Here is a 50261-nt window from a genome sequence, read left to right as displayed (position 1 = left end):
TGGATGACAAAAAGCCTCTCCCTTTCCCGCTTACCGTGCTGACATCCGATTACTTAGGGGTTACCAATGACGTTTGGAACAAATACGAAAAGGAATTTACTTCCTGGTCCGGGTCCGTGCAAGCGAAGCAATTAGTGCTTAAGGATACCGAGCATTATATTCATCAATATCGCCCTGATCTCGTTGCAGATGAAATATTGGCCTTGGCCAAGCGGTAGACTTTCTGAAAGTCTGGAGAAAAAAAATTTTATTAAGCCTAGGGATCGTGTTTTTGCTTGTGACCTTGTTGCGCCATCTTAGTGAGAATGATGCGCACCCCATAAGGTTGCTTATGGGGTGCGCGAGTTTTTCCTCGAATCCGATTTTAGTCGCGGTTCAGCTCGTTCAGCAAATCGCTCAGCATTTGCTCGGTCACCGATCCTTGGCTGAAAGCGGCCAGCGCCCGCAGCGGCATATATTTCATCATAGCCGCCATCATGTCGGCGTGGTCGTCGCCCGGCTCCGCCGTCAATGCGCTTGTCTCTTGAAAGCGGCTCATCAGGCGCTGGACGGGTTCCGCACTGGACGGATCGCCGAGCAGGTCGCCGATCGTCGTATTGCGGGTGTATGTTCGCTTGATCGCGACCGTCGATTGAACATGCGCGGTATCCTGCAGTACGACGTCCTGCGACGATTTGCCGATCAGAATCGCGAAGTCGCCGGTCTCGACGTGCCAATCTTTCAGATCGACGTTGTAGTAAGCAAAAGAGCGTTTGTCCAGAACAAACTCGACCGCTTTTTCCTCCCCGGGCTGAAGCTCGACTTTCGCAAAGCCTTTCAGCTCTTTAGCGGGGCGAATAACACTGCTTTCGACATCCTTGACGTACAGTTGGACTATTTCCTTGCCCGCGCGCGAGCCTGTATTTTTGACCTTGACCCGGACCGTAACCGTATCCGTATCTTTGATGTTCCGTTTATCCAGCTCGATGCCCGTATATTCGAACGAAGTGTAGCTCAATCCGTATCCGAACGGGAACAGCGGCTGCACTTTTTTCGCGTCATAATACCGGTAGCCTACGTACAAGCCTTCTCTGTACTCCACCCGGTCGCCTTCGCCCGGGAAGAACAGGTAGGAAGGATTGTCGCTCAGCTTGAGAGGGAACGTTTCGGCCAGCTTGCCGCACGGATTCGCTTCGCCGAACAGCAGGTCGGCAACAGCGCCGCCAACCGCTTGCCCGCCCAGGTAACCTTCGAGCACGCCTTTTACTTTGCCGATCCACGGCATCTCGATAGGGGACCCGTTCAGCAGTACGACAACGACATTGCTTTGCACGCCCGCCACAGCTTCAATCAGGCTGATTTGATTGCCCGGAATGCTCAAATGCTCCCGGTCATACCCTTCGGATTCGTAGCGGTCCGGAAGCCCTGCGAAAACGACCGCAACCTGCGCCTCGCTTGCCGCCCGCTTCGCTTCCTGAAGCAGCGCTTCGTCATCGGCATTGCTATCCAGCCGGTAGCCCTGCGCATAGGCGATCGCTGCCGAAGCGCCGGCCAGTTTCCGGATTTCTTCGACCGGATGGTCCAGTTTTGTCGGCGTAATGTGGGAGCTGCCCCCGCCTTGATATCTCGGTTTATCGGCAAATGCGCCGATGATCGCGATTTTGCTCTCCTTCTTGAGCGGGAGAATGCCGTTCTCGTTTTTCAAAAGAACCATGCTTTCGCTTGCCACTTCTCTTGCCAGCAAATGATGCGCTTCCTGATCGTAGGCAGCGTTTTCTTTCTTGTGGTCGACCGCCATGAAAATAATGTTCAGCAGTCTTTCCACCGCTTTGTCCAGCGCTTCCGCGGACAGCTTCCCGCTCTTCACGGCTTCGATCACTTTCTGCTCCCCGACGCCGCTGTTTGCCGGCATTTCCAGCTCCAGACCGGCCGCAAGAGCGTCGTCTCTTTCGTTAACGGCACCCCAATCGGACACGACAAAACCTTCGTGGCCCCACTCATTTTTCAAAATATCAGTCAGCAAAAACTCGTTTTCGGAAGCGTACGTCCCATTCACCCGATTATATGAACTCATTACCGTCCAAGGCTGAGATTTTCTGACAGCGCCTTCAAAACTCGCCAAATAAATTTCCCGCAGCGTACGCTCGTCCACGACCGCATCCACCGACATGCGGCGGTGCTCCTGGTTGTTGACGGCAAAATGCTTCAGCGACGTGCCGACTCCCTGGCTTTGCACGCCCTGGATATGGCTTGCCGCCATTTCCGAAGATTGGAACGGATCTTCCGAGAAATATTCGAAGTTTCTTCCGCACAGCGGGGAACGCTTAATGTTCGCGCCCGGTCCGAGCAGCACCGCTACGTCTTCCGTCTGGCACTCCTCGCCCAAAGCGACGCCGACCTTGCCGATCAGCTCCCGGTCCCAGGAACATGCCAGCCCCGCGGCCGAAGGGAAACAAGTTGCAGGAACGCTGTCAAACAGCCCCAAATGGTCGGCGTCCGCTTTTTGCTTGCGCAGTCCGTGCGGGCCGTCCGTCACCATAATCGACGGAATGCCGAGGCGCTCCACTCCTTTTAAATGCCAAAAATCAAGTCCGGAGCACATGCCTGCCTTTTCTTCGAGTGTCATTTTGGAAATAAGCTCTTGAATATTGCGTTTCATAGTTGTTTACCCCCTAAACGGTATTTTCCATCGGTCGCACCACCATCATAATTCACGGAACCTTCATTTTATGGTATTATTTTAAGATAAATTGTACTTATTTCAGATGGCGGTGATTGTTCGTGGTCCCATTGGAGGTTAAAAAAGAACTTGAATATATAGGCAAACTTATTTTTGAAAGCTTTCAAATCCCCGTGTTTTACGTGAATCCGGGCAATGAAATCGACTTCCGGCTGTCTTCTGTTTTTCATACAAGCCCATTATTTTCCAACCACGACGATCTCATTCGCTCATTGACCGGCTCCGAACGGGAACGAAGCTCGCATATGCCTGTCATCCGTTCTACAAATCACGAGGAAAATTTCGTTATGCTTTCCATCGAGCGGGACGGGCAATTTGCAGGCACACTCGTTGTCGGTCCCTCCGTCTATTCCGATTTGTCCGACGAGGCGATCGCAAGCCTTATGTACGACAACCATGTCCCGGTCAAACACCGTCCCCAGTGGTCCCAGTACTTGCGCAGTCTCCCGGTAATCCCCAAAATGCGCCTGCTTCACGCAAGCATGCTCATCCATTACCTTGTTTATAAGGAACCGCTCGAAATCACGAACGTACTCGAGTACAACCATCATTTCGAGCAGCGGTTCGTGCCGGTAAACAACGTGGATCTCAGCCTGTCGACGCGGAGGGAAAATTCCCTTTTCCACATGGACCCGGTTCACGAAAAAACGCTGTTCCAGCATATAAAAAACGGGGATAAAGCCGGGCTTCTCAAAGCGTTAAGCGTAGTCTTGCCGGGAGAGGTCGGCATCTTGTCGCGGCGCAGCCGGCTGCGAAGCCAAAAAAACCTTGCCTATTGCGGCATTACCCTGGCTACGCGCGCGGCGATCGAAGGCGGATTATTCCCGGAGACCGCTTATACCTTAAGCGACCTGCACATCCAGCATATCGAGGAGCTGAAAGAAGTCAGACATGTGGAGAACGCCTATGCGGACGCGTTTTTAGACTTTGCCGAGCGTGTCCGCAAGAGCAGGATGCACAATGTTTCGAAGCCGATCGCTTCCTGTCAAAACTACATTTTTAACCATCTGTACGAAGAAATCACCCTCAAAACACTTTCGCAATTAACTGGGCTAAACGCCAATTATTTGTCCCAGTTGTTCAAAAAAGAAACCGGAATGACGCTAAGCCACTACATCCAGCGGGAAAAAGTGGAGGAATCCAAAAAACTGCTCGTACTGACCGACTACCCGATTGCCGATATTTGCTCTCGCTTAAACTACTACGACCAGACGTATTTCAACAAAATTTTTAAAAAGCATACCGGCACGACGCCCAAACAGTATCGAAACAACCGGAGCGCGGAAAGCTTGTGGTAGCGCGGCATGGCGGGCAGGTACTGCACGCATCTCCCAACGCGCGGCGCGGCGGTCAACCAGCGCAAAGCCGCCCTGCGGCACCGCTGGCGTCGCGAACGAGGAAACCGCTGGCTTCAACCGCTCCCGCGTGTGGAGAGGCTGTGCTGACTAACTCGAGGAAGCGTTTCACCGCCACCAAACGCTTCGTGGGCCGAAAAACTGCGCGCTGACTTCCTCCAAGTGGCGCTTCAACCGCCATCAAACGCCTCGTGTGCTGAAAACCGCGCTGACTTCCTCCAGTAGCGTTTCACCGCCACCAAACGCTTCGCGGGCCGAAAAACCGACCTGACTTCCTCCAAGTGGCGCTTCAACCGCCATCAAACGCCTCGTGTGCTGAAAAACCGCGCTGACTTCCTCCAGTAGCGTTTCACCGCCACCAAACGCTTCGCGGGCCGAAAAACCGACCTGACTTCCTCCAAGTGGCGCTTCAACCGCCATCAAACGCCTCGTGTGCTGAAAAACCGCGCTGACTTCCTCCAGTAGCGTTTCACCGCCACCAAACGCTTCGCGGGCCGAAAAACCGACCTGACTTCCTCCAAGTGGCGCTTCAACCGCCATCAAACGCCTCGTGTGCTGAAAAACCGCGCTGACTTCCTCCAGTAGCGTTTCACCGCCACCAAACGCTTCGCGGGCCGAAAAACCGACCTGACTTCCTCCAAGTGGCGCTTCAACCGCCATCAAACGCCTCGCGGGCCGAAATCCACGCGCTGGCTACCTCCAAGAAGCGTTCCAACCCCCTGCGCGCGCCAAAAGCCTGCAAAAATACATCTTTTTGCTCCTAGATGCTCCTGGCGCGAAAAATTCCTGCAAATGTGCAGTTTTTAACGCCAAAACTCGGGAATTAGCCCCATCCGAGCAGAAATTCCTGCACAATCGCAGGCTTTTCCCCGAATTCGTCCGTTGCTATCGAAAATAACTGTACTTTTGCAGGTTTTCGCGCTGCCGGGCCGCTTAGCGAACTACTGCTCCGGTTTTAGGGGGACCTATCGCCTTTGGATTACAAGCAATTCAGGCTGCTTATTTCCAAATTTATGTAAACCATAGCCGATTGGGGCAACAATTATAGTTTCCTCACGTGCAATGGAATCCGAAAATTTAGAAATCCCTAGCGACGATTGAGGAATACTTGAGAGAGAACGAAACAACAAAAAGCAACCGCTGACTTTGCCGTCAGTGGTTGCTTTTTGTTGTCAGTGGTTGTTTGTTAGTGAGGCGTTTTGCCCATGCCTCCGACCCCGAAGCGTCCTCCCGCTACCTTCCGGCAGCTTAATGATCCGTGCCTATGTATGCTTCGTATTCAGCCGCGGTAAGCAAACCTTCGAGTGCGTCTGCGCCCGAGATTTCCACCTCGACCATCCAGCCTTCCCCGAAAGGGCTGCTGTTCACAAGCTCCGGAGAACCTTCCAGCGCATCGTTCACGGCCGCCACCTTGCCGGTCACCGGCGAAAAAATATCCGATACGGTTTTGACGGACTCGACGCTGCCGATGCTGTCTTCGGCGGTCACGGAAGCTCCCGCTTTCGGCAGCTCCACGAACACGATATCCCCCAGCTGATCCTGGGCAAAATCCGTAATGCCGACGCGAACCAAAGTATCGGACAGCTTTTCCACCCATTCGTGCTCTTTGGTGTAAAACAAATTGGCTTGTACTTGACTCATCGTTTTCCGCCTCGCTTGCCTGCAAATTTTGCTTTTAGCTTAATCCAACGGAAACCACAAAGTCAAGGCGGGCGGTCAAAACTTCTTTCCGGCAAAAAGGTTTGTGCACCGCGCTGAAATTTTTGGAAAAATTCCAATTGACAATCCGCAGCATGCTGGGCTCATAATAACGGTATACCCAATCGAATAAGCAGCGGATGAGGATGCAGGGAGAGACCGCCGAAGCGCATGAAACATGAAGCGTGGCGCGGCGCCGAAGGAGTAAACCTGAACGGGTGAATCTCTCAGGCAAAAGGACCTGTATCGGACGCATCTCTGGAGAGCTCCGGCGCACAGCGAACGCGCATGCCGGACACCCAAGGGGAAACTTGCCAAGCAGGCGGACGGCCCAAGCCCAAGGCAAGGTAACTCTCAGGTACAAAGGACAGAGCAAAAAGTATGTATGTTTGCCATGCGTACTTTTTGCTCTTTTTTGCTTTTTGGGCAAAATAACCGCAGTACGAAAATTGCGGATGAAAGGCGAGGGATACGACGATGTTAAAGCGAACACCGCTCTTTCCGGTATACGCGGAGCATGGAGCGCGGGTTATCGATTTCGGGGGCTGGGAGCTGCCCGTGCAGTTTGCAGGCATTCAAAAAGAACACGATGCCGTCCGGCGGCAAGCCGGCCTGTTTGACGTGTCGCACATGGGAGAAGTGCTGGTCAGCGGAGCGGATTCCCTTGCTTTTTTGCAAAAGCTGACGACCAACGACGTGTCCAGGCTCGAAGCCGGGCAGTGCCAGTACTCGCTGATGTGTTATCCGGACGGCGGCGTCGTGGACGATCTGCTCGTTTACAAGCTGGGCCATGAAAGCTACATGCTGGTCATCAACGCGTCCAACATCGACAAAGATATCGGCTGGATGAAGCAAAACGCCCCGGACAGCGTCATGCTGGACGACATCTCGGACAAAACGGCCCTGCTCGCTTTGCAGGGGCCGCAGGCGGAACCGATTCTCGCGCAGCTGACGGACGCGCCGGTCGGGACGTTGAAATCGTTCCGCTTTTTGCAGGGCGTGAACATCGGCGGCGTCCAAGCGCTCGTCTCGCGAACCGGGTATACCGGTGAAGACGGCTTCGAGCTTTACGTCGGCGCAGCCGATGCCGTGGAGCTGTGGGGCAAGCTGCTGGAAGCCGGCAAAGACTCCGGCCTGATTCCGGCCGGATTAGGTGCCAGGGATACGCTGCGTTTTGAAGCGCGGCTTCCCTTGTACGGGCAGGAGCTTTCCAAAGACATTTCCCCGCTTGAAGCCGGACTTGGCCCGTTCGTCAAGCTGGATAAAGGGGAGTTCATCGGACGCGAAGCGCTCGCCGCGCAAAAGGCAGCCGGCACTCCCCGCAAACTAGTCGGCATCGAGATGATCGAACGGGGCATCCCCCGCTCGCATTATGCCGTTTTCGCTGGCGGCAAACAAATCGGAGAAGTAACGACAGGCACGCAATCTCCGACTTTCAAAACGAACGTCGGCCTGGCGCTGATCGAAGCCGCCTACAGCGCACCGGGCACCGAAGTGGCCGTTGAAATCAGAGGCGCCCGGGTGAAGGCGAAAGTCGTCCCAACGCCGTTTTATAAAAGAAAACCGTAGACCCAGGGCGGAATTCCGATCCCTGATCGAGAGAGGAGCTGCAAGCTGTTATGAAGCATCGTTACTTACCGGTTACCGAGCAGGATCAAAAGGAAATGCTGGAGACGATCGGCATCTCGTCCATCGACGAGCTGTTTCAAGATATTCCGCAGCAGGTTCGCTACAAAGGAGAGCTGAACGTCTCCGCCGCGCTCGACGAGCAAAGCCTGCTGCGCTACATGCGCTCCCTGGCGGGCCGCAACGCGGACTTCGACCGCTACGCCAGCTTCCTTGGCGCAGGCATCTACGATCACCATCTTCCGGTGGTGATCAATCACGTTATTTCGCGCTCGGAGTTCTACACGGCGTACACGCCTTATCAGCCGGAAATCAGCCAGGGCGAGCTGCAGGCGATTTTCGAGTTTCAATCGTACATCTGCGAGCTGACCGGCATGGCCGTAGCGAACGCTTCGATGTACGACGGCGCGACGGCGCTGGCCGAAGCCGGCGCCCTGGCGAGCGGCGCGACGAAGCGCAGCCGTCTGCTCATCTCGCGTGCGGTGCACCCGGAGGCGCGCGCGATTGTTGCCGCCTCCGCCCGCGGGCTGAGCCTGGAAGTGGTCGAGATCGGCTGCACGCCCGAAGGCGTGACCGATCTGCACGACCTCGCTTCCAGGCTGGGCGGCGACACCGCCGCGGTCATCCTCCAATCGCCGAATTTTTTCGGCTGTTTGGAGGATATCGCGGCAGTGGAGCCGCTCGCGCACGGCGCGGGCGCACTGCTCGTCGTGAGCGCGAATCCGCTCACGCTCGGGCTGCTTGAGGCGCCGGGCAAGCTCGGCGCCGACATCGTCGTCGGCGACTGCCAGCCGCTGGGCATCGCCGCTTCGCTCGGCGGGCCGACATGCGGCTACTTCGCCGTCGCCGAAAGCTGGATGCGCCGCATGCCCGGGCGCATCGTCGGGCAAACCGTAGACCGCGCCGGCAAGCGCGGGTTCGTGCTGACGCTGCAGGCGCGGGAGCAGCACATCCGGCGCGAGAAAGCGACGTCGAACATCTGCTCCAACCAGGCGCTGCTCGCGCTTTGCGCATCCGTGTACTTGTCCGCGATGGGCAAGCAGGGCATCCGGGACGTCGGCAAGCTGAACGTCCAAAAAGCCCACTACGCGGCGAACCGCCTCACCGCGTCAGGCAAGCTAAAGCTGCCCTTCGGCGGCAGCTTTTTCAACGAATTCGCCGTCAAACTGCCTGACGGCGCGAACGTGCAGGAGCTGAACGCCAAGCTCTTGCAGCATCAGATCATCGGCGGCTACGATCTCGGACGCGACTACCCCGAGCTTGCCGGCCATATGCTGATCGCCGTCACGGAGCAAAGAACGCGCGAAGATATCGACAACTTCGCCGCAGTATTGGAGGAGCTTGCATGAACGATCTGAAATCGCTGATCTTTGAAATGAGCCACCCGGGCCGCGTCGCCTACGCCTTGCCGGAATGCGACGTGCCGGAAGCCGACCTCGACACCCTGCTTCCGCGGCAATTTCAGCGCCGGAGCCCCGCAGAGCTGCCGGAAGTATACGAAGTGGACGTCATCCGCCACTATACCGCACTGTCGCGCCGCAATTTCGGCATCGACAACGGCTTTTATCCGCTCGGTTCCTGCACGATGAAATATAACCCGAAAATCAACGAAGACGTCGCCCGCTTTCCCGGCTTCGCCAAAATCCATCCTTACCAGCCGGAGGAATCGCTGCAAGGCGCAATGGAGCTGCTCTACAACTTGCAGCGCGATCTCGAAGCGGTCACGGGCATGGACCGGGTGACGCTGCAGCCCGCCGCCGGAGCTCACGGCGAATGGACCGGCCTCATGATGATCCGCGCTTATCATGAATCCCGCGGCGAGCGCCGGACGAAAGTCATTTGCCCGGACTCCGCGCACGGCACGAATCCCGCCAGCGCTACCGTAGCGGGTTTCGAAACGGTGACGATCAAATCGAACGAACGCGGCCTGGTGAACCTCGACGAGCTGCGCCGTGCAGTCGGTCCGGACACTGCCGCATTGATGCTGACCAACCCGAACACGCTCGGCCTGTTCGAGGAGCAGATCGTCGAAATCGCCGAAATCGTTCATGCCGCAGGAGGGCTGCTGTACTATGACGGCGCAAACGCCAACGCGATTATGGGCATTACGCGTCCCGGCGATATGGGCTTCGACGTCGTGCACCTCAACCTGCACAAAACGATGAGCACCCCGCACGGCGGCGGCGGCCCCGGCGCAGGTCCGGTCGGCGTCAAGGAAAAGCTGATCCCCTTCCTCCCGACGCCGCTCGTCGCGAAGCGCGAAGACGGCAGCTTTTATTTCGACCATCATTACCCGCAATCCATCGGCCGCGTAAAAGGCTACTACGGCAACTTCGGCATCCTCGTCCGCGCCTATACCTACATCCGTACGCTCGGTCCCGAGGGCTTGCGCAAAGTGTCCGAATACGCCGTGCTGAACGCCAACTATATGCTGGCCAGACTTGCTCCGCACTTCGATGTGCCGCACCCGCGCTTTTGCAAGCATGAGTTCGTCCTGTCCGGCAACCGCCAAAAAAAGTTCGGCGTCCGCACGCTCGATATGGCCAAACGGCTGCTTGATTTCGGCTACCATCCGCCGACCATCTATTTTCCGCTTAATGTCGAGGAATGCATCATGATCGAGCCGACGGAGACGGAAAGCAAAGAAACGCTCGATCAATTCATCGACGCGATGATCACGATCGCCAAGGAAGCGGAGGAAAATCCGGAACTTGTCAAAAACGCGCCGTACACGACGATCGTCAGCCGCCTGGACGAAGCGCTTGCCGCGCGCAAGCCGGTGCTGAACTGCAGCTGCGGATAGGCCTGGGCGCTTGATTTAACCCTAATGCATACTCTCCAGGCGAGTTGCGAGGCTGCACGGCAGGAACATCAGGCGGATCGGCTTGGCAGGGCCTGGAAAAAATACTGCGAAATCAGGCTGCCCAGAACCCCCGTGACGGAGCCGGTCTAGCTTAGTGGCGCTAAGAAAGCCTGCAAAAGTACAGCATTTTTGCCTGTTGATATGCCAGCAGCGAAACATTCCTGCAATTGTACAGGTTTTTCGCCGGGAATATGAATTCAGGTTCCTTTGTTGCGAAAATTCCTGCACAATCGCAGGTTTTATGCCAAAATGTTCCATTGCCATAAGAAAAACCTGCACTTTCGCATCTTTTCTCCCTTTTAAGCGAGTCCACAGCTCATGCCGGGTGTGGCGCGCGCAGCAAAAGATTTAGCATTCTGCGCAAAGAAAACCTGCAAAAAAAACGGTTCTTCGCATCATTGGCGAAAGAACCGTTTTTTCGTTTGCCTCGAACCGCTAGATGCTGTAAAAGTGTGCAGCCGTACCTCCCAATATGGCATCCTGCTCCGCCTTGGAGTATCGTTTCAGCGTTTGCAGCGTTTCCTCCCATACCTTTTTGTAACCACCCGCCAGATTGGCGATCGGCCAATCGCTTCCAAACATCAACCTGCTTGCGCCAAAAGTTGCAACCGCAGCATCCACATAAGGCCGAATGTCGGCAGAGCTCCAGTTCCCCCAGTCGCAAGCCGTGTTCAGGCCCGATATTTTGGCGTACACTCGCGGGTATTGCGCTGCGGGCCGGAGCTGGGAAGCCCATGGCTCCATGATCCCGGAGAGAATGGGCGGCTTCGCCAAATGATCGATCGCGATGCGTAAGTCCGGGACTTTCTCCGCCAGTGTAGGCACATGCTTCAAGTGATTCGGAAACACGGCAACCACATCGAAGGTCAGATCAAAAGATGACAGCACTTTCAACCCTTCAATAACCCGATCCCGAATCACCCAATCCGGGTCCGTTTCGTTGTGAATCAAATGGCGGACTCCTTTGAATAAAGGGTTTTTCTTGTATGCTTCCAGCCTCCTGCCCGCTTCATCCGGCTGATCAAGCGGAACCCAGCCAACGATACCGGCGATCCAGTCCGCTGCACCTGCTTGTTCCAGCATGTATGCGGTATCCCACTCATAATCTCCCGACTGTACAAGTATAGTCTTGTCGATGCCCGCCTCGTCTAGCAGAGGCTTCAATTCCGGCGGCTCGAAGTTGCGGTATAACAGCCCGTCATCCTCCGAAAGCCAGCTGTACCGATTCTCGATCGTCCAAAAGTGTTGATGAGCGTCAATTCGCATGTTGTCGTTCCCTTCTGCCCTTAACAGCGCAGCAAAATCTTCATTGCACAGCCTCCGCTATTCATAAGCGCAAGCCCTGATTCCAGCATTTCCAGCGGCAGCACTTCAGTGATCAAGGACTGGATCGGCAAGACGCCCTGAGCAGCCAGACCAATTGCTTGCTCGAAATCTTCCTTCTCATAAACCCTCGCTCCGTTCAGCTTCAGTTCTCTCCAGAAGAAACGGTGCAGATCGACCTGCGGCGGTTTGCTGAAAATACCAACGACTACAATGCGGCCTCTCGTACGCGGAAGCTTCGTCATCGCCGCGGCGCCGGCCTGAGAGGAGGTCACTTCAAAGACAACATCGCAGCCCGCCCCTCCCGTTCGCTCCGTCACATACTCGGCGATGTCCCGTTCCAGCGGATTGATCGTCTCAAATCCGAGCTTAGCCAGCAGTTCCAACCGGAACGGATTAATTTCAGAGACGAGCACGTTCGCTCCTGCTTCCCGCGCTACCATCGCAATCAAAGCGCCGATAGGCCCGCCTCCAATCACAACGGCGTATTCGCCCTGCTTGACCTCGCCGATACGCACATCATGACAAGCCACTGCAAGCGGCTCGATCAGCGCGGCATGCTCCAAGGGCAGCTCGGAGGGCAGCGGCAGCACGGTAAAGGACGGCACGGTCCAGTACGTCTGGAACGCTCCCGGAGTCTCGATGCCCAAAAAATTCAGCTTGTGGCAAATATGGCTGTGACCCGCCAAACAAGCGGGGCATTCGCCGCACGGATGCAGCGGCAGCACCGTCACCCTGTCTCCGACAGCTACATGCTCGACGCCTTCACCGACCTTTTCCACCACTCCGGACATTTCATGCCCCATAATTTGCGGAAAGGCGACGCGCTGATCCATATGTCCAAGATAAATGTGCAGGTCCGTTCCGCAAATGCCCGCGTAGGACACACGAATCTGCACTTCTCCGGCTTTCGGCGGCACTGCTTCTGATTCATCGACGCGCAGTGAACGGTTCCCTTCATAATAGACAGCCTTCATCGCGATACTCCTCTTTTCTCGTTCATCGTATCAAAGCAGTCAAAGTCTGTTACGCTTCAAAGGTTTCCCTAAACCAATCCACCATCCATTGGCATACTTCCCATAAATCGGTCACCGGCTGTCCGCTAAACGGCAGTGTGTGCATGTAACCCGGAGGGCCGAATTCCGGCGTGCAGGTCAAAGACTTGCTCCCGCGAAGCCGATGACAGCGGTGCACCTGCTCCCAGAAGCTGCGGTGAATTTGCAGCTCCTTGGCATATTCGGGCGCGCCGGGATGAGGAACCTGCGGCCCTTGCGGATAACCTACGCGCCCATGCAGATGGATCGTCCGCTCGGCGGCAAGCCGCAGCGCCTCCTGCTGGTCCTCCAGCCAGGATTCGCAAACGCACAGCCAATGGCTGATGTCGGCCGTAATTCTCAGCTCCGGATAGGCCTCTAGAAGCTTGGCTGTATGCCATGGCGTGAACATGGCGCGGCCGCGATGCGTCTCATGCGCAATGGCAATCCCTGCCTCTTGCTCTACCGCCAGGGCATTTTCAAAAAAACGGCGCTGCTGTTCCCATGGCATAGAATCTTTAGCCGATTGCGCATTGATAAGAATCGGGCCGTATTGAGCGGCCCGCCCTACTTCCTCGCGAAACGAATCGCTATGCGGTTCCGAAGAAAAAATTTGTGCGATAAAATCGAACTTGTATTCGGCCAGCAGTTGCTGAAACCGCGCAGGGTTACTTATCATAAATAACGGGGATTCCACTCCCGTATATCCCCCTGCCGCGATTTTCTCGAACATTTGCTCCACACTTCCCGTCATTCCCCACAATGATTTATACAGTTTCAGTTCCACTGTATACCCCCAGACTTTCGGCACGCATCCTCACTTGAACACGATCTGTTTTAAGGACAACCCGGTTTGCGTAAAATATTCCTTAACGGGGCCCACCGTAATATCGCGAATCGTCTCCAAATCCTCATCGAACATCTCCGGTGTCCATTTCCGGCCGAAAGCCGCATGATTGACTTCGTCAGCCCAATCGTAATCCTGGAACTGCGCCATCAACGGGTGCTTCGCCGTATTTTTGCAGAATTCAAATTCCGCCACTTTGCCCGGACGCTTCATTTGCGCATCCTCAATTCCGATGGATAGCCATGCATAGCGCATTTCCACCATCTTCGGCACGATCAAATCGTAATCGCCGGCAAATTGCGGACGGCTCCGCCAATCGTGATTTTCCGCTTCCAGAGCGGCTTGACCGAACATGCAATGTCTGGCTTCATCCCACAGATGGCGCGCTAAATCGCGGTAAAATTCCCACGGCATATTTTTTTGCAAATAAATGACGCTTGCAATCAATTCGCAGGCAACCATCTCTTCCTGCCGCACCCGCATCATATCCACCAGCAGTTGTTCGTCCGGGTTCTCAAAAGCGATGCCCATGCTTGCGCGTTGGTTCACAGTCGGTCCCATAGTCGAATCGCGAACAATGTTCGTTACCATCGTATACGGCTTGCCGGATCTTTGTTTGTCCGGGTATGCTTTGGATTTCTCGCCTTCCGCGTCAAAGCCTCCTCCAAGCTGCTCCAGCTGCATGAGGAAATCGACAAAACCCTGCACGTCCCTATCCGCTGTCTCCTTGCTAAGCAAATGCTCCAGAATGTCTGCTCCCCATACGACTTGCTCCTCCAGGTCCGCAATGATCTGTCTGAACATGCGAATCGTCGGTTGATCGACGATCTGCTGAGTTTCCTTCACATGCTTCCGATACATGTCCAGCAACTTGGGTTTCACAAAACCGTACAGCACCGTCGCCAGCTCCAAATCCGACTTCGCATGGATCAGCTCTTCGAAAAAAAGCTGCACAAACGGGTCGGGCGCTTTGCCCAACAAAGCGGCCGACGTTCTCATTTCGACGATCCGCTCGCGGAGCGCCGTCGCCGCTTCCGCGTCCTCGTAGAGATGGCGGCTGATTCCCTGCTTCAGCTCCCAGTCCTGCAAAGAGGGCAGCTGCGCGCATTGTGCGAACATCAGTTCCTGATGGATATAGGCATATCTAAGCAGCTTCTTCGCGTTTTCCGCAACCCCGTATTTCCCGAGTTCGTAAGGGTTTTGAATGCCTGTAAATTTGATTGCAGATTTCATATCGGTGCCTCCCGCTCTTGGCTTATACTTTGGCGTAAGCTTTCTTCTCAATTTCTTCCCAGTCAAATTTGTAGCCGATTCCCGGTTCCTTCGGCGCAGTAATGAAACCGTCCGGCTCGACTTCATAACCGAAACCAATCGGTCCGGTCCCCCAAACCAGCACCTCAAAAAACGTATTGTTCGCTATTCCGCAGGCAAGCTGAACGTTCGCCTGGTCCCCGCCGTGAATCTCCGCTTTCATATTGAAACTATCCGCCAGATGCGCGATTCTCAGCGAACCCGTAATGCCGCCTTTCAGCACAGTTCCTGTGCGAATTCGGTCGCAAGCGCCGTGAACGATGAAATCTGCCGCATTGTAATGGCAGCCGTCCGAAGTCTCAGCCGCCAGCACGGGAATCGTCAGTTCGTCGCATAGCTTTTTATAATTCCAGATGCTGAACTCGCGCATCGGTTCCTCATACCAATAATAATCCGCCTGTTCCAGCGCCTTACCTAGATAAATGGACTCTTGCAAATCGAAGCCGGCCGAGCCGTCATACATCAGGATGATATCGTCGCCAACATGCTTTCGCAGCGCTTGGCAAAGCTTCGCATCCGCTTTGGCGTCCCCCCAGGCATGAAGCTTAATCGCCTTGTAGCCCTGCTCCAAACAATGATCCGCAACTCGCAGAAATTCGTCTGTAGTTGCATAGGTAACCGTGGAGGCATAGGCCTGAACGCGATCCCGGGAGCCGCCCAGCAGCTGATACAGCGGCATGCCGGCTTTCTTCGCCGTAATGTCCCATAGAGCGACATCGGCCAAGCCCATGTAATAAATCTGAAACTCCTCGGCACGATCCAGCTCCCAAATCTCGTGCCAGAGCTGCTCCTTCAGCAGCGGATCACGCCCGATTAACAAATCCTTCAACCTGCGCTGCGCGTAGTCTACGGTCATTAGTCCGCGCTGCGCTACCGCAACGCCTTCGATTCCTTCATCGGTTATAATCCGGAGAATGCCGGTCTCGTTCAAATGAGACCCTTGAGGCAATCCCTTTCGCCAACGGAAAGGGATATCTATGTTGTTTTTGATCGCATACGCTCTTACATCTGTAATTTTCATATGGTTTGCTTCTCCCTTTTACCCGATATGAAAACCGCCATCGATCGGGATGACCGCGCCGTTAATCCAGGACGACTGCCCGCTGCACAAGTACAATACGGCATCTGCAATTTGCTGCGGCGTCCCCATGAACGGTCGCGTTTTCTCCTGCTCAGCCAGTCTTTCCGCTTCCTCGGGATTTTCTGTAAACTGACGAAACCATGAATTGATCAGTGGCGTTGCCACACCCCCCGGCATCAGGACGTTACAACGGACTCCCGCTTCCCGGAGATCCAGAGCCAAGCCTTGGGTCATATGATTCAAGGCGGCTTTGATCGTATCGTAAATCAAATTGTTCGGCTTGTTGCGGATACCGTTCACGGAACTTACATTAACCACCGCCCCCTTGTTCTCTTTAAGCCATGGAAGCGCAGCCTGAATCAGGAGGAACGGTGCCTTCAAATTAACGGCAAGCAAATCGTTCCAGTCTTCGTTCCTTATTTCTTCCATCGTTTTGTTGCACACAAGCGCCGCATTATTAATAACAAAGTCGATGCGTCCCCATTCACGGACAATGCGGCTAACCATTTGCGCGGGAGCTTGCGGATCAAGCAAATCCGCTTGCAAAAACATCGCTTCCCCGCCATGCTTGCATATATCGGCAACCATCCGCTCCCCGCGTTCGGCATCCCTTCCGTGTACAACGACCTTCACACCCTGCAGCGCCAACGTCTCGGCCACCGCTTTGCCGATACCGCTCGTAGATCCGGTAATTACAGCTATTTTTCCAGATAAATGGATGTTCATTGCTTTCGCCTCACTTGCGGGGACTCCCCCATTTGTCAAACTGCTCCTGGAGACTAAAGATGACAGGGGCGGCCTGCCAGCTTTCGGCAAAGCAGGCACCTGTTACAAAATCCCAATCACTTTCCGCATGCTCATCGATCTGCCGCTCCGCAATTATCAGTGACTCGTCGATTTCCCATACCATCACCAAGGTCAAACCGCAGCGGGTTATATCCAGACGGGTATAACCTTTATCCGCGAGCTGCCTGCGAATCGCATCCGGAATCCGCAGGTGCAACCGCTCATACTCGCTTATTTGTTCTTCTTCTAAAGAAGCAACCCAGACTCCGTTCTTCATCGTTCGACTCTCTTTCGTACCCCTTTTATTGCCCCCAAGCCGAATCTTTCGCCGCTTTGGCTTGTGCGCTTCTTCTTTTATCAATATTTTTCAATATTTCGTTGGGCGTCATTTTTCCCGTCAGCATCGCACTCATATCTTTGCCCATATCCATCCACTGCGGATTCACATATTTGACAGCCGTCTGGAAAACGGTTCCTTGCTTTTTGCCGTATGTGTCAAAGAACTCTTTCTCTTCAGGTGTAAATCTATCCTTAATGCCCGAAAAGTTTATGGCCAGGAAGCGAGGCTCATTGTCCAGGAAAAATTGCAAGTTTTCCTGCTTAGTCAAATATTGGAAGTATTGCTTGGCGGCATCGATATGCTTCGAGCCTGAATAAATAAATTTGCTTGGCGCCGCAGGAGCAACGTTCATGATTTGATTGTCGACAAGCGGGATCGGAAAGAAACCGAAGGTGCTCGCTTTTACATCCGGAAATGCTTTTTCAATCGTAGAAGCTAATCCGAGATTGTGAACGGTCATAGCGAACTTTCCGCCGGCCATATTTTTCTCCGTATCTGTAAACGTATTGGACAAATAGCTTTCGCCCATATAGCCCGATTGGGCCAGTTCGTTAAACTGGGTCAGCGCCTTTTCCATGATCGCTACATTGGCGAATTGCTCTTTGTTGCTGTTTAATTTTTCCGTTAACCCCGGGTTGGCTTCCTCGTACTTCGGTCCGATTTCCGGGAACCAGAGCACGTGATGCCAGCCGTCAGCGACCGGTTCATAAATCGGCGTTATGCCGGAATCCTTAATTTTTTGGCAGACCGCTTTGAATTCATCATAGGTTTTGGGCACGTTCAGCCCCAGCTTTTCAAAGATTTTCTTGTTGTACACCACATAAAAATCATAGCTCGGGTCCCAAATCGTCAGCGCATACACCTTGCTTTTCCAAGTAGCCTGCTGCAGGAATAACTTGTCTTCCCGGTTCACCCATTCTTCGCCGCTTAAGTCCACCGCATTTTTCTCGACATCATAACTCGGGCCCAAGTCGAATTGGCCGTCCTGCCCGCCGAAAATATCCGGGGCTTCCTTGGCATTCAATTTCGTTTTCAAAAGGTTTTGATACTGATCCGCGGGCACGATCTGGTAATCAATATGGATGCCTGTTTCCGTCTCGAACTTTTTGGCCAGCTGCATTTCGGAATCCTTGATCCAGTCTTGGCTCGCCATATAGGTTAGCGTGATTTTTTCTTTGGACTTGTTGTCCGTCTTGGTGGAAGACGAGCCGCTTGAAGCTGTGCCTGCAGCAGCGGGCGTTTCCGTTGTGCCGCTTGTTGATCCGCAGCCGGCCACAAGGCCTGCCAGCACACTGATTGATGCCAAAATCGCGAGCGTTTTTTTCATGCCGAATTTCCCCTTTTTTTGATAGTCTTTGTGAAATTGATGGCAAAATTCATTGATTTGTTTGCGCTTTCATTGTAACTTGTGTCATTTATTTTAAAAATGCACAAATCCGTTTTGTTGTTTATCCTTTTTTTACTCGGCAACAAATTTGTTTGTTAACGTTCCCAGCTTTTCAATTTCTACGCTGACAATATCCCCATCCTGGAGATAGACCTGCTTCTCCGGCGGATAACCGAGCACGACACCTTCCGGCGTCCCCGTCAAAATAAGATCGCCCGGCTCGAGCGTCATATGCTGTGAAATATAGCTCACAATTTCATCGCAGCGGAAAATCATATCCGATGTGTTCGATCGCTGCCTTACTTCCCCATTCACCAGACATTTGATTTCCAACTGATTCGGATCTCCGATTTCATCCGCCGTAACGAGATACGGTCCTGCCGGAGCAAATTTATCGCATGACTTCCCAAGCAGCCACTGCGGTGTTCTCATCTGCAGGTCTCTTGCCGACACATCGTTTACATTGCAATAGCCAAAGACGTAGTCCAGTGCTTCCTCCTTGTTCACATATTTGGCTCTTTTGCCAATAACGATGCCAAGTTCAGCCTCATAATCAACCTTTACGGATGTACGGGGCAGGGGAACGTCCTCCCCGCAAGCGGCCAGCGCATTGTTGAATTTGTTAAAAAGTATCGGATACTCTGGAATAGGGGCATTCGTCTCCTCCGCATGCTTGCGGTAGTTCAGCCCTACGCAAATGATTTTACCCGGCTCCGGCAAACAGGTTCCCCACTCAAGTGCCGCCTCTTGATACAGGCAGGGAGCGTCCGACGCTGCCGCAGCGGGATTCAACTGTTCGACATAACTCCGCAAAGCATCTATTGCCTGAACTCCCCCACCTATCAATTGCTTCATCGTTTGAGGCACTGCGCAATCCGCTTCAGCGGGAAATCGTCTTAAAGCTGCGCAAACGTCCACAACCCCCTGTTCGATTTTCACCCCTAATCGGTACTCTCCATTTTCTAGAAATGCAGCCAATCTCATTTCACTGACCTCCTGTTTTTTTGTTTACGCATTTTTACCGAATACGACGCCACCGTCAATATAAAGCGGAGAACCCATCATAAATTTGGATTCGTCTGAAGCCAGGAACAGCGCGGCTTGGGCCACATCCTCAGGCCGTCCCAATTCCCCGCTGAGCTGCCGCTTTTTAATGTTTTGTATGGATACTTCCGGGTTGTCGTAAGCCGTTTTCAAGTAATTTTCCACAAACGGAGTCATAATAGTTCCCGGTAACAGCGCATTTACTCTGATTTGATACGCTGCATAATCCACTTGCATCGATTTCGTCAAAGCCAAAACAGCCCCTTTGGTTGCCGCATAAGAGGCTCTGCGGGCGAGACCGATTTCTGCAACGCACGAGGACATGTTAATAATGCTCCCGGCACGGCGCTCCATCATATAGGGAAGCACATATTTGCACGGCAAGTACACGCCCATGATGTTGACATTCATCACCCGCTCCCAAGCATCGGGCTCCACTTCATGGAGCGCTCCCACACCGCTGATTCCCGCATTATTAAACAAGACATCAATCCTGCCAAATGCCGTCACAGCCTGTTCCGCCATCGCTCTTACGGAGCCCGGGCTTGTAACATCCGCCTGAATAAAAACAGCCTCGCTCCCGAGCGCCCTAAGTTCCCGGACAGTCTCCTCGCCTTTTACTGCGTCAATATCGTTAACAATTAATGTCGCGCCTTCTTGCGCGAAAAGAAGCGCCGAACTTTTCCCGATCCCGGAGCCGGCCCCTGTGATCAATACAATTTTGTTGGATAGACGCATAACAACCCTCCTCAAAACGGATAATAGACTAGCCTTTTACGGAACCGGCCGTCATTCCTGCAATAATATAACGCTGTCCGATCAAGTAGACGATAATAACAGGCAGACTTGTCATCACGATATCCGCACACACCAAGTTCCACTCCATCTGGTATTGCCCAAAAAAATTGTATACCGACAGCGTCATCGGCCATTGTACGGCTGTATTTAAAAAATAAAGCGGAAGCAAAAATTCGTTCCAGGAATTGAGAAACGCCAAGATGAATGCAGTCACCACCGCAGGCTTAAGCAGAGGGAAAATGATGGAATAGAACAGTCTTGCAGGGCTGCAGCCATCGATGATGCCCGATTCATCCAACTCCTTGGGGACACTTCCGACAAAGCCATACAAGATAAATACGGTGAATGGAATCTGCACGACCGCATAGAGGATAATGATACCGATTTGCGTGTTGATTAAGTGAGTCATCTGCATCACTTTGGTTAGTGTAAAATAATTCAAGGGCATGGCGATCCCCAAAATGACGAACAAATAGCAAAAGCGATTCAATCCGGTTTTGTTCCTGGCGTACACATACGCGGCCATCGCGGACAAAACAATGCACAGAACGGTTGAAACTCCGGAATAGAGCAAACTGTTCCAAAGCGATTGTCCCAGCTTGCCCTTCTCGAACACTACCAAAAAGTTTTCGAAGTGCAGGCTGTTCGGCAGTTCCAAGCCCATCGAGCTTGCCTGTACCTTGTCTTTGAGCGAATTGACGAGAATGACGACTAGCGGTGCCATCGTAACCAGGCTTAATATCCAAGCTGCCGCATTTTTCAAAACATTTTGCAACCAGCTGACCTTCATTTTGCCGCTTCCTCCTCTCTGTTCATCAGCTTAATGGCGAAGTATCCGATGACAACCATTACCAAAAAGATCAAGGTCGATAAGGCGGTGCCCACCGCATAACGCCCCATCGAGAATTCTTTGAATACCCCTGTGAACAGCACCTCCGTTGCATATCCCGGGCCGCCATTGGTGAGCACGTAAACGGTATCGAAAACTTTCATTCCATAGAGCAGATTCAATACGGTAGTGATCGTAATCGCAGGCATAAGAAGCGGGATCGTAATATGTCTGAACTTATGCCAATAGCTTGCGCCATCGATGGAAGCCGCTTCATAATACATGCTTGGAATCGTTTGCAAACCCGCCAGCAAAATGACCATGATATACCCGGAACCTTTCCAGACATCCACTCCGATAATGGACTTAAATGCCAGATGTATATCCGTCAGCCAGTGCTTTGCCAGAAAGCCAAACCCTGTTGACCGCAAAAGTTCATTCAGCAGGCCATTGTCCGGATGAAGCACCGATTTGAAAATAAGCCCTACAATCAGCATGGGCACAACAGCCGGCATAAACATAACGACTCGATGGAAATTTTTCATACGGATCCCGTGATTCAGCATCAAAGCAAGCGCAAGACCGATTGCCGTTTTCAGCAAAATGGTCGATACCGTAAAGATCAGCGTATTTTTCACGTAGAACAAGTAATTTTCATCCGCAGAAAAAATGGTTTTGAAGTTTTCCAGCCCCGCATAGTTAATATCGGAAGTATAGCTGTTCCAATCCGTAAACGAATACATGATTCCCATGAAACCGGGCAATACGAAAAGCAGCACATACAGCAGAAACGCTCCCAACGTGAAATAGAAAGGGTACATATGTTTATTCATAGCTGACAGCTCCACTCGTTTTATTTCTCTAGCCTTCATTGTCCTCATCGATGATTACGCTTTCATTATAGTTTTATATGTTTCCCTAAACCATGCACAAATCAAGCTATTCGTTTGCACATATTTTACCTGCCTAAATATTTTGACAATAGTCGACACAAACCGCAAAATAAGATGGGAGGTGCGATTATGAATTTCAGGCAGAAATCCATCCGATCCATTCTGTTTCTGACCTACTCGATGATCATCGTTATCGTATTGACCATTTCGTTCATTGCCTTTTACTCCTGGTCCTCCTACTGGCTCAAGAATAAAGCCAAAGATTCAATTGCCAGCACGTCCGCCACGGTGAACGAAAAGCTGAATGCGGAAATACAGAAGATGGATACGGTTTCTCTCAATATTTTGTATTCCAATCTGGTCAAGGAACGGTTCCTCCAGTTCACCCAAGATTCTAAAGAGTTGGGAAAGCCGTCTTACAATGCCGGTGACGCTATTACTAATTCAAAGGATTTGACCGAAATACTCGTCGCAGCCAACGGCCCTGCTTTTCCGGCGCAGCAAATTTATTTGTACGATTTCGACGGCAATATGTTCGGTTCCGGCTACGATAACCGCAAATCCGTTATTCGTCTGGCAGATAAACCGTGGTATCAGGAAGTGCTGAAAAATGAAAAAGGAAAAGTGATCACCATTCCGGAAAAGGATGAAGAATTAGCTCAATTTCTTTCTTCCCAGGATGACGCCAGCTCCATTTCGTTATTAAGGGTTTTCTTCGACAAGTACAATACGCCGGAAGGAATAGCCGAGGTCAAACAATCCGTAAGCAATGCGTTTAAATCGGTAAGCAATCAGATCGCACAAACGGACGGGAGCGAGAAATTGATCGTTTACGACGATCAGGGAAATTTAATTTATCCGATTCACGCGAACAGTCAGAATTTAAACGAGTATATTCGTCATTTTCTGAGCCATTCAGATATATCCGACGGCTACATCATGAATCCGCAAACAAAAAACCGGGAATTGTACACGCTGAATCATTCCGACTACACGGGTTGGAATACAGCCGTCATCATTTCCGAAAAAAAACTTTTAGCACCTTTGACAGCGTTTACAAGAGCTTTTTTGCTGCTGAGCTTAATTATTCTGACATTGGCCATTTTCCTGTCTTATCTGGCGGCCAGGAGAATCACGAAGCCGATTGCTTCCATGCATGCAGCCATCAAGTCTACCAATCTCGAAACGATATCTTCCAACTCCCAATTGCAGCTGAACAGCGGGTTTAACGAACTGGATCGTTTGAAGCTTGCGTTTATTAAAATGAGCGAGCGGCTGAAACTGTCTATGGACCAGGTACTGTTATCTCAATCTCAAGAGCTGCAGGCCCGAATGCTGGCGCTGCAATCCCAGATGAACCCGCACTTTCTCTATAATACGCTGGCTACCATTAGCGTTATGGCAGAAGAGCATATGAACGAACAAATTGTGGGCATGATTGAAAACTTGTCCGACATGCTTCGTTACATTTCTTCCGACGATTCCAATCTGGTTGCAATGGATACCGAACTATCCTATACCGAAAAATATCTTCAATGTATAAAATATCGCTATGGAGGCAGTCTGCACTACGAATTCGAGATAGATGACAAGCTGCGGGATATCCATGTCCCCAAACTGATCATCCAGCCTCTTGTAGAAAATGCATTAAAATACAGCACAAAATTGTCCCCGCCCTGGCATATACACATACAAGGCTATGCGGATTCTTCCAGGTGGATAGTCAGCGTAAGGGATAAGGGTCCGGGGTTTTCATCGGAGGTTCTTGAGGAAGTGAACGCAAAAGTAAGCCATATTGAGCAAACGGGGCTAGTTCCGAATCTGCAGCTCGATGGAATGGGTCTCATGAACATATATATTCGTTTAAAAATGAGCTACGGACCGCAAATGGTATTTGAGATCGCCAATCTGCCTGAAGGCGGCGCTCAAGTTACCATAGGCGGAAATCTATAAAGGATGTAAGGAGGTGTATGCAATTCATGGGTACCATTAGAGTCGTTATAGCGGAGGATGAGCAGCTAATTTTGCATAATCTCGTAAAAAAGGTGCAGCAGATCGATCCTATATTCGAAGTATGCGGTACCGCACAGGATGGGGCGGCAGCCCTGCATTTGCTGGAAGATTCAAGCCCTGACCTGCTGATCACCGATATTCAAATGCCGGTCATGAACGGGTTAGAGCTTTTAAAACAAACGTCTCTGCTCTTTCCCCACGTTAAAAAAATCGTATTGAGCGGCTATGACGAATTCGAGTACGCCAGACAGGCGCTCCGGTACGAGACTGCAGACTACTTGTTAAAGCCCGTTAAACAGACTGAACTGGAGCAAGCGTTGGGCAGAATCAAAATGCAGTTGGATAAAGAGAGGAACCAAGCCAAGGTTCATAAACTCTCCATCCCGGAGAACCGCACTTACTCTCCCGAACAGATCGTTGACATGATTCAGCTCTTTATCAAAAATAACTACCGGCAAGAACTGACATTAGAGCAAATTTCCAAGCAATTTAATTTTAATGCTTCCTATCTGACGAAGTTATTTATCAAGCATACAGGCGAGCCGCCTTCCAAATATTTGATAACGCTTCGCATCAATGAAGCGCGGCACTTATTGAAAAACCAAAAAGAACTGTCTGTCAAAGAGATCGGGGAACGGGTCGGTTATCCGAATCCGTATTATTTCAGCCGAATTTTCAAACAGGTTGCCGGAGTTACGCCTAGTGAATTTCGGCTTCAGTAAGCGTCTTGGCCGGCAGCGCCGTCAAACGTACGGGGCTTTCCCGCATCGAACTACATCGATGGGAAAGCCCCGATTGTTATGGCATAGACAAGCAAGCAAGTAAGGATACTCTACTCATCAGGCTGTTGAAAAACCCCTGTGTCAGTGGCGATAACCACAATCTGCCTGGCAGCACGAAGAAAACCTGCAAAATTACATGAATTTGCGTCCTTGATCGCTGGCCTTGAAGAATTCCTGCAATTGTACAGGCTTTTCAGCGGGAACATGGGCTCAAGTTCACTTTCAGCGAAAATTCCTGCACTTTTGCAGGCTTTTCGCCAAAATAAGCCAGTTGCGGAGGAAAAACCTGCACTTTCGCAGGTTTTCTCTCTATCGATTCACCTAATCCCCCTTTGCTGAGAAGGCTGCAACCTGCAAGGGAGAAGCGCGCGCTAAGAAAGAGCGGCTTCGCCAAACATTAGGCTCCCCTTTTGATTCTCCTACCGCCGCAAACTTCCTCAACAGACAAGTCCATAGGCATTTTGGAGCGGTATTCCCTGCCCCCATCGTTTAAACTTACAATCTCAAAGTTGTTTTTGAGGAAAAGACTTAAATATCAAGTGTTTTTTACAATAACAACAAAGCCTCAATAAATCCTTAAAATAAACAATCTATGAAAATATTATATATTAATAGGTATATTTTCCTGATTTTCTATTCTAGTCAATTTGTATGATGAAATTTACAATTTTTGTGGTAATATTTTACTTGTTAATTAATACCATATATTATATTTATTTAGGAGGATTCTACGCCGTGAATCTAAAAACCATCACAGTAGCATTAGCAACAGTTTCCATGCTGGCATTCGGTACAAACTCCGCACTTGCTGCAAACAGTATTATTTATGAAAAATTAAACGACCAGAATAACAGTTTTAGCACTCCGGAACCGTTTCTTGCAGGAGACGTGACAGGTACTACAAATCCTTACACCTTCACCAAATTGGGTACATTAAGCAGCCCAACCGACCATGATTGGTACTCTCTCGAATTCCCTTCTTCTATTTATTTCCCAGGAATAACTGCAACAATAACACTAGTCATGCCGGCTGGCGGACAGGCGTACAATTGGGGAATCACTGATGAATGGGGCGGTTTTGTTTCTAAGGAATGGCTTGTTGATAACAATTCCATATCGCAGGTTCAAATTCATCCTCAGCCCAACACCAAGTACAAAATACATATTTATACGTCTCAAAATACTGTTAGTCCAAACTACTATCAATTATCAGTTAACTAAAATGAGTTGATTTGGGAAAAACACCGCCCCGGGCCGGCCCTCTTGAGCAGAGAGGCAGGTCCGAAGCGGTGTTTTCTACTTATTTACCTCGTACAAATAAAACACAAAATCGCTCGAAGCCCCGGCGTGTCCCGCTTGGCGGAGCATCGACGAAATGTTGCCGCGGTGGTACGTCCCGTGGTTGACGATATGGTGGATGAGTTCGTCGATGCTGGCGCGGAGCACGCCGTACGTCGGATGCGGGAACTCCTTGACCGCCAGCAAATCTGCCTCGTTTGCCAAAAAATCTTTATACTCCGCAGCCAGTACATCGTATGTGGCGTCGAGTTCTTCCAGCGTTTTGCCGCTCGTTCTTTCGCTGACTCCTTCAAGCAGCGCTACGACCTGCTCGTAGCTGCAGCCTTTCATTCCGGCCAGCCAGACGGAATCCGTTCGGTAGATTTTCATATTTACATCATAGCCAGTCTTCACTGACAACTGCAGTCAGTCAAGATAACGGGCCCGGTAAAAATCAAGAAGGCTGCCGGTGACTTCGACCAGCGCTTTTTTGAGACTGTCGGGCTCCATAACCCGGATCGTCCCTCCATAACTAAGCAGAAGATACGGAAGATGCCCGTCCATCGCCCTGGTTTCAATCATAAAATATGCCTCTGTCCGGGTACGCTTGACGATGGCGGCTCCCAGATACCAATGTCCGCACAAATCGTCGATGGCCTGCTCCTTGCCCTGAATCACTAGCTGCATGAGCTCTTCCGGCCGATCCGATGGCGGCAGCAGGTTGGACAGAAAGAACTGTCTGGCCGAAAATTCCGCCGGGCGCTCAAAGCGTTCGCCGGTCAAGCTCAAGCTGCGGATGCGGTCGACGCGAAAGCTGCGGATTTCACCGCGGAGCCGGCACTGGCCGACGACGTACCATTTGTTTTTCCAGTTGACGAGGCCGTAGGGGTTCAGTTCGCGCTTTTGGGTCGTGCTCCCGTATCCTTTTTGATAGTCCAAAACAAGGCTGCGGCTGTCGGCTGCGGCGCCTTCCAGGTCTCTCAGCATGGAAACCTCGGACGCATCCGCTTGCGGGCTGATCACATCGAAGCCCAGCTCGTGGCGGCGGATTGCGTGCTGCTGTTCCTGGTTCGTGTACAGCTTTAATTTCGCAATGGCCCTCTCCAACTGCTCGCCAAACGGGTACCCGGCTTCCTGGGCGAATTGCGCGGCATGGGTCAGCGCTTTTTGCTCTTCCAGGTCAAAAACGAGCGGGGAATCGGCGAACGGCCCCGACAAGCTGTAGCCGCCATGATGGCCGGAATCCGATATGATCGGAACCCCGCTGGCGCACAATGCGTCAATATAGCGGTAAACGGTGCGAACGTTGATCTCGAGCTTGTCCGCCAGCTGCTTGGCGGTGACCCGTTTGCCTGATTTTAACATCCACAAAATCGACAGCATATAATCGGCCTTGGACATCGGGCGTATGCTCCTTTTCCGACAGGATTGCCTGTTATTCCGAATCAAGCTACAATGAAAAGCAAAAAGGAGCTGCTTGCAAAATGGTTTCCGCCCTCTTGTTATTTATTGTCGCAGGTCTCGCCGAAATCGGCGGGGGTTACCTCATCTGGCTGTGGCTCCGGGAGTCCAAGCCTTACGGGTACGGCATCCTTGGAGGAGTCATATTGATCCTTTACGGCATTATCCCGACTTTGCAGAGCTTCCCGTCTTTCGGGCGCGTATATGCGGCTTATGGCGGCATTTTTGTCGTGCTGGCGGTTCTGTGGGGCTGGTGGGTCGATAAAAAAATGCCTGACCTCTACGACTGGATCGGGGCCGGGATATGCCTTGTCGGCGTTTCGGTCATGCTGTGGGCGCCCAGAGGGTAAACAAGCCGGCGCCGTTTTATAGCGATATCCGTTCCACCAGCTCATGCGAACCGAGCACAAGATCGGCGCGGATGGAGCAGGCTTGCGGATCGTCCAGGGCGGCCACAAAATGCCCGACGATTCCGGCAAAGCCGCGGCGCTCCAGCACCGAATCCCAGCTGCCGAACGTACGGATGCGCGGCGGGGCCCCCTTTTCGTACAGGATGGCGGATTCCAGATTCGTCACTTCCGCAGACCGTCCGCTGCCGTGCAGCTCGACTTTTTCCAAGTCGGCACCGGCCAGCCGGACCATGCTGTACGTCCCTGTCGCCGTGCCGAAGGACAAGCTTCCCGAAGCGTGAAGCAGCCTGCCTTCTCCATCCACCTGCTGATTGTACGTATTCAGTTCATACGGGCCGTCGCCCAGCCACAGCAGCAGGTCCAGCATATGAATGAGATCGTCGTACAGCGTTTCCTTGGCGCTGTTCGTCTGCTGCTTGATGCGGTGCTTGGCGGCCGAGCACCAATCGAACCCGCCCGTTTCCGCCAGCCATTGCCGGGCCTCCGCATAGAGCGGGGCAAACCGGCGGTTAAAGCCCACCGCCAGCAGGACGCCTTTGCGCTCCGCATAGGAAGCCATTTCTACAGACTGCTCCCATTTGTAGGACAGCGGCTTGTCGACGTATACGGCTACTCCCGCATCGATGCAGCGCATCGCGATATCAAAATGCGTCGGAGTCGGGCTGTGGACAAATACGGCGTCAAGACCGAGTCCAAGCAGTTCGTCAAGCTTGTCCGTTCCGAAAGGAATGCGGTACTTCGCCTTCATTCGCTCCACAGTAGCCGGCGTAGCGCTCATAATGCCGGCGATTTCCACCTGCTCGCTTTCCGACAGCAAAGGCAGGTACACTTTTTGCGCAATGTCTCCAAGACCGATCAGACCGATTCTTTTACGTCTCATTGTGTATACTCTCTCCTCTTCCATGATTCGTTCCCAAGCACAAGACGGCCTACCGTCAAGCCGAAAACAAGCAGCAAAGCGCCGGCCAGCACGGACACGCCGTATACCTGAACCCACATCGGCATTTCAGCGATCCATTCGTACACTTTGCCCCCGAAAATCGGGCCCAGAAATGCGGCAAATCCGGTTATAGCGGAATATGCGGCCACGTACATCGGCCTTTCCCTTTTGGGCGTATCACCGATCGTAAATGCGAATACCATCTGGTTGAAGCCGCCCAGGCCGATGCCGAGCACAATATGAACCGCATACAGCACGACAAGCGGCGGCAGTACGGCCAGCCCGCCCCAAAGCAGGCAAGCCGCGGCGATAATCGGCAGCGACCACAAAAGCAGGCGCTGTGCGCTGTAGCGGACGTTCAAGTTGCCCCAGACATAGTAGCTTCCCATCATAACAAGCGTATGGACGACCGTAATGAGCGAAACTTCTTCATAACTGATGTTCATCAGCTTGAGCATTACATATGAAAAAAACGGCACAGTCACGCCCTGCACGAACAGCCAGACCGACAGGAAGGCAATCGCCCGCACAAAACCGCGGTCCTTGAGCGGCTTGCCGATCATCCCGAGCGGATTGGCCTCCACAGACGGCTCGAAGGGCGGATTCGGGTAAAAGCAATACGCCAAAATATTCAAAAGCGCGCATACCCCGCTGATGATGAACAAATACTGGAAGCCTTCGCCGCCCGGAAACCGGTCAAGCACCTGGCCTCCGACGAACAAGGCCAAGCTGCTCATCGCCCCGAGCACCGTATTGCGGATGCCGAAATACCTTCCGCGCACCGCAGACGGCACCGCATCGCTGATCAGGGACGTCCAGACGACGGTTCCCGCGGCATTGCAGACGTGGGCCGAAGTGTACAGCACGATATACATGACCACCCACAAATCCTTGGGGAAAAGAAAGGGAATCAGACCGACGGCAGGCCACAGAAGGCGGTGCAGCGAGCCGAAGACGAGCAGCATCGCTTTGCGGTTATGAATTTTTTGCATCACGACCGCCATTAAAATCTGAACGACATTCACGACCGTCGTTATCGCCAGCACGAACCCGATTTCCTGGGAGGAAGCGCCCAGATAAAGCAAATACCCGGTCAGAAAAGGGCCTCCCAATAGCTGAAAAATAACGACGGCCGGAAAACCTTCCAAGATTGCTATCGTCAAGTATTTTCGTTTAGGCGACATTTTTTTCCTGGGATTACGCAATTTGTTCCAAATATTCATAGCTGCTGTCACCTCTTGTAGCCGTCTTGTGGGGTTTGTGCCTATCGGCCTATCTTTAAAGCTGCAATCTGCAAGTCTCTTGTGGTAAAATAGTTCTGTTAGCGTTAGACGAATCTATCACGTCAGGCGGGATTATCGAAAATCTATGAAACCGAACAACTTTGGACTTTTCACCAGTGTTCTGCTCTTTTTGATTTTTATTGTACTCTCTCTAGTTTTTCAGTCAACTGATTATTTGTACATCGCCAGCGTTTGTCCGCTGCTGATCGTCCCTTTTTTGCCGGACAGCAAGTCGAATCAATATATCAGGCCGGACAAAGGCCATGCCGTGCGCTTAATCAAGCAGCCCGGCAGCGAAACGGCGGACGCCGATCTGCTCTTTATTTTGTTTGAACCGGGATATGTGCAGTGGAACCGCAGCAAGCTTTACTTTAATCTGGACGACGTTAAGGTCGCCGGCTCTTCTCAGCCGGACCCGTATGCCGCCTCCATGTCCGTATTAAAACATGACCTCAAGCCGCATCCACGGAAAAAAAACTGGATCGGCATTTCGCTCAAACAGCTCGTCGAGCGCACTTACCAGCTTTCCTACACGACGAGCGAAATCAACCGCTTCGTCATTCGCATGGCCGACTTGCAAGAGCTGCTCGGCGTGCCGGGCAAGAGCGCCAAGACGCGCGGACAATCGCTGGGAGCCTGAGCTCCGCCGGCAAAACGAAAGTCACCACGCCAGACGCCGCCCTCATTCCCTTATCGGGGAATGGGAGCCGGCTCGAAGCGAGGTGACTTTTTTTGCCGCTAGATGCCGCACAAGTAAGCGGCGAGCGTGCGCACCATAACGCCTGTGCCGCCTTTGGGTTCGATGCCTTTTTCCGACCACAGCCAGGCAGTGCCGCCCGTGTCCAGATGAATCCATGGCGTTTCTTCGGCAAAATAGCCGATAAACAGCCCGCCTGTAATCGCACCCGCCCAACGGTCGGCGGACGTCGAATTTTTGATGTCGGCGACGTCGCTTTTGAGCATCGCTCTGTATTCCGGATAGTTCGGCAGCTGCCATACTTTTTCTCCGGCTTCCGCCGCAGCCTTCAGCAGCGGTTGCAGGAACTCGTCATCGTTCGTCACGGCCCCTGTCGCCACGTCGGCCAGGCAGATCAATATCGCACCAGTCAGCGTGGCGACGTCGATGAGCCGGTTCGCGCCGAGCTGCTTGGCGTACGCGACGCCCTCCGCCAAAATAATGCGCCCCTCCGCGTCCGTATTCAGCACTTCCACGGAATGACCGCTCAGCAAAGTGAGGATATCGCCCGGGCGATAGGCCGAGCCGGAAGTCGCGTTCTCCGCCGCCGGAATGACGACGATCAGATTGATCTTCGGCTTCAGCTTGCCGACGATGTGCATGGCGCCCAGCAGCGTAGCTGCGCCGCCCATGTCGCTGATCATTTCCTCCATGCCTTCGGGCTCTTTCATCGACACGCCGCCGGTGTCGAAGGTGACGCCCTTGCCGACGAGGCCCAGCGCGTCGGCGTTCCCCGGATCACCCTCATAGCGGAGGGTGATCATGCGCGGCGGGTGGACGCTGCCGCCGCCGACCGCGCTCAGGCCGCCCATCCCGCGGGCGGCGATGTCGTGCTCGTCCAGCACTTCTACGGCGAAGCCGTAGTGCCGGGCGAGCTTGACGGCTTCCTCTGCGAGGGAAGCCGGAATGAGTTTGTTGCCCGGGAGGTTCGTCAAATCCCGGGCATAGTTCGTGCCCTCCGCCACCGCCTCGGCGCGGAGGATCGCCTCCTCCAGAAGCGCTGCCTCGGCAGCCGCTTCTGTCAGCAGCACGGCCCGGCGGATCTCCGCCCGCTCGGGCCGGCCGTGCCGGTACGCTCGGATGCGGTACGCGCCGAGCAGCAGCCCTTCGGTCAGCGCGCCTGCCGCTGACCGCGCGTCGACGCCGCTTGGCAGCTTCAGCGCCAAGCGGTCGAGCCGCAGCGCGAGCGCCTCGCGCGCTGCGAAGACCGCGGCTGCGCGCAGCGTATCACGCGTGGCTGCAGGGCCGAGCCCTGCAGCCAGCACGTACGCGTACGGCAGCAGCCCGTGCGTGGGCAGCGCCTCAAGCTCGCCCGAGGCGCCGGTGAAGATGCCCTTCTCGCACAGGCGGCGAAGGGCGCTGTCCAGCTGCGGCTGGCCGAGGATCGCGTCCTGCCGCAGCTCCGCCTCCGTCAGGCAGACGACGATGGCGTCCGCCTCCGCATCCGCGTGCGTGAACGAAGAAAACGCGTTCACGGTTATGTTTATCGTTTTTTCAAACATACGCTTCATTGCTCCTTATCGCTTGTTGTTAACCATGCTACCATTTTCCGCCTTGCAAAAGCAAAAAAATACGCCGCAGCCAAGCTCACGGACACGGGTCCAGGCGCTGCTGCAGCGTGGTTGCCGGGCTTTCCGCTACGCGTAGTAGCGGGCCGCTTTTTGAATGACGCTTTGCATCGGCAGATGGTACGGGCATTTTTCCTCGCACAACGGCTTTTCTTTGCAAGGATCATAATCGGCGCAAGCGAGTATCTTGTCTTTCTGCCGGTCGAAAAACCCGCTTCCTTTCGGCAGCAAGCCGAACTTGTCGCGGATTTTGCTCGAAATCATCACGTCGGGAATCGCGATTTCCACCGGGCAAGAGCAATAGTTGCAGCGTCTGCAGTCGTGCCCGCCCAGTTCAATCGCAAGCTGCTCCAGCTCCCTGCGCTCCTCGTCGCCTACCTCGCGCTCCTGCGCAGCCAAATTTTCCTGCACCTCTTTGACGCTCACCATGCCCGAAATCGTCACATGCACGTTCTGGCTGTACGGGTAGCGAATCGCGCGGTCTACCGGTTGAATAAAGCCCCCGGATAGCGGTTTCATTGCGACTTTCATCAAATCAAGCTCCGTTGCTTTCGGAATCAGCTCATCCAGCGCAAACGGCTGGGCCAAATTCAGATGGAACAAAATTTGCGAGAACTGCCCTTTGGAAATCCATTTCGCCAGCAGATCGGGACGATGCCCGGTTATGCCGATAAAGCACACCTTGCCTTCCCGCTGCGCTTCCAGCGCGGCTTCATAGGCGCCGCCTTCGCCCATAATTTGCTTGAATTCGTGAACGTAGTTGACATAATGAACCTGCAAAAGGTCTACATATTCCGTTTTCATCCGGATGAGGCTGCGGTCGATTTCCTCTTTGGCTGAGGCATAGTCGCGCTTGCCCGTTTTAGTGGCCAAAAAGTATTCATTTCTGCGATGCGAGATGCACTCGCCGATAATCTCTTCGCTGTTGCGATAAGCGGCCGCGGTATCTATGTAATTGATACCTTGATCAAGCGCGTAATTCAACGCTTCCCTTGCCTGATCCAGCGGCACCCCAGGAAGATTCATCGCCCCGAAGCCGAGCGAAGATACTTTGTAGCCTGATTGGCCGAACGTACTGTATCTCAAACTGGAAAACTCCCTTCCTGTTACCACATATAAAAATAGTGCTATTGCCGGCTGCCTGAGAAAGTGACGGCACTTTGGCCTAATTTTGACTCAGCTATGCTCTCCCGCTCGCGCCTCCCCAGGCGCGGGGGGTTACGCCGCTGCATGGCGGGGGTGTCAAACGATTTGGCAAGCCGGGAGTCTGTCCGACAGAGTTGCTTTTGTGCATACCGGGTGAATAATGACTGCTATACTGCCGCTAACGCTGCATAAATACCCTTCATTTGGCATACGTGGTTCAACGGCAGACTCCCAGAACCGGAGGAAAGCCTGCAAAAGTACAGGTTTTTCCTGCGAAAATGCTTCATGTTGGCGAAAAGCCTGCGAAAGTGCAGGAATTTTCGGTGAAAATGAACCTGAGCCCGTGTGCGCAACGAAAAACCTGCACAATTGCAGGAATTGCTCGTGACCAGCGTATCAAGGGCGCAAATTCATGTACTTTTGCAGGTTTTCTTCGCACCGTCAGGCGGATTGGCGTCTATCGGTTCCGGCGCGTTTATTTTCAACAGCCTGTATTTCTATTGTAATACAACTTGTGTCCGAAGAAAATAAAGTTATAGACTGGGTTTGTTGATCCTACGCGGATTTCTGAATTGCTAAACCATCAGGCGGATACTATAGTTTTCTTGCCTTGATTACAAAAGTTACAGGAAGCATCTTTGCTTTTTTTGCAAAATCGCTGTTACGCGATTGCATAATTTCATCATCAGATTGCTCAATCATTTGCTCAATGACAAATCCCGCTTTTGCCAACGCATTCACATAGGTTGATAGTTTACGGTCCGATAATGTTAGCGTACTTCCGTCAAGAGATACCGAATACCAAGATTCATCGAAATAACATTTTTTAAAAACAAGCATATTATTTTCTGCAGCAACACATTTGTGTATAGGGTGAGACCAGCTGAAAATAAATACGCCGTCTTTTTTTAGGTAAGAAGCAATCCGGCGAAAAGTACCCTCTAGGTCGGTTGTCCAGCCTATTGCATAAATCGAATAAACATAGTCAAAATAATCATTTGGTAGGCCACATTCTTCTTCCATGGGAGAACAGATTAATTTTGCTGAAAGACCGCACTCCGTCAAATGTTGCTTTGTCTTTTCGATTTGTTTTTCTGAGATATCCATACCCCATAGTTCAGATGCTTTGCGTTCCCCCAGATATTGCAAAGATTGACCGCTTCCACAGCCTATTTCCAGCATCTTTTTCCCTGAGACATCGCCAAAAAGCTGGCATTTCTCTTCTGAGACAAATGCTCCATAAAAAGGAAGTGAGGTTGCTCCTAAAACATCATTTCCTTTTGTATCCCAAAATAAGCTGTTTGTTTCATGAACAACACTCTTATCCATGTCGACCGAGATGGCGCCAACCTCACCACCGCCTATAATGTTTGTTCTATAAACAGAATTCTTGTCCATGCCGTCCCTCCCCAAATGAGATTCACCAAATGTAACCAAATAATCCAACACCAAATCTATATTGGGATATATATGCAAAACCATCATATCGCACGTACGTTCTTATGTACATGCCGTCTATTACGAATTATTAGATTAAGCAAATCTCTCCGTTAGCATGAACGCAGTTTCTATGAAATTGGCAATAAAGGACCTCATCCTCCGCTTGACAGCGGAATTTGAAGTCCTTTTGCTCGATTTTCGGGCTGCTCTATTAATTGTTGTCGTCGGAGTTGTTGTCGCTTTTGCCGGATCTGTCGTTTTTATTGCTTTTATTGTCTTTATTGTCGTTTTTATTATTGTCCTTTTTGTTGTCTTTCCCGTCGTCTTTATTGCCGTCTCCATCGTCCTGATTGTCTTTGGAACGGGAATCGCCCGTCTTGGGCGTGGAAGAAGCTCTGGCCGACGGCTTTGCCGACGGTTTCCCGTTCGGACTTAAAGACGGCCCTGACGATGGGTCTTTTCGCGGATCCCGATCCTGGTTGCCCTGATCGTCTTGACTCCTCGTCGACTTTTTATCATCGTTATTATTTCGGCCGTCGTCATTGTTGTTTTTATCCGAGTTGTTGTCGTCTCTGCCGTTTTTGGGTGTAGGCGTTTTGGTCGGCTTGGCGCTGTTTTTGACATTTGAGTTGTTTTTCTGGCCGCTGTCGTTGTTTTTATTGCTGCTGGCGCCGTTATTATTGTTGTTTTTGCCGCTGCCGTTTTTGTCCCCGTTTTTGTCTGTCTTGTCATTTTTGCCGTTTTTGGAGCTCTTATCGTCGTTCTCCCGCTCACTGGCCATTTGTTGAACCTTTTCGCTCAGCTTGCCTGACTTTTCTTCTTCAATCAGCTTTTTCAGGCTGGTCTTGTTAATCGGCTTATCGGGTTTAACGATCTTGTCGATTCCGCCGTTCTCCTTGGCAAGCTGATGAATCGAAACCGACTTGATGTCGTCGAGCGACACTTTCGCGCCGTTATCGAGCGCGTTCAGGTAGATCGCGTACTTGCCCGCCGAGACCCCGTTTGCCTTGGCTTCCTGCCTGACTTCCTGCGGTGCGGCAAACGCGGTCACTTCATAATTTTTGACCTGATTGGGATGAGCGTCCCGAATGTGTTTGTTTACCTGCTCCTTCAACTGGGTCGCGATCGCCTCATCGTCGATACCCGCCTTATCCTCGACCAGCGTGCTGCTGATGATGATGTCCCCTTCTCCGGTAGCAAGCGGCCCCTGTTCCGCCTTGTCCAAAATTTCCGAAGTGACGTCAGTCAGCGACTTCCCTTTGTAAGCCATAGATTGGATGAGCGCTTCTCCGTCCGAATTCAACCCCTTTAAATCTTGAACGATCTCCTTGTTGTCAATGCCCATCTCTACGCTAGGATTAATATCGATCGAAACGTAAGCGACGACCTGGCCGCTCGGCACCTTGCCCGACAGGGTCGATACCAGTACAAAGCACAGTACAATCGCCGCAGTCAACCCCGACAAGATGGCCATCCGCGGGATTTTCATGCTTTTCGGGGCCGGAGCGTATACAATTTCTTCCCCGACCTCACAGTTTCGGGTGCCTCGCGGGATCTTCTCGAACCGACCATCCGGACTCATGACAATGATTGTGCTATCGCCCAATTCCATTACGATTCCTTTGTTCATGCGCAGTTCTTCCTTTCTGTAACCTCAATCATCGACACGAATTTGCAAATAATCCCGCAAATACGGGTAAGGCCCGTTAAAAATCAGTGCGATCGCAATCAAATATTTGCGATTCCGTTCCAAAGTTTTTCTGGAAACTTGAACCTTGGCAAGCAGCTCCTTGATCGGCAGCTGCCGTTTAGTCAGCAGAGTGCGCATAAGCTCTGCATCCTGTGAAAGCGTATAGCCGATGCCAAAAAGCATCTGCCTGGAATCGTCATGCTTCGGAGAGGCTTCCGTCAGTTCGGAAAAATCAATGTCAAAATCCTTCAGACACCGGTTGAATTCCATGATTTCACTCCGGCGCTCTTCTAATCCCTTTTGCTTCTCATAAGCTTCAATCGCTTGATGAATCTCAATCGGATTGACGAAGTTGTCCTCGCCATCCTCCTGCTCAAAGGAACTGTAAGGGATTTGTCCCTGAAACCGCTGCTCCTTCCGTAAGTAGTCGATTAGCCTCCGCCTGATGACGGTCTCCGCAAAGCCCAGAAACGATCTCCCCATTGCCGCCGAATACTGGCTGATGGCTTCGTTGAACGCTCCAAGAGCAATTGAAAATTCGTCATCTCTGGCCGGATCGATATACCGCTTGCAGAATCTGCTTGTTACTTTTGCCACATAAGGCTGATAATCGGCGATGAATTGATTTCGCAGCCGCAAATCCCCACTTTGTATGCGATGAACTGTTTCTTCCAGCGGAGAGGAATGGAGTTCACCCGGCGAGCCGGAGTGTTTTTTTCCGAGAAACTTCTTGAATAGTACCAGTAGCACCGTTCCACCTCACAGTATAGGTATTTCGTCATAAACGTTTCATATTCGGGGGTACTCTTTATGTAATTCCGTCAGAAAACAAAACCTATTATACCATACCAGAGCAAATCAGCACCTAATGGCAAAATAAACCTGACATGGAGTTTCTATTTTTCGCAGTTTCCTATAAAATAATGGCATATTGGAGGCGATTTATTTGGAGCTCACAAACAGTTTCGGAAAATTTCTTGAACAGCTTCGCGGGAAAATGTCACTTCGCAAAGCGGCGAATAAAAGCGGCTTGTCCCACGCTTACATCCGGGATCTGGAGCTGGGACGCAACCGAAGCACGAACGAGGTGATCAAACCGTCCCCCGATACGTTAAGAAAGCTGTCACAAGCTTACGACTATCCCTACACGGACATGCTGATTCGGGCCGGCTACCTGGAAGAGCACCCGGTCAGTTCTTCACAAATGAAACACGATTTGAGCGACATTTGGTACGTAGAATTCGGCAATAAAGATATCCGCTATTTCGCTTCCGACCGCATCACCAGGCAAAATGTGGATTCTCTCATCGAGTTCACGGATTTGCTGGAGGTTTTACAAGAGCATAACTTTATTAAGATGGATACGCATCTATTTGTCAATTTGCACAAAATAAAAAAGTATGCCCCGCAAGAAGGCAAACTTTATTTCGAAGACTCGGTAAATGGAAGATTCGTAACGATCGCCGCGCTGCCGCAGCGCAAATTTCACCTGCTGCTTACGGAATCCGTTGCGGCTAATACAGGCACCAAACCGGGAGGCGGGCCCAGCCCCACTTCTTTAAAACCAAAGTTCTTTTCGTAACGTCATATAAATGAACAGAACCGTCGCCATGCTCAGCATTTGAAAAGGCATGACCGCATCCAGCATGCTGACCGGCAGCGTATCGCGGAACACAATGCCGACGATAACGACGAGCATGAAGCCGTAGCAGCCGATATTTTCCCGGCAGAACGTTAATTTCGAGTAATGCGCCAAAAAAGTAAATCCCCATCTGAATTTGACAATGACCGCGGCAGCCGCGAGATTCGCCAGAAACGTCAGCATCGACATCAGCCTGGATACCAGAAGATCCTCAGTCACAGCCGAGAAAGCTACCACACCGGTCAAATCGCTCGTAATAATAACGCCTGTGGTGACGATGACGGCAAGGGTGTACCCGGACAGCGACACAAGCAAGGCGGCTGCAGGCCTGAACTTCAAATATCCGCAAAAAAGCACAAATATGCCGGCGATGTATGTAAGCGGGCCCATATAGGCGCCAAGAATTCCTGCGGCCAGTGAAGTACAGGCCATTCCTTTCAGATGCGGCTGTATTTTTTGCCTGAACAATACGAAAGACAGTATAATCATGGGGACGAATTCCAACAATGAAATGACCCCCTGCATCCATGCGTTCAAGAGTTTCCCCTCTTTTCAACTCGGTAATCGCTTCGAAGTTTGTCGTTCTATGAAACTATCATACATCAAATCCGGGCTTTCGGACGCTTCCCGGACTAAGTTGGCCGTTTCTGCGTGCAAATTGACATTTCGAGAGGCACAGAAATAAAAAGTTTAACAGTTTTTGGCATAGGAGTAATTCATATGAATGGCCATTTTACAGTTGCTATCGTGGAAGATAACCATTGGGCTGGAAAAATGCTTGAGGACTACTGCGCGCAGTGCGGATTGCAGGTCGTTTTTACGGCTTCCGACGGCGAAGCTTTGCTTGATACATTTAACGAGATCAAACCGGACATCCTGCTTGTGGACATCGGCTTGCGCGGGTATTTGAACGGCATTTCTACGGTGCAGTCCTTGAGACAGGCGGGCCATAAGCAAAAAGTGATCATGGTCAGCGGGACGACGAATATCGACCATATTTTGACCAGCTTTCACGATCTCGGTTCCTTGTATTTTTTATCGAAACCGGTCCTGTTCCCCAAATTCCAATCCGCGATCGCACGGGCAGTGGCGGAAATTGCAGCGGAACGGGCAGCGGCAGCGGCGCTCGAAGCCGGAGCCGGAGGAAGCGAAGGAACAACGTGGATCACGGTGAAAAATCAAAAGTCGCAAATTCCAGTCGCGGAACAATCCATTTTGTTCGTCGAAAAAGAAGACAAGCGGCATGCCATGATCTACCTGACGAACGGGGAAACGATTGAATCCGGCACCAACTTGACCGACATCCTGGCCCAGTCCAGCACCTATATGTTCAGTCCGTATAAAGGATTTCTCGTCAATATGCGCTATGTCATTTCCTACGTAAAAGAAAGCGTCTTCCCCGCTTCCAGGCGGTTTTTGATCCATTTGCAGCATACGCAGGTCAAAATTCCATTGAGCCGCAATTTGCAAAAGGAGTTCGCCAAACTGCTTCAGGAGCTTCGCTAGACCGGAAACGGCAGCCTCCCAAAAAGAAACAGCCGCTCTTTGTTCCTCATCGGAACGAAAGCGGCTGTTTATCGTTTAAGTGCGCTTCGAAGCTTTTTTGCTTTTCAGCTTGTCTCGGCGGGCACTGAGCATTTTCAATCTTTTTTTCAGCTGTTCTTCCCACTCCGTATCGCCGATCGTCTTCGCGACACTGAGCAGGTCAAGCCCCATATCGATTTGGCTGCGTACGATATCCAAAGGCTCTTCGCCCTCGTGATTGACACAATTATCGTGCAGAATGTGATCCTTGCCATCCACATACTCTGCGAAATCCACCTCGGCCGCTCCGTCGCCATGAGCGTATTCCGCCAATATCTCATATTCGCTCTCTACAAGATAATGAATTTCAATGCGGTGACATACCGGGCAAAAGAGTATAGGCACATTGTGAATTTGGGTGCGAATGTGCTTTAACGTTCCTTTTGTACCGATCATGCTGGCTCCACAGCAAAAACTCATGGATTTCCCTCCTTACTGATTACCCGGAATACCCCAATATATTCGCTTCGAACAAGCAAAATTCCTTTTTTCCGGCCACAGCAGTTTTTGTCAGTGCGCGCATAATTTGCTTGCCTCCTGCGAATCCTGAAACAGTCATCCTTACACGGCAAACAACGGATGCTGCTGCAGCTTATGCCGGCGGCGCAAGGAGGGATTGGATTGAAGGGATTGCCTCTGGCGGACTTCGAAGTTCCGGAGCGGTATCACAAAGATTTGCTGCACGTCATGCCGGTGAACGCCCGCTCGCTTTACGCGTATTGGGAGGTCAGCGACAGGCGGAGATGGCTTGTTTCGCAGCATTTTGAGTGCGATTACGGAACCATGCCCAAAATCGTCCGCGTCTACGATGTAACCGGCATTTATTTTACCGGAAGCAACGCGCACCGTTTTTTCGATATTTGGACGACACCGGAAGCAGCGAGCTGGTACATCCATGGCTTGAATGCGGACCGCACTTATTTGCTCGATTTCGGCACTTATACGTGGAACCGCGAGTTTATCCCGCTGCTGCGCTCGAACTGTGCGGCAACGCCAAAAGATCAGGAAGCCCCATGGGGGGAAGCGATCCTCGGCGTCGTTCCGGAAGCTGAATCAGGAGCGGCCGGCGGGCGCATTCCTCCGCGCTTTTTTGAAAATTTCACGCCCTATACCCCCTACTCGAGGTGAACTGCTTTATGATGAACCGTATAAAACAGAAGCCGGAGCTGAAGGGTTATTTCGCGCTCGTGCTGCATGCCCACTTGCCGTTCATCCGCCATCGCGACCGGGACGATTACATGGAGGAACGCTGGTTTTACGAGGCGATGACCGAAACATATTTGCCGCTTGCGGAGATGATGGACCGGCTGGCGGCGGATCAGGTCGGCTTTCGTCTTACGTTTTCCATGACGCCCACGCTGCTGGCCCTGCTTGGCGATTCCCTTATGCAGGAGCGCTACCGCGCATACTTGAGCAAACTGATCGGACTTGCGGATAAGGAGCAGATTCGGCTGCAAAATCATAAAACGCTGCTCCCGCTTGCCAAGCGTTATGCCCGGCGATTTCGCGAACTGCAGAAGCTGTTTGAAAGCTGCGGCGGAAATCTCGTGCGCAAATTCAAGCAATTTCAGGACAGCGGCCATATTGAAATCGTCACTTCGGCGGCTACGCACGGCTTCCTCCCGCTGATGAAAACCGAAGAAGCGATCAAGGCGCAAATTGCGACCGCGGTGCGCGATTACGAGCGGCATTTCGGCCGCAAGCCGCGGGGCATCTGGCTGCCGGAATGCGGCTTCACCACGGGGATCGACCGGATTCTGAAGCAGTACGGGATCGATTACTTTTTCTCCGATTCGACTGCGGTCGCCTTTGCATCGCCCCAGCCGAACCGGGAGCTGTACGCCCCGCTGATGAGCCCTTACGGCGTCAGCGCCTTTCCCCGCGATCCCGAATCGGCCAGCCAGGTATGGAGCGCGACGGAAGGCTATCCCGGCGACTACGATTACCGGGAATATTACCGCGATATCGGCTGGGATCTCGGCTGGAACGACGCCGGCGAGTGGGATTATATACGCCCGTACGTGCTGCCTACGCACGAGAGGGTGAACACCGGCATCAAATACTACCGCATTACCGGAAAAGGCAGCCATCGCGAGCCTTACCGGCCGCAGCGGGCGCTGGACAAAGCTGCCGAACACGCCGGCAACTTCCTGTTCAACCGCCAAAAACAGGCCGAGCATTGGCATCGCTGGCTGGACCGCAAACCGCTTATCGTCTCTCCCTACGATGCCGAACTGTTCGGCCATTGGTGGTATGAAGGGCCTGATTGGATCGAGATGCTGTGCCGCAAAACGTTTCACGACCAGCACGAAATCGCCATGATTACGCCCGGCGAATACCTCCGGGAGTATCCTGTCGCCGATGTCGGCAAGCTGAACGAATCCAGTTGGGGACGGAATCACTCGGCTGAAGTGTGGCTGCAGGGGAACAACGACTGGATCTACCGGCATCTGCATCAAGCCGAAGAGCGAATGATACGCCTCGCCACCAGGCATAAGCACCTGAAAAGCCGCGAGCATTCGATGGCGGATCTCCTGGAGCGGGCGCTTAACCAGGCCGCCCGGGAGCTTATGCTCGCCCAGAGCAGCGACTGGGCATTCATTATGGATGCCCAGACCGTCGTCGATTACGCGGTTCGCCGGACCAAGGTTCATCTCGGCTGCTTCCATCACCTGTGCGAGCAGATTGAACGCGGGGCCATTGATGAGGCGGCGCTGGCCGGGCTGGAGGAACACGACAACTGCTTCCCGGACATCGATTACCGGGACTATGCCGCCATCGACCGCCTGTCGCCCATCCCGATCATTCCCAGTCTGACAGACTGGGAAGCATTGCTGGCCGAAACCGGGCACCGGCCGAACATCTTCATGCTCGCCTGGGAATACCCGCCCAAACATGTCGGCGGCTTGTCGCGGGCCGTTCACGAGCTGTCCGAAGCACTCGCCGCAGAAGGCGAGATCGTGCAAGTCGTTACGACTTCCCACTACGGAGCGCCCTATTTTGAAAAAATGAACGGCGTATACGTCCACAGGCTGCCCATCGACTGTTCGGGAGATACTCACTTTTACGACTGGACGTTCGAGATGAACCTGGCGATGATCGACCATCTTGTCCGCTGGAAAGAGCACGGAGGCAGAATCGACCTCCTGCACGCGCACGATTGGATGGTCATGCATACGGCCAGAGAAATCAAGCACAGCTACGGCATCCCGCTCGTCGCCACGATCCATGCCACCGAATGGGGGAGAAATCAGGGGCGGCTGCATACCGAGCTCCAGCACAAAATCCACCGGAGCGAATGGAAGCTGACCTACGAAGCAAGCCGGGTGTTCGTGTGCAGCCAGTATATGAAAGATCAGGTACAGCAAATATTCAGCTTGCCCCACGACAAAGTAGGCATCTATCCGAACGGCATCCGGCTCGGCCATACTGCCGTGAGCGGCTTGGGCGGCCGGACTGAAGGTGGCCCGGATGGCCGTACGGACGAACGGACGGAGGGCAACCTGGATCATCGACTGGAGGGCCGCCAGAATCACCGTCTGGATCACCACCTGGATGGCCGCCAGGAGCACCATCTGGATCACCGCCCGGAATTTTTGAGCGACGGTGATAAAGTCATCTTTTATATCGGCAGGCTCGTTTATGAAAAAGGCGTCCAGATTTTGATCGACGCCATGCCCGCTATTTTGGGGCAAATCCCGAGCGCCAAGCTGGTCGTCGCCGGCTCCGGGCCGATGGAGCAGGAGCTTCGCAGCCGGGCGGCTCATTTGGGCGACCGGGTATGGTTTGCCGGCTTCGTCGATGACGCCGCACGCTCCCGGCTTTATCAAGCCGCCGACGTCTGTGTCATCCCCAGCTTGTACGAACCGTTCGGCATCGTAGCCCTGGAGGCGATGGCCTATCGGCGACCGCTCGTCTTATCCGATACGGGGGGCCTCGCGGAAATTATCCGTCACGGAGTCGACGGATTCAAAGCACTGCCAGGCCATGTCGAATCGCTGGCCTGGCACGTCAGCGAAACGCTGCTGCACCCCGAGCAGGCGGCAGGCATGGCCGATTCCGCTTATAGGCTCGTGCAGGCACGCTATCAGTGGAATCAAATTGCTGCAAGCTTGCAAAGCGAATACCGCAAGCTGGATCATTACCAGCCCGAGCCGAGCGAAGCAGCGGCAGCCGGCGACCGCGCGCAAGCTCAGCGGCTCAACGCGTAAGCCCGCGGCCCACGGCCGGCCGCCGCCACCGGGATTGCCGCGATAAGATTTTCCTTACATGGGCATAGTAAGGAACGATGGCGCGGGGGCGCGGGGTGTCATGGCCCGCCGATGGCAGGTCAAACCGCGGAGTGCCATAGACCCCCGCAGGCACGGCCAAGACCCGGGGCGTCATGGTCCGCCGATGGCATGGTCAAAGCCCGGGGCGTCATAGGCCGCCAAAGGCGCGGTCAAAGCCCAGGGCGTCATAGGCCGCCGAAGGCGCGGTCAAAGCCCGGCGCGACATGGTCCGCCGCTGGCACGGTCAAAGGCCGGGGCGTCATAGGCCGCCGAAGGCGCGGTCAAAGCCCGGGGCGTCGGGCGCTAAGAGCCACCAAAGGTACGATAGCAGATGTGCAGGTTAGGGGCATGGCTGGTACGATCGTGCGGGCAGAAAACCTGCAAAAGTACATCTTTTTGCTCATTAATGCTCCGCTTTCGCGGAATTCCTGCAAATGTGTAGGTTTTGGGGCTAATTTTCTCGCTCAGGGCCTTCGGGACCTGAAATTCCTGCACTATTGCAGGCTTTTTCTCCAAACGAGCCGTTTACCTGTAAAAAGCCTGCACTTTCGCAGGTTTTCGAGGCTGCATACCCGCTTCGCGAATGGTTGCGACAAACAAATTAGCTCTGATCTGGAACGACTCATCTTACTCGTCGGGGCTGGTCGAATCGATCACTTACCTTCGACCGTGTGGCAGAAAACCTGCAAAAGTACATCTTTTTACTCATTAATGCCCCGGTTTTGCAGAATTCCTGCAAATGTGCAGGTTTTTCGGCAAATTTTCTCGCTCAGGGCCTTCGGGACCTGAAATTCCTGCACTATTGCAGGCTTTTTCTCCAAACGAGCCGTTTACCGGGAAAAAGCCTGCACTTTCGCAGGTTTTCGAGGCTGCTTACCCGCTTCGCGAACTACTGCGACAAACAAATTAGCTCTGACCCTGGAACGACTCATCTTGCTCGTCGGGGCAAGTCAAGCCGATTGCTACCATCGATCATGCGGGCAGAAAACCTGCAAAAGTACATCTTTTTGCTCATTAATGCTCCGCTTTCGCGGAATTCCTGCAAATGTGTAGGTTTTGGGGCTAATTTTCTCGCTCAGGGCCTTCGGGACCTGAAATTCCTGCACTATTGCAGGCTTTTTCTCCAAACGAGCCGTTTACCTGTAAAAAGCCTGCACTTTCGCAGGTTTTCGAGGCTGCATACCCGCTTCGCGAATGGTTGCGACAAACAAATTAGCTCTGATCTGGAACGACTCATCTTACTCGTCGGGGCTGGTCGAATCGATCGCTTACCTTCGATCGTGCGGGCAGAAAACCTGCAAAAGTACATCTTTTTGCTCATTAATGCCCCGGTTTCGCGGAATTCCTGCAAATGTGCAGGTTTTTCGGCTTATTTTCTCGCCCATGACCTTCTGGACCAGGAATTCCTGCACTATTGCAGGCTTTTTCTCCAAATAAGCTGTTCACCGGGTAAAAGCCTGCACTTTCGCAGGTTTTCGAGGCTGCTTACCCGCTTCACGAACGGCTGCGACAAACAAATTAGCTCTGACCTGGAACGACTATTCTTACTCATCGGGGCGGTCGAATCGACTGCTACCTTCGATCGCGCGGGCAGGAAACCTGCGAATACTCTCATGACGCAGTAGACCTCACCCTACAGAATTAAAATAAACGGGTCAACTGCTGTTTATTTTCGTAAAAGGTACATCTTTGCTCATTAGCTCCCCGACTTCGCGGTTTCCTGCAATTGTGCAGTCGACCGGCCGCCGTCATGCAGCGCAACACCACGGGCTGGGAGCTGTGCACGGTGCTTTTTTTAGCAAGACCTTCAGGACCGGGACTTCCTGAACTATTACAGGCTTTTACCTGAAAAGACCTGCACTTCGCAGTTTTTTGACACCGTTTGCCCACTTGCCCGCTGGCACGAACGGCTTGGGCAAACAAATTACTGTGCCTCAGAAAAGACATAATTTACTTGTCGGAACAGGTTGAAAACGGATGCGCCTTTCTACACAAATACAATGTGCAGGAATTCCCCGTTCCCGACGTTCCCAATTGTTGAGGTGCGAAATTTTGCTGCGAAGAAACTATTCTTTTCACGTGGAGAAAGTGAGTCGGGATGCAACTGGTGCGGTGTTTGTTGGCGGCGTTCGCAATGATAGGATGCAGAAGATGCATGGGACGGTGCTGGGGTCAAAAGGTCATCACGGTTGGTGGCCGTTCAGGGTACCACGAAAAAAGTTTTCCTTCGGAAAACTGTTAGCTTATCCTTAGGAGGTTACACAATGAAGGCTGTAATTATGGCCGGAGGCAAAGGGACGAGGCTTCGTCCCTTGACTTGTCATCTCCCGAAACCGATGGTGCCTCTTGTAGGCAAGCCTTGCATGGAATATATCGTCGAGCTGCTGAAGAGCCATGGCATTCATGAAATTGCCGTTACGATGCAGTATTTGCCCGAAGTGATCCGAAGTTATTTCGGAGACGGCCAGGACTTCGGCGTGAATATACGCTATTTTGACGAAACCGTGCCGCTTGGTACAGCGGGCAGCGTCAAAAATGCCCACGATTTTCTGGACGATACCTTTGTTGTCATCAGCGGAGATGCGTTGACCGATTTTGATTTGAAGCAGGCGCTGTCGTTTCACAAACAAAAGCAATCGCTCGCTACTCTGGTGCTTGCTCGGGTCGCACACCCGCTTGAATACGGCGTGGTCATGACGGATGAGCAGGGCCGTATCGCGCGTTTTTTGGAAAAGCCGAGTTGGAGCGAAGTGTTCAGCGATACGGTGAATACCGGCATTTATATTTTGGAGCCCGAGGCGCTGGAACGCGTTCCCTCCGGTACGGAATTTGATTTCAGCCAGCAGCTGTTTCCGGCGCTGCTTCGCGATAATCTTGCCCTGTACGGCTATGTCGGCAGCGGGTATTGGTCGGATATCGGCAATTTGCAGCAGTACCGGCAAACGCAGTTCGATATGCTTGGGGGCAAAGTGAAGGCGAACCTGCCGGGCAAGCAAATTCAGCCGGGCGTTTACGTCGGCGACAATGTGGAAGTGAGCGCCAAAGCGAAGATTCTTGGCCCGGCGTACATCGGGGAGGGCAGCCGGCTCGAGGATGATGTGGAAATCGGCGAATACTGCATCATCGGCAAAAACAACCGTGTGTCCAAAGGCAGCGTGCTGACCCGCAGCGTGCTGTGGGACCACAACCACATCGCCGAGCGGAACGAGCTAGCGGGGTCGACTTTGACAAGCCGGATCGTTTGCAAGGAGGCGTCCAGTTTGGGCGACGGGTCCGTCGTCGGCAGTCATGTCGTAATCGGCTCCGGAAGTACGGTTCAGCCGAATGTGAAAATATGGCCGGGCAAACAAATTCGCGATAATACCCGGCTTCATACATCTTTTATATGGGGCGACCAAGCCTCCAAATCCTTATACAAAACATCCGGGGTCAGCGGACTCCCGAATCTCGATCTTACGCCGGAAATCGTCGCAAGATTCGCCACCGCATACGGCGCGACGTTAGCCGCAGGCAAAGTTTTGACTGTGAGCGGCGCCCCGCATGAATTTTGCCGGCTGCTTAAGCGCATCGTCATCGCGAGCCTGCAGTCGGTCGGCACTCATGTGATCGATTTGGGCGACTGCATGCCGCCTGCAGCCGCTTTTGCCATTCGCAGTCTTGGAGCGGCGGGAGGGATTCATATCGCCTGGTCAGGCAGCGAAGCCGCCGACTGCTCTCTCGAATGTCTGGACGGCTCGGGGCTGCCGATAGCCAGAAACGCCGAACGTAAAGTCGAAAACAGCTTTTGGCAGGAAGATTACGCCCGTGCTCCTATCGGGCAGGTTGGGAGTTGCAAAGAGGACCACCAATGGACCGAGGCGTATGTCCGCGCTTTGGCCAAAGAAATCGCTGACGAGCGCACCGCTGTCCCGCCTTTGAGAATCGTGATCGAAGCCAGCCCCTGGTTTCAGCAATGGGCGATCCCCTTTTTCGAGGAGCTGGGTACGGAAGCGATCCATGTGACGGCGGCCAGCCTGCTGGAGCCGCTCCACGCCTTTGTGCCTCTCTCCCAGGCCAGCCTCGGGCTGCGGCTAAGCGATGACGGGCGCGGCATGCGGCTCGTCACAGAGCGTGGCGACCTTGTGAACGAAGACGTGCAGACAGTGCTTCTCTACTTGTGCTACCTTCACAGCCGCCCGGGATCGACGATAGGAGCCCCGGTCAGCGCGCCGCATCTGCTGGAAAGCATGGCCGAAGGGCTCGGAGCGAGCATTGTGCGCACGAAGGAATGGGCCAGAGCGGTAATGGAAGCGACTCGGGAAACGAATATGCATCCGCTGTTCGATTCGCTTTTTGCGGCCGGACTCGTGCTGCTGCATCTGCATAGAACGGGATTGCCGCTCAGCGAGCTCCTCTCTTTGCTGCCGGACTTTCATCTGCACCGCGAGCGGATTGCATGTCCGTGGGATGTTAAAGGACGGGTGATGCGGAACATGATGGAGCGCACGAAAGATGCGCGCGTCGAGCTGCTGGACGGCATTAAATTTTTTCACGACGACGGTTGGGTTCTGCTGCTTCCCGACGCCGACGATCCCGCTTTCCAAGTCGTCGCCCAGTCGGATAATCCGATGCTGGCGCAAGCGCTCGTCCGCAACTACCGGGAACAAATTCTAAACCTTCTTCAATGAGCATATACATATATCGTTGATTTTTTTCGATTCTCACGATGAAGGAGAGAGCGGCGTGAACATAATTCCCATCGTTTCCAAACAGATCGCCTATGTGTTGTACGACGATCAATCATCCAGTATGATCGTTCAATATCATACCGGTTACAAGGCATCTTTTCCCAATGTGAAGCAGGACGACTATCAGATGATCGCGACCTCGACGAATGGCTACGACTCTTTAGTGAAGCTTACCGGAATGCGGTACGCTCAAGATCAACCGCCGGTAGAGTGAATGACATACACGATCTCCACTTCGCAAAAGTGGAGATTTTTCGTTTGCGCGCAGCGTATGCTACAATGTTGCTCAATCAATCCAGTTCAAAAGCAGTTGCTTCAAAACAACCACGCTAAAGAAAAGGTGAGTCGGATTTCCACTTCAACTCCAACTGTACACGCCGATTATACGGACCGGGATACGCTGCATTTGCTCGTGCAATCGCCTTTTGTCCTGTTTGCATACTGGCAGCTCTCCTCACGGAAAGCCGCGATGATCCAAGAGCATTTCGGAAAAGACTGGCTCGCTCTGCTGCCCAGCCTGCGCATTTATGACGTTACCGGTTTATCTTTTGACGGGAGCGTCGCCAATGAGGCGTGGGAGCTTCCGCTGCCGCAGGAGGAATCCTGCTTTTTGCAAGGGTTCCGCCCAGGCAGGCATTATGCGGCCGATTTGGGCATTGTGAACGGTCACGGCCAGTTTCTCCCCCTTCTGCGCTCCAATACGGTCATGACGCCCGCCGGCGCTAAAGAAACGGCTTCCGCCCCTTCCCTGCCGGAAGGGAATGCCCTCTCCGCAGCTCCGCTCGCCTTCACTCTGATCAAGCCGTTCAGCTATGACCAATTCTCAGCGTATTCCGTCTATCCGGCCAAGGAAACGGATGCCAGTTCCGGAGGCGACAGCGAATGACTCCCCCTGCTCACGGTTATATCGCTTTTCTCCTGCATGCTCATATGCCGTATGTCCGCCGGGAGGATGACGACGTCACCCTGGAAGAGCGCTGGTACTACGAAGCTGTCGCGGACAGCTATCTTCCCTTGATCGATATGATGGATTCCCTCCTGCGGGACGGCGTCGGCTTCCGTCTGACGCTCTCCGTCTCCCCTACTCTGCTCGCGATGATGGAAGACCCGCTCATGCAGCGCAAAATGAAGCGGTACCTGACCGGGCTGAGCGAGCTGGCCGACCGGGAAGCGTCGCGCCTGCAGGGCGATACCGACTTCGCGCCCGCTGCCGCCATGTACCGGAGCCGCTACCGCCGGCTCCTGGAACTGTACGATCGCCTGGGCGGCGATCTGATCGCCAAGCTTCGCAGCCTGCGCGACGCCGGCTGCGTCGAACTGATCACGTGCGCCGTGACGCATGCGTTCTTGCCGCTG

Annotated in this window: 43 protein-coding genes, 2 pseudogenes and 2 riboswitches; of the genes and pseudogenes, 18 read left to right on the top strand and 27 right to left on the bottom strand. The window is 52.8% G+C overall.

The window, feature by feature from the left end:
• Positions 1-218, top strand: a pseudogene (locus tag AC0LWT_RS36240) (alpha/beta hydrolase); the annotation flags it as partial.
• A gap of 146 nt (positions 219-364) precedes the next feature.
• On the opposite strand, the gene AC0LWT_RS36235 reads toward AC0LWT_RS36240, so the two are convergent.
• Positions 365-2638 (bottom strand): beta-glucosidase, encoded by a 2274-nt coding sequence (locus AC0LWT_RS36235; protein ID WP_474686679.1) that lies wholly within the window; start codon positions 2636-2638, stop codon positions 365-367.
• Between the two features lie 122 nt (positions 2639-2760).
• Between AC0LWT_RS36235 and AC0LWT_RS36230 the strand changes: the two genes are divergently transcribed.
• Complete coding sequence (locus AC0LWT_RS36230; protein ID WP_474686678.1) at positions 2761-4017, top strand: helix-turn-helix domain-containing protein; 1257 nt, start codon at positions 2761-2763, stop codon at positions 4015-4017.
• Positions 4018-4254: 237 nt separating this feature from the next.
• On the opposite strand, the gene AC0LWT_RS36225 is transcribed toward AC0LWT_RS36230, so the two are convergent.
• Both AC0LWT_RS36225 and gcvH read right to left on the bottom strand, forming a co-directional pair.
• Positions 4255-4734, bottom strand: coding sequence for a hypothetical protein (locus AC0LWT_RS36225; protein ID WP_474686677.1), 480 nt, complete (start codon positions 4732-4734; stop codon positions 4255-4257).
• Between the two features lie 588 nt (positions 4735-5322).
• The gene (gene gcvH, locus AC0LWT_RS36220) at positions 5323-5715 is read right to left on the bottom strand and encodes a glycine cleavage system protein GcvH (protein WP_474686676.1); all 393 of its coding nucleotides are present in this window, start codon (positions 5713-5715) and stop codon (positions 5323-5325) included.
• 197 nt (positions 5716-5912) lie between these two features.
• A riboswitch (glycine riboswitch) is annotated at positions 5913-6025 on the top strand.
• 3 nt (positions 6026-6028) lie between these two features.
• Positions 6029-6145: riboswitch (glycine riboswitch) on the top strand.
• A 104-nt stretch (positions 6146-6249) separates the two neighbouring features.
• Here gcvH and gcvT point away from each other — a divergent pair.
• From gcvT to gcvPB, 3 genes are read left to right on the top strand one after another with little or no spacing between them, the layout of a single operon-like run.
• On the top strand, positions 6250-7341 hold the full coding sequence (gene gcvT, locus AC0LWT_RS36215; RefSeq protein WP_474686675.1) for a glycine cleavage system aminomethyltransferase GcvT: 1092 nt from the start codon (positions 6250-6252) through the stop codon (positions 7339-7341).
• 50 nt (positions 7342-7391) lie between these two features.
• Positions 7392-8747 carry an aminomethyl-transferring glycine dehydrogenase subunit GcvPA gene (gcvPA, locus tag AC0LWT_RS36210; protein WP_474686674.1) on the top strand — a complete coding sequence of 452 codons (1356 nt, stop codon included), beginning with the start codon at positions 7392-7394 and terminating at the stop codon, positions 8745-8747.
• Positions 8744-10201 (top strand): aminomethyl-transferring glycine dehydrogenase subunit GcvPB, encoded by a 1458-nt coding sequence (gene gcvPB / locus AC0LWT_RS36205; protein ID WP_474686673.1) that lies wholly within the window; start codon positions 8744-8746, stop codon positions 10199-10201. Before gcvPA ends, gcvPB begins: the two co-directional genes overlap by 4 nt.
• 495 nt (positions 10202-10696) lie before the next feature.
• Here gcvPB and AC0LWT_RS36200 read toward each other — a convergent pair whose 3' ends face one another.
• The 12 genes from AC0LWT_RS36200 to AC0LWT_RS36145 all read right to left on the bottom strand — a co-directional run bounded on the left by AC0LWT_RS36200 (position 10697) and on the right by AC0LWT_RS36145 (position 21874).
• Positions 10697-11527: an amidohydrolase family protein gene (locus AC0LWT_RS36200; RefSeq protein WP_474686672.1), complete on the bottom strand. Its 831-nt coding sequence runs from the start codon at positions 11525-11527 to the stop codon at positions 10697-10699.
• Positions 11528-11547: 20 nt separating this feature from the next.
• Positions 11548-12561 (bottom strand): zinc-dependent alcohol dehydrogenase, encoded by a 1014-nt coding sequence (locus tag AC0LWT_RS36195; protein WP_474686671.1) that lies wholly within the window; start codon positions 12559-12561, stop codon positions 11548-11550.
• A gap of 49 nt (positions 12562-12610) precedes the next feature.
• The gene (locus AC0LWT_RS36190) at positions 12611-13405 is read right to left on the bottom strand and encodes a sugar phosphate isomerase/epimerase family protein (protein WP_474686670.1); all 795 of its coding nucleotides are present in this window, start codon (positions 13403-13405) and stop codon (positions 12611-12613) included.
• Between the two features lie 30 nt (positions 13406-13435).
• Positions 13436-14698 (bottom strand): hypothetical protein, encoded by a 1263-nt coding sequence (locus AC0LWT_RS36185; RefSeq protein WP_474686669.1) that lies wholly within the window; start codon positions 14696-14698, stop codon positions 13436-13438.
• 22 nt (positions 14699-14720) lie between these two features.
• Positions 14721-15797, bottom strand: a complete 1077-nt coding sequence (locus AC0LWT_RS36180) for an enolase C-terminal domain-like protein (RefSeq protein ID WP_474686668.1) — start codon at positions 15795-15797, stop codon at positions 14721-14723.
• An 18-nt stretch (positions 15798-15815) separates the two neighbouring features.
• Positions 15816-16583: an SDR family NAD(P)-dependent oxidoreductase gene (locus AC0LWT_RS36175; protein WP_474686667.1), complete on the bottom strand. Its 768-nt coding sequence runs from the start codon at positions 16581-16583 to the stop codon at positions 15816-15818.
• 10 nt (positions 16584-16593) lie between these two features.
• Positions 16594-16920, bottom strand: coding sequence for an L-rhamnose mutarotase (locus AC0LWT_RS36170; protein ID WP_474686666.1), 327 nt, complete (start codon positions 16918-16920; stop codon positions 16594-16596).
• Between the two features lie 25 nt (positions 16921-16945).
• Positions 16946-18310 (bottom strand): ABC transporter substrate-binding protein, encoded by a 1365-nt coding sequence (locus tag AC0LWT_RS36165; protein ID WP_474686665.1) that lies wholly within the window; start codon positions 18308-18310, stop codon positions 16946-16948.
• Positions 18311-18442: 132 nt separating this feature from the next.
• Positions 18443-19354: a fumarylacetoacetate hydrolase family protein gene (locus AC0LWT_RS36160; RefSeq protein WP_474686664.1), complete on the bottom strand. Its 912-nt coding sequence runs from the start codon at positions 19352-19354 to the stop codon at positions 18443-18445.
• A gap of 24 nt (positions 19355-19378) precedes the next feature.
• Entirely contained in the window at positions 19379-20152 is a 774-nt protein-coding gene (locus AC0LWT_RS36155; protein WP_474686663.1) for an SDR family NAD(P)-dependent oxidoreductase, read from the bottom strand.
• Positions 20153-20180: 28 nt separating this feature from the next.
• A complete protein-coding gene (locus tag AC0LWT_RS36150) occupies positions 20181-21002 on the bottom strand; it encodes a carbohydrate ABC transporter permease (RefSeq protein ID WP_474686662.1) in 822 nt (273 codons plus the stop codon).
• Positions 20999-21874 (bottom strand): carbohydrate ABC transporter permease, encoded by an 876-nt coding sequence (locus tag AC0LWT_RS36145; RefSeq protein ID WP_474686661.1) that lies wholly within the window; start codon positions 21872-21874, stop codon positions 20999-21001. Before AC0LWT_RS36145 ends, AC0LWT_RS36150 begins: the two co-directional genes overlap by 4 nt.
• Positions 21875-22063: 189 nt before the next feature.
• Between AC0LWT_RS36145 and AC0LWT_RS36140 the strand changes: the two genes are divergently transcribed.
• On the top strand, positions 22064-23887 hold the full coding sequence (locus AC0LWT_RS36140) for a cache domain-containing sensor histidine kinase (RefSeq protein WP_474686660.1): 1824 nt from the start codon (positions 22064-22066) through the stop codon (positions 23885-23887).
• Between the two features lie 26 nt (positions 23888-23913).
• Complete coding sequence (locus AC0LWT_RS36135; protein WP_474686659.1) at positions 23914-24669, top strand: response regulator transcription factor; 756 nt, start codon at positions 23914-23916, stop codon at positions 24667-24669.
• Between the two features lie 253 nt (positions 24670-24922).
• Here the strand turns inward: AC0LWT_RS36135 and AC0LWT_RS36130 are convergent, their stop codons facing one another.
• On the bottom strand, positions 24923-25123 hold the full coding sequence (locus tag AC0LWT_RS36130; RefSeq protein ID WP_474686658.1) for a hypothetical protein: 201 nt from the start codon (positions 25121-25123) through the stop codon (positions 24923-24925).
• A gap of 341 nt (positions 25124-25464) precedes the next feature.
• Between AC0LWT_RS36130 and AC0LWT_RS36125 the strand changes: the two genes are divergently transcribed.
• The gene (locus AC0LWT_RS36125) at positions 25465-25950 is read left to right on the top strand and encodes a hypothetical protein (RefSeq protein ID WP_474686657.1); all 486 of its coding nucleotides are present in this window, start codon (positions 25465-25467) and stop codon (positions 25948-25950) included.
• Positions 25951-26025: 75 nt separating this feature from the next.
• Here AC0LWT_RS36125 and AC0LWT_RS36120 read toward each other — a convergent pair whose 3' ends face one another.
• Together AC0LWT_RS36120 and AC0LWT_RS36115 are read right to left on the bottom strand one after the other, a co-directional pair.
• Positions 26026-26397, bottom strand: coding sequence for a DinB family protein (locus AC0LWT_RS36120; RefSeq protein ID WP_474686656.1), 372 nt, complete (start codon positions 26395-26397; stop codon positions 26026-26028).
• Positions 26398-26433: 36 nt separating this feature from the next.
• Positions 26434-27408, bottom strand: coding sequence for a helix-turn-helix transcriptional regulator (locus AC0LWT_RS36115; protein ID WP_474686655.1), 975 nt, complete (start codon positions 27406-27408; stop codon positions 26434-26436).
• Between the two features lie 83 nt (positions 27409-27491).
• On the opposite strand from AC0LWT_RS36115, the gene AC0LWT_RS36110 reads away from it, so the two are divergent.
• Complete coding sequence (locus tag AC0LWT_RS36110; protein ID WP_474686654.1) at positions 27492-27818, top strand: YnfA family protein; 327 nt, start codon at positions 27492-27494, stop codon at positions 27816-27818.
• Positions 27819-27834: 16 nt separating this feature from the next.
• On the opposite strand, the gene AC0LWT_RS36105 is transcribed toward AC0LWT_RS36110, so the two are convergent.
• Positions 27835-28758 (bottom strand): Gfo/Idh/MocA family protein, encoded by a 924-nt coding sequence (locus tag AC0LWT_RS36105; protein ID WP_474686653.1) that lies wholly within the window; start codon positions 28756-28758, stop codon positions 27835-27837.
• Positions 28755-30041, bottom strand: a complete 1287-nt coding sequence (locus tag AC0LWT_RS36100; protein WP_474686652.1) for an MFS transporter — start codon at positions 30039-30041, stop codon at positions 28755-28757. Before AC0LWT_RS36100 ends, AC0LWT_RS36105 begins: the two co-directional genes overlap by 4 nt.
• A 145-nt stretch (positions 30042-30186) precedes the next feature.
• On the opposite strand from AC0LWT_RS36100, the gene AC0LWT_RS36095 reads away from it, so the two are divergent.
• Positions 30187-30741 (top strand): hypothetical protein, encoded by a 555-nt coding sequence (locus AC0LWT_RS36095; RefSeq protein WP_474686651.1) that lies wholly within the window; start codon positions 30187-30189, stop codon positions 30739-30741.
• A 98-nt stretch (positions 30742-30839) separates the two neighbouring features.
• Here AC0LWT_RS36095 and AC0LWT_RS36090 read toward each other — a convergent pair whose 3' ends face one another.
• The 5 genes from AC0LWT_RS36090 to sigI form a co-directional block, all read right to left on the bottom strand.
• Positions 30840-32339 carry a leucyl aminopeptidase gene (locus AC0LWT_RS36090; RefSeq protein ID WP_474686650.1) on the bottom strand — a complete coding sequence of 500 codons (1500 nt, stop codon included), beginning with the start codon at positions 32337-32339 and terminating at the stop codon, positions 30840-30842.
• A gap of 135 nt (positions 32340-32474) precedes the next feature.
• Positions 32475-33491: an aldo/keto reductase gene (locus AC0LWT_RS36085; protein WP_474686649.1), complete on the bottom strand. Its 1017-nt coding sequence runs from the start codon at positions 33489-33491 to the stop codon at positions 32475-32477.
• Positions 33492-34145: 654 nt separating this feature from the next.
• Positions 34146-34949, bottom strand: coding sequence for a class I SAM-dependent methyltransferase (locus AC0LWT_RS36080; protein WP_474686648.1), 804 nt, complete (start codon positions 34947-34949; stop codon positions 34146-34148).
• Between the two features lie 253 nt (positions 34950-35202).
• On the bottom strand, positions 35203-36621 hold the full coding sequence (locus AC0LWT_RS36075) for an anti-sigma factor domain-containing protein (protein WP_474686647.1): 1419 nt from the start codon (positions 36619-36621) through the stop codon (positions 35203-35205).
• Between the two features lie 24 nt (positions 36622-36645).
• Entirely contained in the window at positions 36646-37431 is a 786-nt protein-coding gene (gene sigI, locus AC0LWT_RS36070; protein WP_474686646.1) for an RNA polymerase sigma factor SigI, read from the bottom strand.
• Between the two features lie 196 nt (positions 37432-37627).
• On the opposite strand from sigI, the gene AC0LWT_RS36065 reads away from it, so the two are divergent.
• Positions 37628-38263 (top strand): helix-turn-helix domain-containing protein, encoded by a 636-nt coding sequence (locus AC0LWT_RS36065; RefSeq protein WP_474686645.1) that lies wholly within the window; start codon positions 37628-37630, stop codon positions 38261-38263.
• On the opposite strand, the gene AC0LWT_RS36060 is transcribed toward AC0LWT_RS36065, so the two are convergent.
• Positions 38240-38860 (bottom strand): hypothetical protein, encoded by a 621-nt coding sequence (locus AC0LWT_RS36060; protein WP_474686644.1) that lies wholly within the window; start codon positions 38858-38860, stop codon positions 38240-38242. The genes AC0LWT_RS36065 and AC0LWT_RS36060 overlap by 24 nt on opposite strands.
• A gap of 183 nt (positions 38861-39043) precedes the next feature.
• Between AC0LWT_RS36060 and AC0LWT_RS36055 the strand changes: the two genes are divergently transcribed.
• On the top strand, positions 39044-39829 hold the full coding sequence (locus tag AC0LWT_RS36055; protein WP_474686643.1) for a LytR/AlgR family response regulator transcription factor: 786 nt from the start codon (positions 39044-39046) through the stop codon (positions 39827-39829).
• A 75-nt stretch (positions 39830-39904) separates the two neighbouring features.
• On the opposite strand, the gene AC0LWT_RS36050 is transcribed toward AC0LWT_RS36055, so the two are convergent.
• Positions 39905-40327: a hypothetical protein gene (locus tag AC0LWT_RS36050; protein WP_474686642.1), complete on the bottom strand. Its 423-nt coding sequence runs from the start codon at positions 40325-40327 to the stop codon at positions 39905-39907.
• 201 nt (positions 40328-40528) lie between these two features.
• Here AC0LWT_RS36050 and AC0LWT_RS36045 point away from each other — a divergent pair, with 201 nt between their 5' ends.
• The 6 genes and pseudogenes from AC0LWT_RS36045 to AC0LWT_RS36020 all read left to right on the top strand — a co-directional run.
• Positions 40529-41035: a DUF4912 domain-containing protein gene (locus AC0LWT_RS36045; RefSeq protein ID WP_474686641.1), complete on the top strand. Its 507-nt coding sequence runs from the start codon at positions 40529-40531 to the stop codon at positions 41033-41035.
• An 8-nt stretch (positions 41036-41043) separates the two neighbouring features.
• Entirely contained in the window at positions 41044-44118 is a 3075-nt protein-coding gene (locus AC0LWT_RS36040; RefSeq protein WP_474686640.1) for a 1,4-alpha-glucan branching protein domain-containing protein, read from the top strand.
• 2324 nt (positions 44119-46442) lie between these two features.
• Positions 46443-48845 carry a sugar phosphate nucleotidyltransferase gene (locus tag AC0LWT_RS36035; protein WP_474686639.1) on the top strand — a complete coding sequence of 801 codons (2403 nt, stop codon included), beginning with the start codon at positions 46443-46445 and terminating at the stop codon, positions 48843-48845.
• A 55-nt stretch (positions 48846-48900) separates the two neighbouring features.
• A complete protein-coding gene (locus tag AC0LWT_RS36030) occupies positions 48901-49119 on the top strand; it encodes a KTSC domain-containing protein (RefSeq protein WP_474686638.1) in 219 nt (72 codons plus the stop codon).
• Positions 49120-49245: 126 nt separating this feature from the next.
• Complete coding sequence (locus AC0LWT_RS36025) at positions 49246-49791, top strand: DUF4912 domain-containing protein (RefSeq protein ID WP_474686637.1); 546 nt, start codon at positions 49246-49248, stop codon at positions 49789-49791.
• A pseudogene (locus AC0LWT_RS36020) lies at positions 49788-50261 on the top strand (1,4-alpha-glucan branching protein domain-containing protein); the annotation flags it as partial. The gene AC0LWT_RS36025 and the pseudogene AC0LWT_RS36020, both read left to right, overlap by 4 nt.

The organism is Paenibacillus sp. sgz302164, from assembly GCF_056120505.1.
Note: the sequence above shows the minus strand (reverse complement) of the source record. Positions and strands in the feature narration are given on the sequence as shown.

Bases quoted from the DNA above. Each gene is read 5' to 3' on its own strand.
- AC0LWT_RS36105 (WP_474686653.1), bottom strand. From the start codon at position 28,758: ATGAGACGTAAAAGAATCGGTCTGATCGGTCTTGGAGACATTGCGCAA.
- AC0LWT_RS36115 (WP_474686655.1), bottom strand. From the start codon at position 27,408: ATGTCCAAGGCCGATTATATGCTGTCGATTTTGTGGATGTTAAAATCA.
- AC0LWT_RS36175 (WP_474686667.1), bottom strand. From the start codon at position 16,583: ATGAACATCCATTTATCTGGAAAAATAGCTGTAATTACCGGATCTACG.
- AC0LWT_RS36055 (WP_474686643.1), top strand. From the start codon at position 39,044: ATGAATGGCCATTTTACAGTTGCTATCGTGGAAGATAACCATTGGGCT.
- AC0LWT_RS36075 (WP_474686647.1), bottom strand. From the start codon at position 36,621: ATGAACAAAGGAATCGTAATGGAATTGGGCGATAGCACAATCATTGTC.
- AC0LWT_RS36200 (WP_474686672.1), bottom strand. From the start codon at position 11,527: ATGCGAATTGACGCTCATCAACACTTTTGGACGATCGAGAATCGGTAC.
- AC0LWT_RS36165 (WP_474686665.1), bottom strand. From the start codon at position 18,310: ATGAAAAAAACGCTCGCGATTTTGGCATCAATCAGTGTGCTGGCAGGC.
- AC0LWT_RS36155 (WP_474686663.1), bottom strand. From the start codon at position 20,152: ATGCGTCTATCCAACAAAATTGTATTGATCACAGGGGCCGGCTCCGGG.
- gcvT (WP_474686675.1), top strand. From the start codon at position 6,250: ATGTTAAAGCGAACACCGCTCTTTCCGGTATACGCGGAGCATGGAGCG.
- AC0LWT_RS36225 (WP_474686677.1), bottom strand. From the start codon at position 4,734: ATGGCGGTTGAAGCGCCACTTGGAGGAAGTCAGGTCGGTTTTTCGGCC.
- AC0LWT_RS36195 (WP_474686671.1), bottom strand. From the start codon at position 12,561: ATGAAGGCTGTCTATTATGAAGGGAACCGTTCACTGCGCGTCGATGAA.
- AC0LWT_RS36150 (WP_474686662.1), bottom strand. From the start codon at position 21,002: ATGAAGGTCAGCTGGTTGCAAAATGTTTTGAAAAATGCGGCAGCTTGG.
- AC0LWT_RS36050 (WP_474686642.1), bottom strand. From the start codon at position 40,327: ATGAGTTTTTGCTGTGGAGCCAGCATGATCGGTACAAAAGGAACGTTA.
- gcvH (WP_474686676.1), bottom strand. From the start codon at position 5,715: ATGAGTCAAGTACAAGCCAATTTGTTTTACACCAAAGAGCACGAATGG.
- gcvPB (WP_474686673.1), top strand. From the start codon at position 8,744: ATGAACGATCTGAAATCGCTGATCTTTGAAATGAGCCACCCGGGCCGC.
- AC0LWT_RS36120 (WP_474686656.1), bottom strand. From the start codon at position 26,397: ATGAAAATCTACCGAACGGATTCCGTCTGGCTGGCCGGAATGAAAGGC.
- gcvPA (WP_474686674.1), top strand. From the start codon at position 7,392: ATGAAGCATCGTTACTTACCGGTTACCGAGCAGGATCAAAAGGAAATG.
- AC0LWT_RS36185 (WP_474686669.1), bottom strand. From the start codon at position 14,698: ATGAAATCTGCAATCAAATTTACAGGCATTCAAAACCCTTACGAACTC.
- AC0LWT_RS36145 (WP_474686661.1), bottom strand. From the start codon at position 21,874: ATGAATAAACATATGTACCCTTTCTATTTCACGTTGGGAGCGTTTCTG.
- AC0LWT_RS36090 (WP_474686650.1), bottom strand. From the start codon at position 32,339: ATGTTTGAAAAAACGATAAACATAACCGTGAACGCGTTTTCTTCGTTC.
- AC0LWT_RS36135 (WP_474686659.1), top strand. From the start codon at position 23,914: ATGGGTACCATTAGAGTCGTTATAGCGGAGGATGAGCAGCTAATTTTG.
- AC0LWT_RS36180 (WP_474686668.1), bottom strand. From the start codon at position 15,797: ATGAAAATTACAGATGTAAGAGCGTATGCGATCAAAAACAACATAGAT.
- AC0LWT_RS36080 (WP_474686648.1), bottom strand. From the start codon at position 34,949: ATGGACAAGAATTCTGTTTATAGAACAAACATTATAGGCGGTGGTGAG.
- AC0LWT_RS36100 (WP_474686652.1), bottom strand. From the start codon at position 30,041: ATGAATATTTGGAACAAATTGCGTAATCCCAGGAAAAAAATGTCGCCT.
- AC0LWT_RS36235 (WP_474686679.1), bottom strand. From the start codon at position 2,638: ATGAAACGCAATATTCAAGAGCTTATTTCCAAAATGACACTCGAAGAA.
- AC0LWT_RS36160 (WP_474686664.1), bottom strand. From the start codon at position 19,354: ATGAGATTGGCTGCATTTCTAGAAAATGGAGAGTACCGATTAGGGGTG.
- AC0LWT_RS36170 (WP_474686666.1), bottom strand. From the start codon at position 16,920: ATGAAGAACGGAGTCTGGGTTGCTTCTTTAGAAGAAGAACAAATAAGC.
- AC0LWT_RS36110 (WP_474686654.1), top strand. From the start codon at position 27,492: ATGGTTTCCGCCCTCTTGTTATTTATTGTCGCAGGTCTCGCCGAAATC.
- AC0LWT_RS36040 (WP_474686640.1), top strand. From the start codon at position 41,044: ATGATGAACCGTATAAAACAGAAGCCGGAGCTGAAGGGTTATTTCGCG.
- AC0LWT_RS36035 (WP_474686639.1), top strand. From the start codon at position 46,443: ATGAAGGCTGTAATTATGGCCGGAGGCAAAGGGACGAGGCTTCGTCCC.
- AC0LWT_RS36095 (WP_474686651.1), top strand. From the start codon at position 30,187: ATGAAACCGAACAACTTTGGACTTTTCACCAGTGTTCTGCTCTTTTTG.
- AC0LWT_RS36140 (WP_474686660.1), top strand. From the start codon at position 22,064: ATGAATTTCAGGCAGAAATCCATCCGATCCATTCTGTTTCTGACCTAC.